Genomic DNA, 54,859 nt, shown 5'->3' on the forward strand with positions numbered 1-54,859 from the left:
GCCGCAGGAGTTTCGCGTCGGCCCCGCCGACCCCGCCACCGGCGCCATGAGCCGGGTCGAGGTCGCCGCCGATACGAATCTCTGGATCCGCTCCGGCATGAGCCAGGTCGCCAACCGGGACAGCTTCGACCCGTCGAGCCCGGCCTACCGGGCCCAGATGGCGGCCTATCAGCGCATGCGCAGCGGCCCGGAATTCATGGCCGAAGTGCAGCGCCTGCAGGGCGCCAGGATGCAGCAGACCGCGACCGCCCCGTCCGACACGGGCTCGGCCGCGAACTGAGCGTCGCGCCGCGGCCTCAGGCGGCGGCTGCGGCGGCTGCGCGCCGCTCGCTCATTCGCTTGGCCACACGCGGCAGGATCATCACTGCCAGCACGATGATCACCAGCACGATCGACATCGGGCGCTGGAAGAACACCGTCGCGCTGCCCTCGCCGATCGACATCGCGTTGCGCAGCTGCGCTTCGGCCAGCGGCCCGAGAATCATGCCGACGACCACCGGCGCGGTCGGGAAGTCGTAGCGCCGCATCACGACGCCGAGCACGCCGATGACATACAGCAGCACCAGGTCGAAGGCGCTCTGGCGCATGCCGTAGGCACCGACCGTGGCGAAGATCAGGATGCCCGCATAGAGCTGCGGCTTCGGGATCTTGAGCAGCTTGACCCACAGCCCGACCATCGGCAGGTTCAGCACCAGCAGCATCACGTTGCCGATGTAGAGCGAGGCGATCAGCGCCCAGACCAGCGCGGCCGAAGTCGTGAACAACTGCGGCCCCGGCTGGATGCCGTAGTTCTGGAAGGCGCCGAGCAGGATGGCGGTGGTGTTCGAGGTCGGGATGCCGAGCGTCAGCAGCGGAATCAGCGCCGCCGTCACGGTGGCGTTGTTGGCGGCCTCGGGGCCGGCCACGCCTTCGATCGCGCCGCTGGTGCCGAACTCGGCCTTGGCATCCGAATCCTTGGCCAGCTTCTTTTCGGTCGCGTAGCTCAGGAAGGTCGGGATCTCGGTGCCACCGGCCGGGATGCAGCCGAAGGGCGTGCCGATCGCGGTGCCGCGCAGCCAGGCCGGGATCGAGCGCTTCCAGTCGCGCGCCGTCATGTGGACGCGGCTCAGCTTGTTCTGCCCTTCGACCACCTTGCCCTCGTACAGCACGGCGTACAGCACCTCGGCGACCGCGAACAGGCCGACCGCGACCAGCACGATCTCGATGCCGTCGAGCAGTTCGGGAATGCCGCCGGTGTAGCGGCCCTGGCCCGAGATCTGGTCGAGCCCGATGCAGCCCGCCGCCAGGCCGATGAACAGCGCCGTCATGCCGCGCAGCGTGCTCTTGCCGAGCACCGCGCTCACGGTGGTGAAGGCCAGCAGCATCAGCAGGAAATACTCGGGCGGACCGAGCTTGACCGCGAAGTCGGCCACGAAGGGCGCGAACAGCGTGACGATCACGGTGGCGATGGTGCCGGCGACGAAGGAGCCGATCGCCGCCGTGGCGAGCGCCGCCCCGGCGCGCCCGCTCTTGGCCATCTTGTTGCCCTCCATCGCGGTCACCATGCTGGCCGTCTCGCCGGGGGTGTTGAGCAGGATCGAGGTGGTCGAGCCGCCGTACATCGCCCCGTAGTAGATCCCCGAGAAGAAGATCATCGAGGCCGTGACGTCGACCTTGCCGGTGATCGGCAGCAGCATCGCGACGGCGACCGCCGGGCCGATGCCGGGCAGCACGCCGACCGCCGTGCCCAGGGCGCAGCCGACCAGGCACCAGAGAAGGTTCGCGGGCGTGATCGCCAGCGCGAAACCGTGCATCAATGCGTTGAAGATTTCCATGTCAGGCCTCCCGCCGGGCCGCCCCAAGGGAGGCCTGCGCCCCCTCGGGGGGCAGCGAATACACGAAGTGATGAGCGTGGGGGTCGTTCATTTCAGATCCAGCCCGTGGCGGTCAGGCCCGGCAGGTTGATCGCCAGGAACTTGGTGAAGGTCCAGAACACCGGCGCCGCGATCAGCAGGCCGGTCACGAGGTCGATGATCCAGGTGCGCGGCGTGTTGACGCCGCCCTGCCCGCTGGCGCGGCGCAGGCCCTGCACCGCGAGCAGGTAGCACAGGGTGCAGCTCAGGATGAAGCCGATGCTGGTGATCAGCGCCGCGTTGAGCAGCAAGCCCGCCGAGACCCAGATGAAACCGGCCCAATAGGCCTTGGAGGCGCCCGAAGGCTCGTCCATTTCGCGGAAGCCGCCGGTGCGCGACTCCCAGAGGATCCAGCCGCCGCAGATGGTCAGCGCGATCGACACCAGCCAGGGCAGGAAGTTGGGCCCGACACCGCCATAGCCGGCCTCGGACGAAATGCCGATGGCACCGAAGGCGAGCGCCAGCCCGGTGACGAGAACCCCGGCGCCGACCAGTGTCTGCGGCCACAAGGCCGGGGGTGAATGGGGGAGTGAGTCGATGTTGGACATTCTTCTGGACCTCGCTGGGGGCGGAAAAAGGGCGCAGGCCGATCGACGGCCTGCGCCCGTTGCCGTGCCGATCAGGCGTTCAAACCATGCCCGACTTGACCATGGTCGCGCGCAGGCTCGCGAACTCGTCGTCGACGAACTTGGCGAAGGCCTCGCCGGACAGCACCGCCGGCGTCCAGTCGTTCTTCTTGAGCGCCTCGCCCCAGGTCGGCGTCTTGAGCGCCGCCAGCACCATGTCGGTCAGCGCCTTGCGCTGCTCGGGCGTGATGCCGGGCGCGCCGTAGACGCCGCGCCAGTTGCCGATCTCGACGTCGATTCCCTGCTCCTTGAGCGTCGGCACGTTGATGCCTTGCAGGCGCTGGGCGGAGGTGACCGCGATCGCGCGCATCTTGCCGGCGCTGATGTATTCGGCGAACTCGCTGTAGCCGCTGCCGCCGACCGTGACGTTGCCGCCCAGGATCGCCGCCGTGGCCTCGCCGCCGCCACGGAAGGCGACGTAGTTGATCTTCGAGGGATCGACGCCGACCTTCTGCGCGATCATGGCCGCGGCGATGTGCTCGGTGGAGCCGCGCGAGCCGCCGCCCCACTTGACGCTGCCCGGGTCCTTCTTGAGCTGCTCGACCACGTCCTTCATGGTCTTCAGGGGCGAGCTGGCGGGCAGCACGAAGACGTTGTATTCGCTCGTGATGCGGGCGATCGGCGTCGCCTGCGACAGGCTCACCGGCGGCTTGCCGGTGATGATGCCGCCCAGCATCACGGCGCCCATGATCATCATCGCGTTCGGATCGCCCTTGGAGCCGTTGACGAACTGGGCCAGGCCGAGCGCGCCGGCGGCGCCGCCCTTGTTGTCGAAGGTCACGGTGTCGGCCAGCTTGGCGTCGGTCAGGGCCTTGCCCAGCGCCCGCCCGGTGGTGTCCCAGCCGCCGCCCGGATTGGCCGGGATCATCATCTTGACATTGGGAGCGGCCCAGGCCGACAACGGCAGGGCACCGGTGGCGGCCAGGGCGGCCAGGGACTTCAGAAAGGTATCGCGACGCATGCAGGTCTCCTTGGATTTTGGCAAGCTGAGTAGAAGCTGACGCCGCTATGATGCGCCGCCCTGCTGTCAGTTGGCTGTCCTTCGGACTGGGGTAAACACCGAAAATCGCGCCATGAAGCTGCTGCTAGTCGAAGACGATCCGTCGATGCAAACCACCTTGCAGCGCACGCTCGGACGGCGCCAGATCGACGTCCGGATCTGCGGCGACGGCGCCCAGGCGCTGGCCCAGTGGCAGGCGCTCGAACCCGACGTGGTGGCGCTCGACCTCAGCCTGCCCGGGCTCGACGGCCTGCAGGTGCTGGCCCAGGCGCGCGCCGCCGGCCTGCGCACGCCGGTGCTGCTGCTCACCGCCCGCGGCACGGTCGGCGACCGCATCGTCGGCCTCAACGCCGGCGCCGACGACTACTTGCCCAAGCCCTTCGACCTCGACGAACTCGAGGCCCGCATCCGGGCGCTCAAGCGGCGCCACCAGGGCGCCGAGGCGACGGCGCGCCTGCCGGAAGTCGGGGGCCTGCGCTACGAACCCGACAGCGGCGCCATCTACCACCGCGCCGAGGTGCTCGAACTGACGCCGCGCGAACTGGCGCTGCTGAAGGCGCTGATGGCCAAGCCCGGCCACGCGGTCAGCAAGGAGCGCCTGTTCGAGCTGGTGTTTCCGGGCGAGGCCGACGTGCAGTACGAAGCCATCGAGGTCGTGGTCTACCGGCTGCGCAAGAAGCTCGCCGCCACCGGCGCGACGCTGATGACGCTGCGCGGCCTGGGCTACCTGCTGCGCGAAGACGCGTGATGCGGGCCACCTCGCTGCGCGCCCGGCTGCTCATGGGCATCCTGGGGCCGATCGCCGTGTTCATCGTGATCAACAGCGTGAGCCTGTACCGGCAGAGCCTGGCCGCCGCCACGACCGCCTACGACCGGACGCTGCTGGCCTCGGCCAAGACCATCGGCGAGCAACTCGACGTCGAGGGTTACGACGAGGCGGCCACCCTGCGCGCCATCGTCCCCTACTCCGCCCTCGAGGCCTTCGAGGCCGACAACCAGAGCCGGATGTACTACCGGGTGTCGGCGCTCGACGGCCAGCTGGTCTCGGGCTTCGAGGAACTGCCCTTCTGGCGCGGCAAGCTGCCGAACCGCCCGCCCTATGCCGCGCTGGTCGACTTCTACGACGCCGAGTTCCGCGCCATGCCGGTGCGCGTGGCCGTGCTGCTGCAGCCCATCGCCAGCGGCCGCGGACGCGCGATGGCCGTGGTGCAGGTGGCGGAGACGCTGGAGCTGCGCGAGACGCTGGCGCGCAAGCTGCTGGTCGACATGTTGTGGCGCCAGCTGGTGCTGATGGGGGTGATCGCCGCGGTCACGGTCGTCGTGGTGCAGCGCGCCACCCGCCCGGTTCGCGCGCTGGGCGAGGCGATCCAGGCCCGCGCCGCCGACGACCTGTCACCGATCGACGCCCCCGACGCGCCGCGCGAACTGCGCCCGCTGATCGACGCCACGACCCAGGTGATGGGCCGGCTGCAGCGCCTGCTCGACCACCAGAAACGCTTCGTGCGCGACAGCGCGCACCAGCTGCGCACGCCGCTCGCGGTGCTCAAGGCGCAGGTGCAGTCGGCCCGCCGCGGCGACGTCCCGCCCGACCAGGCGCTGGGCGAGATCAGCGAGACCGTCGAGCGCGCGACCGCCCTCGCCAACCAGATGCTGTCGCTGGCGAAGGTCGAGCAGCTGCGCCAGCAGCCCGAGTCGGTCATGCTGGACCTGGCCGACGCGGTGCGCGCGGTGGCGCTCGACCTGTCGCCGCTGGTCGCCGACAAGGCGCTCGACTTCGAGCTCTCGACGGATCCGGCGCCGGTGCCGGTGCGCGCCCATCTCTGGATGCTGCAGGAGCTCACGCGCAACCTGCTGCACAACGCCATCAAGCACAGCCCGCGCGCCGCGGCGCTGACGTTGCGGGTGCATGCCGAAGGCGAGCTGGCGCTGCTGCAGGTCAGCGACCAGGGCCGCGGCATCTCCGACGAGCTGCGCCAGCGGCTGTTCGCGCCGTTCGCGGCCGGCGACGTGGGCAGCGGCTCCGGCCTGGGGCTGGCGATCTGCCGCGAGATCGTGCTGGCCCTGGGCGGCAGCATCGCGCTGGACAACCGCGAGGCCGGCGGCCGCACCGTCGGGCTGGACGCCGTCGTGCGAATCCCGCTGGCGCGCGACAATCGCTGAACTCATGGACCGACTTCGAATCGACAAATGGCTCTGGGCGGCGCGCTTCTTCAAGACGCGCTCGCTGGCCGCCGACGAGATCGGCAAGAACCGCGTGCAGGTCAACGGCGATGTCGCCAAGGCCTCGCGCGAGGTCAAGGTGGGCGACACGGTCAGCTTGCGTCTCGGCAGCCTGTCGCGGGTGGTCTGGGTGCGTGGCATCAGCGGCCAGCGCGGCCCGGCCCCGGTCGCCCAGCAGCTCTACGAAGAAACGCCCGAGAGCCTGGCGGCCCAGGCGGCGGCACGCGAGCAGCGCCGGCTCGGCAGCGAACCTGCGCTGAGCATCGAGCAGGGCCGCCCCACCAAGCGCGACCGGCGTGACCTCGACGGCGCCCGGCGCGCCGACTGGGACAGCCGCTGGAGCGCCTCCATCGATCCCGACGACGAGACCTGAAAGACCCCGCCATGGCCAGTTTCAAGAAATTCCGTGTCGGTTCCAAGTTCAAGCTGTCCGGCGTCGATCCGGCCGCCACGCCGTTCTCTTCCGGCGGCGACGACGCCCAGCGCGAGCAGCTCGACGCACTGGCCATCGAGCTCGACCGGCTGCAGAACCTGCTGCACGCCGAAGGCCGGCGCAAGCTGCTGCTGGTGCTGCAGGGACTGGACACCAGCGGCAAGGACGGCACCATCCGCTGGGTGTTTTCGCGCACCTCGCCGCTGGGCGTCAAGGTGACGGCCTTCAAGGCGCCGACCGAGGAAGAGCGCGCGCGCGACTTCCTGTGGCGCTGCCATGCCGTGGTGCCGCGCACCGGCGAGATCACGGTCTGGAACCGCAGCCACTACGAAGACGTGCTGGTGCCGGTGGTCGAAGGCTGGATCGACAAGGGCCAGACCCGGCAGCGCTATGACCAGATCAACGACTTCGAGCGCCTCCTGACCCAGACCGGCACCGTCATCGTCAAGTGCATGCTCCACATCAGCAATCAGGAGCAGCGCGTGCGCCTGCAGGCGCGGGTCGACGATCCCGACAAACACTGGAAGTTCTCGTTCGACGACCTGGCGGTGCGCAAGAAGTGGGAGGCCTACCAGGCGGCCTACGAGAAGGCGCTGACCGCCACGTCGACCGACGACGCGCCGTGGTACGTCGTCCCGGCCGACAGCAAGCATCACCGCAACCTGATGATCGCCGGGCTGCTGGTGAAGACGCTCAAGGACATGAAGCTGCGCGTGCCGCCCGCCGATCCGGCCCTGAAGGGGCTGGTCGTCGAGTAGTCAGAACTTCGGCACGATGCCGTAGGCGATGATGGCCAGGAAGCCCACGATGCCGACCATCATCAGCGCCGGGCCCCACTTGCGCTCGCGCCAGGCAAAGCCGACGGTCATGATGGCGGCGAAGGTCACGGCGACGACGGATGCGAGTTCCAGGGTGAATTCAGGCATCGCGGAATGGTAGCGCGCGCCGCGCGCTGAATCAGGCGGCGGCCGTCACGAGCCGCTCCAGCCACTGTGCAGCGGCGGCATCGGCAGCCGCGACGGCTGCGGGCTCCGTATCGAAGAACAGGTGGGTCGCGAGATGCGAATCCATCTCGCCCGCCGCCGTCGGCTCGGTGACCACGAAGACGGCCTCGAATCGCCCGTCGTCGAGCGCCTTGCCGTAGCCCCTCAGGGCAAAAGGCCCTCTGTACTGAATCTGCATTCGCCTGTTCCAATGAAAAAGCCCCGGCGCTGGATCAGCGTCGGGGCTTTCAAAGATCATTGAAGATCAATATTGGCGGAACCGGAGGGATTCGAACCCTCGATGAGGCTCTACACCCCATACTCCCTTAGCAGGGGAGCACCTTCGGCCACTCGGTCACAGTTCCTGAGCCTTGGATTATGCCATCTTCAGGCCGTCGGTTGGTCCAGATCGAAGGCTTTATGCAACGCGCGGACCGCCAATTCCATGTATTTTTCGTCGATCACGACCGAGGTCTTGATCTCGCTGGTCGAGATCATCTGGATGTTGATGCCCTCTTCGCTCAGCACGCGGAACATCTTGGACGCGACGCCGACGTGGCTGCGCATGCCGATGCCGACGATGCTGACCTTGCAGATCTTGGTGTCGCCGACGATGTCGGCGGCGCCCAGGGTCGGCAGCACCTTGTCCTTGAGCAGGTCGACCGCGCGAGCGTAGTCGTTGCGGTGCACCGTGAAGCTGAAGTCGGTGCGGCCGTCCTTGCTCAGGTTCTGGATGATGACGTCGACTTCGATGTTGGCGTCGGCCACCGCGCCCAGGATGTGGTACGCGATGCCCGGCTTGTCGGGCACGCCGAGCACCGAGATCTTCGCCTCGTCGCGGTTGAAGGCAATGCCGGATACGACGGCTTTTTCCATGTTTTCGTCTTCCTCGAAAGTGATCAGGGTGCCGGACTTGGCTTCTTCCTCGATGTCGATGTCCCAGGGCGTGAAGCTCGACAGCACGCGCAGCGGCACCTTGTACTTGCCCGCGAACTCGACCGAGCGGATCTGCAGCACCTTGGAGCCCAGGCTCGCCATCTCGAGCATCTCCTCGAAGCTCACGGTCTTGAGCCGGCGGGCGTCGGGTTCGACCCGCGGATCGGTGGTGTAGACGCCGTCGACGTCGGTGAAGGTCAGGCACTCGTGGGCCTTCAGCGCCGCGGCGATCGCCACCGCCGAGGTGTCGCTGCCGCCGCGCCCGAGGGTCGTGATGTTGCCGCCTTCGTCGACGCCCTGGAAGCCGGTGATGACGACCACGCGGCCGGCATCGAGGTCGGCGCGCACGCGCTCGTCGTCGATGCTCTCGATGCGCGCCTTGGTGTAGGCGCTGTCGGTCTTCACCTGGACCTGCCAGCCGGCGTAGCTCACGGCCTCCAGGCCCTCGGCCTGCAGCGCGATCGCCAGCAGCGCCGACGAGGCCTGCTCGCCGGTGGAGGCGAGCATGTCGAGTTCGCGGTAGTGGCCGGCACCGGGGGTGGCGGGCGCCAGTTCCTTGGCGAGGCCGAGCAGGCGGTTGGTCTCGCCGCTCATGGCGCTCGGGACCACCACCATCTGGTGGCCGGCGCGTGCCCACTTGGCAACGCGCTTGGCGACATTCCGGATGCGCTCGGTCGAGCCCATCGACGTGCCGCCGTATTTATGAACGATCAATGCCATGGGTGAAAGTCAAAGAGAAGGATTCGGATGCCGCATCGCCGGCCATCGCTGGCTGACTGGCTGCGCTGGCCTCTGCAGGCACTCATGCGCCCGCCGGACCGGATTCAGCGCTTCAACGCTTCCGCGCCTGCGGAAGCTTCAACGCTTCCGCGCCCGGGCGGCGGACTGCGACAAGGGCGAAGCATTGTACCAATGCAGCAGAGCACCCTCCCGCTCGACCCGCCCGGAGGCGATCTTGAGGCGGATCTGGTGCCCGCGCGTGCTGCAGGCCGCGATCTGGTCCTGCAGCTGCTCCAGCTGCGCCTCGCTCGGCACCACGCCGTGGTCGCGCCGCAGCCAGTGGCGCAGCGCATTGGCCAGGCGTTCCCGCGGCAGCGCCCGCAGGACGGCCAGCGCCGGCGGCGCGCCGGCCTCCGCCAGGTCCAGGGCCGCCAGTTCGGCCAGCAGCGCCGAGCCCCGCGCCGCGTTGCGCGCCGAGCGGGCGAAGGTCTCGCGGAACTGCGGCAGCGCGGCCTCCAGGGCCGGAAGCACCAGCTGCCGGAGCCGGTTGCGGGTGTAGCGCAGGTCGGCGTTGGTGGGGTCGACGACATGGGCGACGCCGCCGGCGGCGAGCCAGGCGCGCAGCGCGTCGGCAGGCAGGTCGAGCAGCGGCCGGTGGAAGCTCACGCCGTGGCGCTCCATGCAGCGCGGCATGCCCGCCAGGCCGTCGAGGCCGGCGCCGCGGCCGAGCGCGATCAGCATCGTCTCGACCTGGTCGTCCGCATGCTGGGCCAGCGCCACGTGGCGCAATCCCCGGGCCAGCGCCAACGCCGCCAGCGTGGCGTAGCGTGCCCGGCGGGCCGCGTCCTCCGGGCTCTCGCCGGGTGCGTGGCGGGCGTCGACGCGGGCCGAATGGWGCGGAACGCCCAGCGTCGCGCAGGCAGTGGCGCAGTGCGCCTCGAAATCATCGGCCGCCTGCTGCAGGCCATGGTGCACGTGCAGGGCATGCACCTGCCCGGGCCAGCGGGCCGCGGCCGCGTGCAGCAGCGCGGTCGAATCGGCACCGCCGCTGTAGGCGATCGCCAGCGGCAACGGCGCCGCCGCCCAGGACGCGAGAGCTTGGGCGGCCGGATTTTCCATGGAAACCGAGCGGGCGGTGGAGCGCCGGGCCTGCCCGGTGCTCAGCGCCTCACTTGCTGCTGTCGGCCTTGGTATCGGCGAAGCGGCCGTAGCTCTGGAGCCGCTCGTAGCGGCGGTTGAGCAGGTCCTTGGTCGACAGGTCGCCGACCTGGCGGAAGGCATCGTTGAGCGCCCGCTTGAGGAAGGCGGCCATCTGGCGATGGTCGCGGTGCGCGCCGCCGACCGGCTCGTTGACGATCTTGTCGACCAGCCCGAGCGCCTTCAGCCGGTGCGCGGTGATGCCGAGCGCATCGGCCGCTTCCTGCGCCTTGTCGCTGGTCTTCCAGAGGATCGAGGCGCAGCCTTCGGGACTGATCACCGAATAGATCGAATACTGCAGCATCACCAGCTGGTCGCCGACCGAGATCGCCAGCGCGCCGCCGGAGCCGCCCTCGCCGATGATGGTGACGATGATCGGCACCTCGAGCTGCGCCATCTCGAAGATGTTGCGGCCGATGGCCTCGGACTGGCCGCGCTCCTCGGCGTCGATGCCCGGGTAGGCGCCCGGCGTGTCGACGAAGGTGAAGACCGGCAGCTTGAACTTCTCGGCCGTCTTCATGAGGCGCAGCGCCTTGCGATAGCCCTCGGGCTTGCTCATGCCGAAGTTGCGCGTCGTGCGCTCGCGGGTGTCGCGGCCCTTCTGGTGGCCCAGCACCATGCAGGGCGTGCCGTTGAAGCGCGCCAGGCCACCGACGATCGACAGGTCGTCCGAGAAATGCCGGTCGCCGTGCAGTTCGACGAAATCGGTGAAGATCTCGTTCACGTAGTCGAGCGTGTAGGGGCGTTCCGGATGGCGGGCGATCTTGGTGATCTGCCAGGGCGTCAGGTCGCTGTAGATGTCCTTGGTGAGCTGCAGGCTTTTCTTGCCCAGCTGATCGATTTCTTCCGAGATGTCGACCGCGGATTCGGTCTGGACATAACGCAGTTCTTCGATCTTGCTTTCGAGCTCGGCCACGGGCTGCTCGAAGTCGAGAAAGGTTCGTTTCGCCAACGTCTTCTCCTGTTTTTCAAATTGCGACCGGTAGCGGGTCGAGCGATCGCCAAATATACCAAGTCGCCACGCTGCAATACGGGGCCCAGGCCACGGCGACCTCGCGGGCATCGCTGCGGCTGACCGGATCGCCCGAAAAGTAATTCTGGCTGATGCCGCTGATGAGGCCGGGGTCGTCCAGCGGCAGCACGTTGGGCCGCATCAGGTGGAAGATCAGGAACATTTCGGCGGTCCAGCGTGAGATGCCGCGGATCGCGACCAGTTCCGCGATGATCATCTCGTCGGACATGTTTTCCCAGGCGTCGACGTGCACCGCGCCCGAGTCGAAATGGATCGCCAGGTCGACCAGGTATTCGACCTTGCGCGCCGACAGCCCGGCGCCGCGCATGTCGTCGACCTTGAGCTTCAGCACGCTGGCCGGCGAGAGCTTGCGCGGCAGTTCGACGAAGCGGCGCCAGACCGTCTGGGCCGCCGGCACCGAGATCTGCTGGCCGACGATGCTGCGGGCGAGCGTCGTGAAGGCATCGCCGCGCGACTCCAGGCGGACGTCGCCGAAACGCGGGATCAGCCGCTTCATGACGCGGTCCTTCTTGCCCAGGTGCTTGCAGGCTTCTTCCCAGTAATCGGGCGTGAAGACCTGGACGATCGGCTCCTTGGCGGCAGCCATGGTTCGGGCGGCGGCGCTCACTGCGCCGAGGTCCAGGTGGTGCCGCTCGCCGAGTCCTTGAGCACGATGCCCTGGGCCAGCAGTTCGTTGCGGATGCGGTCGGCCTCGGCGAAATCTTTCGCCGCCTTGGCTTGCGCGCGCTGCAGGATCAGGCCCTGGATGGTGGCGTCGTCGAGCGTGCTGCCGGCCTGCAGGAAGGCTTGCGGGTCGGCTTGCAGCAGGTTCAGGCAGCCGGCCAGCGCCTTCAGCAGGCCGGCGGATTCGGCGGACTGCGTGCGGTTGACCTCACCGGCGAGGTCGAACAGCACCGCCACGGCCTCGGGCGTGCCGAAGTCCTCGTCCAGGGCGGCCTTGAAGCGCGCCGCATGGGCCTGGGTCCAGTCGATGGCGACCGGCGCCGGCGGCACCAGCGCCAGCGCGTTGTAGAGCCGGCGCAGCGAATTGCGGGCGTCGTTGAGGTGCACGTCGCTGTAGTTGAGCGGGCTGCGGTAGTGGGCCCGGACGACGAAGAAACGGATGGTCTCGGCGTCGAACTTCTTCAGCACGTCGCGGATGAGGAAGAAGTTGCCCAGGCTCTTGGACATCTTCTCGTCGTCGATGTTGATGAAGCCGTTGTGCATCCAGGTGCGTGCCAGCGGCTTGCCGGTGGCGCCTTCGCTCTGGGCGATCTCGTTCTCGTGATGCGGGAACTGCAGGTCGGCGCCGCCGCCGTGGATGTCCAGCGTCTCGCCCAGCAGCTGGCAGGCCATGGCCGAGCACTCGATGTGCCAGCCGGGCCGGCCGGGGCCGAAGTCGCTCGCCCACTTGACCTCGTCGGGTTCGCTGGCCTTGGCGCTCTTCCAGAGCACCGGGTCGAGGGGATCGTCCTTGCCGTCGAGCACCGCGACGCGTTCGCCGGCATGGAGCTCGTCTAGGCTCTTGCCGCTCAGCTTGCCGTAGCCGGGAAACTTGCGCACCGCGTAGTTGACGTCGCCGTTGGGCGAGCGATAGGCCAGGCCCTTGTGCTCCAGCGTGGAGATCATCGACAGCATCTGCGGAATGAACTCCGTCGCCCGCGGCTCGTGTGTAGGCCGTTCGATGCCCAGCGCGTCGGCGTCCTCGTGCAGGGCGTCGATCATGCGGTCGGTCAGGGCCCGGATGCTCTCGCCGTTCTCGACCGCCCGGCGGATGATCTTGTCGTCGATGTCGGTGATGTTGCGCACGTAGTCCACGTCCAGCCCCGAAATCCGGAGCCAGCGCTGCACCACGTCGAAGGCGATCATCGAGCGCGCATGGCCCAGATGGCAGTAATCGTAGACCGTCATGCCGCAGACGTACATGCGCACCCTGCCGGGTTGCAGAGGCGTAAATTCCTCCAGTTCACGCGAGAGCGTGTTGTAGATGCGAAGACTCATGAGGCTCGGAAACGTCGATTCGCGCACGTGCAGGGAACGGGCGAACGATGGGGTTTTTCAGGGGTGACGGGGGTGTGGCGACGAGCGGTTGGAAAAGACCCCTCGGCTACAATCTTCCAAGTATAAACGGCCACCGCCGGATGTTTTCCGCGTGTTTACGAGGCCCATTCCCTCCAACTCTCGAGACACCATGCCGCACGCCGCTTTCGCCCCCTCCTCCCGTCTGCGCATCGTCCAGGCCGTCGCGGCGCTGCTGGTCGCCCTCACGGTCGGCATCGCCCACGCCGACGACTATTCCGACGTCAACACCCTGCTGCGCCAGGGCAAGGCGGACCAGGCGCTGGCCAAGGCCGACGCCTACATCGCGGGCAAGCCCCGCGACCCGCAGATGCGCTTCCTGCGCGGCGTGATCCTGACCGAGCAGGGCAAGCAGGCCGACGCGATCGTGGTCTTCACGGCGCTGACGCAGGACTTTCCCGAACTGCCCGAGCCCTACAACAACCTGGCCGCCCTCTATGCGGCCCAGAGCCAGTTCGACAAGGCGCGCGCCGCCCTCGAGATGGCGATCAAGCTCAACCCCGACTACGCGACAGCGCACGAAAACCTCGGCGACGTGTATGCGCGGCTGGCGGCCCAGTCCTATGGCCGGGCGCTCAAGCTGGAGGCCGGCAACACGACCGCGCCGCCCAAGCTGGCCCTGGTGCGCCAGATGTTCGGCGCGCCGGCGCCCGACACCCTGCCGCCGGCCACGCCGGCGGTGCGCAAGCCGGTGCGCAACTGAAGCCTTCTTCTTTCCTGAACGCGCCGCGGCGCACTCCTTCGAAAGCGATCCACCCGTGATTCTTCAAGCCTTTTCGCGCCGCCGGGCCCTGGCCCTGGCCGCCACGCTGGCCATCGCCACGACCGCCGTGTCCAGCTGGGCGCAGGGCGCCCCGCGCGTCAAGCTCGCCACCTCGGCCGGCGACATCGTGATCGAGCTGGCACCCGACAAGGCCCCCAAGACGGTCGACAACTTCCTGCAATACGTCAAGGACAAGCAATACGACGGCACGGTGTTCCACCGCGTCATCGACGGCTTCATGATCCAGGGCGGCGGCTTCACGCCCGACCTGAAGCAGAAGCCGACCCGCGCGCCGATCCCGCTCGAGGCCAGGAACGGCCTCAAGAACGACAAATACACGATCGCCATGGCGCGCACCTCCGATCCGAATTCGGCCACCGCGCAGTTCTTCATCAACGTGAAGGACAACACCATGCTCGACGCTCCCAACCCCGACGGCCACGGCTACGCGGTGTTCGGCAAGGTGGTCTCGGGCACCGAGGTGGTCGACAAGATCCGCGCCGCGCGCACCGGCAACAAGGGCGGCATGCAGGACGTGCCGCTCGAAACCATCACCATCCAGTCCGCCACCCTGGCGAAATAAGCAAAGGACCACAACCATGAGCAACCCCCAAGTCGAACTGCACATCAAGGACAAGGGCATCATCACGCTCGAACTCGACGAGGCCAAGGCGCCCAAGACCGTCGCCAACTTCCTCGAGTACGTGACCAAGGGCCACTACGACAACACCGTGTTCCACCGCGTCATTCCCGGCTTCATGGTGCAGGGCGGCGGCTTCGAGCCCGGCATGAGCCAGAAGCCGACCGGCGCCGAGATCCAGAACGAAGCCAACAACGGCCTCAAGAACGACAACTACACGGTCGCCATGGCGCGCACCAACGCGCCCCACTCGGCCACCGCGCAGTTCTTCATCAACGTCGCCGACAACGGCTTCCTGAACCACACCGCACCCTCGGCCCAGGGCTGGGGCTACGCGGTGTTCGGCAAGGTGGTCGGCGGCAAGGAAGTGGTCGACGGCATCAAGGCCGTCAAGACCGGCCGCAAGGGCTTCCACGACGACGTGCCGCTCGAAGACGTGGTGATCGAAAAGGCCGTCGTCAAGGCTTGAGCCTGACGAGCCGCCCATGGCATTTCCCGAGATCGTCGCGCCGCCCGCGTGGCGCACGGTCGACCTGATCTCCGACCTGCACCTGCAGCCGTCGGAGCCTGCCACCGTCGCAGCCTGGCAGGGCTACCTGGAGACGACGCCGGCCGACGCGATCTTCATCCTCGGCGACCTGTTCGAGGTCTGGGTCGGCGACGACGCCGCCGGCCTGCCCGGCTTCGAAGCCCAGTGCGCCGAGGTGCTGCGGGCCGCGTCCGCGCGCCGGCCGCTGTTCTTCATGCACGGCAACCGCGACTTCCTGGTCGGCGCCGAGTTTGCGGCGCGCTGCGGCATGACGCTGCTCGCCGACCCGACGGTGCTGGTGTTGCACGGCGAGCGCTGGCTGCTCAGCCATGGCGACGCCCTGTGCCTCGAAGACACCGACTACCTGCGTTTTCGGGCCCAGGTGCGCACGCCCGAGTGGCAGCAGGCGCTGCTGGCCCGTCCGCTCGAGGAGCGGCGCACGCTCGCGCGCTCGGTCCGGGCCCAGAGCGAGGACCGCAAGCGCAGTCCCGACATGGTCTGGGCCGATGTCGATGCCGACGCCGCACGCGACTGGCTGCGGCAGGCCGGCGCCGGGACGCTGGTGCACGGCCACACCCACCGGCCGGCGGCCCACGACCTCGGCGACGGCATGCGGCGCATCGTGCTGAGCGACTGGGACGCGGCGGCGCATCCGCCACGCGCCCAGTTGCTGTGCCTGTCGAGCGCGGGCGTCCAGCGGGTCGATCTGCGCTGATGTTCGGCTGGCTGCGCAAGCTGCGCCCGCCTCCCGGCCTGCCCGACGCCCTCTGGCAGGCCACGCTGGCGCGCTATCGCTTCCTGGGTGAACGCCCGGCGGCCGACCTCGAACGGCTGCGCGCGCTGGCGGCAGCGTTCCTGCGCGACAAGGAGTTCCATGGCGCGCACGGCTTCGTCATCACCGACGAGGTGGCGCTGGCGATCGCCGCCCAGGCGGTGCTGCCGGTGCTGCACCTGAAAGGCGGCCTGGCCTGGTACGACGATTTCGTCGGCATCGTCGTGCACCCGTCCGAAGTGGTGGCGCACCGCACGACCACCGACGCCAGCGGCGTGGTCCACCAGTACGACGAGATCGTGGCCGGCGAGGCCATGGACCGCGGGCCGGTGATGCTGAGCTGGCAGGACGTGCTCGCGAGCAGCGTCACGCGGGCCGAGGGCTACAACGTGGTGATCCACGAATTTGCCCACAAGATCGACATGCGCAGCGGAGAAGCCGACGGCTGCCCGCCGCTGCCGCCCGGTTTTCTTGGCACGCGCAGCGCGCGTGAAGCCCGCGCCGCCTGGTTCGCGACCCTGCAGCCGGCCTACGAGGCGCTGCGCGAGAAGGCGATCGTGGCCGAGCGCTTCGGCGGCGAGGCGCCCTGGCTCGATCCCTACGGCGCGCAGTCGCCAGCCGAGTTCTTCGCCGTCGCCTGCGAGGCGTATTTCGTCAACCGCTCGGCGCTGGAAGCCGAGTTTGCCGGATTGGTGGGGCTGTTCGACGCCTTCTTCAAGGCGCCGCCAAGCCGCTGAGCACGACCGCCCCTTTCGGGACGGCCGCCGCCCTTACCCCTTACTTGCGCAGCAGTGCCTTGAGTGCGTTCTGCAGCCGGCGCGCCGAAGCAGCGTCGTGGCTGGCAGCCAGCACCTTGCCGGCGTCCTGGCCCCAGGTCTGTTCCGGGGTCGGGTCGCCGCGCCGGGTCAACAGCTTGAGCTGAAGGGCCCGGCGGGCATCGAGCTGCTCGGCCGGCGTCGGCACTTCGGCCGCCATCTCGAGCCGCAGCAGCGCTTCGGCGGCGTCGGCGGCCTGGGCCGACGGCGCAGCGCCGATCGCCTGCGACCAGCTGCTGCGCACCGCCGGCGTCACCGCGCGGCCCAGCTCCTGGACGCTGGGCAACTGCGCGGCGTCGCGCTTCTCCCAGGCGCCGAGCACCTGCGTGAGCGCTTCGCCATGGGCCTGCGACGCCAGCTTGCGCAGTGCGAATTCGGCCCGCTCGAGCGCTTCGCGCTGGGCCCGGAAAGCCGCGTCGCCGAGGCGGGGACCGCGGTCTTCGAAGCGCGGCGGGCGATCACCGAAGCGGCCGCCGCCGGCGGATGCGCCACGCTCGCCCGGCCGTGCCGGGCGATCGCCGGTGCGGCCGCCCGGGCCGCCACGCGCATCGCGGCGATCGCCGAACTTGCCGCCGCGGCCGGCGGGCATGGCCTCGGCCTTCTTGTTGCCGGGACGGTCGTCGCCGCGCACGGCGATCACCGGCTTCGGTGCCGGCTTCGGGGGTGCCACGGGCGCCGGTGCGGCTTCGGCATCGGCACGCGCCGAAGGGTCGGCGCCATCGGCCGGCGCCACCAGGTCGGGCGCCGCGGGGGCGTCGGCCGGCGCGGCCGTCGGCAGCGCATCCGCATCCTCGGGCGCCGGCGCCTGGCCGGCGCTCTCGCCGAATTCGGCCGCCGCCTGCCCCGGGGCAACCACTTCGGTCGCCCCGACCGCGGGACCATCGCTCGGCGCGCTGGCCGGCGCTGCCGCGGGCGCGGGCGGCGGCGCCTCTCCGCGCAGGGCGGCCTCGAGCTGCGCCACCGCGGCGCGGATCTTCTGGGCATCGCCGGTGCTGTTGGCGGCCTCGAGCGCCTTGGAGGCATTCAGCACGTTGCGGTCGTGCTCGCTCATCGCGGCCGAAGCCTTCTCGCGCTCGGCCGTCTTGCGGTTGAAGGCTTCGTCGATCGGGGCCCGGAAGGCGTCCCAGAGTTTTTGTTCGTGGCGGCGCTCGAGCGGCACCGATTGCGCCTCATGCTGCCAGCGCTGCTGCAGCGCCTTGACCGCGTCGATGCGCAGCATCGGCGCCGCGCCGAGTTCGGCCGCCTCGGCAATCATCGCCTGGCGACGCTCGACGCTGGCCTTCTGGGCCGATTCGAATGGCGCACGGGCGGCACCGAAGGCCTCGTTCCACTGGGCCTGCAGCTCGGCGAACACCTTTTCGCCGACATGCCCGGCATCGCGCCAGCGATCGGCGAACTGGTGCAGGGCCCGGTTGTGCGCCTTCAGGTCGGACGCCTGGGCGTGCTCAGCGGCCCAGGCCTTGACTTCCTCGATCAGCGCGGTGCGCAGCGCCCGATGCTCGGCGGCGTCGGCACGGACCTTCTCGAGCCAGGCCTCGACCACCTTGTGGGCTTCGTTGCAGGCTTCGTCGAAACGCTTCCAGAGCGCATGGTTGGGCACGCCGCCCTGGTCGGCCTGCTTCCATTGGTCGCGCAGTGCGCGCAGGGTTTCCTGCATCTTGCGGCCGCCCAGCGCCTGGCCTTCGGGCCGCTTGAGCAGCCCTTCGGCCTTGGCGACCAGGTCTTCGCGCACCTTGTCGGCGCTCCAGCGCTGCCAGCCTTCGAGCTCGCCTGCGGCCACCAGCGCCGCATGGACGCGGGCCTCCAGCGGCGGCTCGACCAGCTTGCCGTGGTCCTTGAGCACCGCACGCAGCGCGGCGGCCGCCCCGGCGCTGGCCTTGCCGTGGCCCTCGGCGGTTTCCTGTTCGAGCTTGGCGAGCGCGGCCTGGACCGCATCCTGCGCGGCGGCGCGTTTCTCGGGGTCGACCTTGGGCGCGGGGGGCTTGGCTGGCGCCGGCGCGGCCTCGGGCGTGCCGCCACGGGCCACCCGCAGCTCGTCGGCCCAGACCGGCACCGGCGGCAACGGCGCCGCGGCGTCCGCGGCGGCGGCAACGGCCAGGGTCAGGGCGCCGTGGAAGGCGTCGGACACCACCAGCAGCTGCGCCTTGGAAGACTCGAGCTGAGGCGCGAATCGGGCATCGAGGCTGCTCCAGTTGGGGTCGGCCACGATTTCGGCTGCCTGCTGCTGCCAGTGCGCCACGTCAGCCCGCAGGGCCTCTTCGACGCCCTGGGCATCGCGCCAGCTCTTGGTCGAGAGCACCTCGAAGCGCTGCGCCAGCAGCACCGCCGCCTCGCGATGGACCTGGGCCCGGTGCTGCAGGTCCTCGATGCCCTTCACGCGCTCGGCCAGCCGGGCCTTGAAACCGGCCAGGGGCTCGCGCGACAGCGGCGCGCCGGCCTTGGCGGCGTCGCGTTGCCAGGCCAGCGCATCGGCGATGTTGAGCTTCGGCTGGGCCAGAAGGGCCTCGGCCTTGTGGGCCCATTCGACCGCGATCGCCTCCTGGCTCTTGGCGCGCTTGAGCTCGTCGAGCTTTTCGCGCAGCAGCCGGGCGGCGCCCTTGTCGCGCCCGCTCAGCTCCTTGAAGACGTCCTGCATCTGCTCGGGCGTCGGGTTGGCCGCGAGCCAATCCCGGATGCGCTGGGCGCGCTCGCCAGAGGTCGGCGCGGTGAAGGCACCCCCGGTCAAGGTGTCGAGGGACTGGAGGTCGTGAGGCTTGGAGGAAGTTGAAGTCACTGAGCGAATGTCGTTATCTTGAGGAAAAAGCGAGGCGCCGGCATTTGGCCGGCGCATGGCTCCATTTTCACCGACTTGCGGTGCTGCGGGTCAACGGGTCGCCAGTTTCAGTTCGGCGCCGGGTTTCCAGTCGGCTCCTTCGGCCTTGGTGCGGACCGCGCCGAGGAACAGCCGTTCGGTCGGCAGCTTCTGCTCGAGCAGGTAGTCCCGGGCCGCGGCGCCCCGCGCCACGGCCAGCTGCCGCATCGACTCCTCGTCGACCGGAATGCTGGCCAGCAGCAGGTCTTCCATGTCCTTGACCGGCAGGTCCTTGGCCAGGCCGACCACGTTGCGCGGCTTGGTGACCTCCGACCGCTTGTAGACGGCGGTCAGCAATTCCGGGTATTCGGCGTCGGTGACCGGTGCCACCTCGGCCGCGTCCTTGCCGGCGCGGATCGCGACTCGGCGCTTCTCGGCCTGCGTCATCTCGCGCAGCCGCTGGCGCTGGTAGGCGTCGCGCTCCTTATCGAGGCTGGCGGTGCCGACCACGGTCATCTGCAAGCCCGGCCGGTCGTTCAGCGCCTTGGCCACCTTGTCGAGGTTTTCCTTCGCCTCCTTGGACAGCTCGGCGCTGCCGGGCGCGAAAGCGATCGTGCTGGAGTCCCCGCCGCCGCCGCCGAAGCCGCCGGTCAGCAGCGCGAAGGGCGCGGTGACGGCCTTGGCGAGCAGGTTCACTATCGCCTTCAGGATCAGCGGGCCGACGCTGAACTGCGGGTCGTTGATCGATCCGCGCAGCGGCAGGTCGATGTCGATCACCCCGTTGCGGTCGGCCAGCAGCGCCACCGCCAGCCGCACCGGCAGGCTGGCTGGGGCCCCCTCGACCTGCTCGCCGAACTGCAGTTGGTTCAGCACCAGCTTGTTGCTCGCGGTCAACGTGCCGTCGGGGGCGATCTTGTAGTTGACATCCATGCTGAGCTTGCCGCGCTCGATGCCGTGGCCGGCAAAGCGGATCGTGTAGGGCGACAACGGCGGCAGGTCGAGCTCCTTCATCCGCGCCGTGATGTCGAGCTCGAGCGGCTTGACCAGCGGATTGAGCTTGCCGGTGATCTCCAGCGAGGCGGTCTGCTGTGCCTTGCCGCGCAGTTCGAGGTCGGCCAGCGCGGGCTTGTCGCCCTGGGGCTTCGACGAGAACGCGCTCAGCTTGCCGGTCAGCTCGGTCAGGTCGGCCGAGTAGTTGGGCTTGATGAACAGGTCGGAAAAGTCGATCTTGCCGTTGACCAGGCTCATGGGGCCGAAATTGATCACCGGCGCCATCGCGTTGTCGACCGGCGCCGGCGCGGCCGCCACCGGTGCCGCGGCCGGTGTGTCGGGGCCGCCGCCGACCACCAGCTCCTGCGGCGGCGCCTGCTGCGGCGCCGGCGCGCGGGGCCTTGCCGAGCGCGGCCGGGCAGTGGTCGTGGTGGTGCCGCCCAGGCTGCGCTTGCTTTCGACCTCGACCGCCGGAGCCTCGCCGGCCGCCGGCTCGCCGGGCTGCTTGACCAGGTACAGCAGGTTGAGCTTGCCGGTCGGGTCGATGATCACGCGGGCGTAGAAATCGGTCAGCGAGGTCTCCCGGACGTCGACCTTGAGCGGCGCGCCGGGCACCATCGCCACCTGCAGGCCACGCAGGCCCAGCGTCTTCCAGCTCAGCAGCTGCCGGTTGCTCGACAGGCCGGGCGCCTGCGTCAGCACGACGCTGTTGGCGCGAAATTCGTCGACCGCGGTGTCGCCGGCCAGGTTGACGCTCAGGCCCGCCGGCAGGGTCGCGACCTTGACCGTGCCGCGGTAGCTGGCGAAGGCGCGGCGGATGTCGATATTGAGTGCGTCCGCGTAGTAGGCCTTGAAGGCATGGGCCGGCAGCGAGCCCACCACCAGCCGGCCTTCGGCCGCGATCGGCTTCAGCACCAGATTGCCGTCGTACTCGAAGCGCCCCGCCTCGGCCCGCCCGGCAGCGATGCGGCCCGATAGCTTGAGCGGCGACACGGTGGCCGTGTTCGGCGCCAGCTTCTGCGCGTTCAGCGTGAAGGCGCTGATCTCGAAGGCCACCGGCGTGGCTCCGGCGTTGTCCTCGTAGCTCAGCGCGCCGTTGTCGATCGCCAGCTTGCCGATGGCGAGCGACCACGGCGTGGTGTTGGCGCCCGCCGGCGCGCCCTCGGCCGCCTTCGGATCCTTGGGCGCCGCCACCTTGGCGTCGGCCGTGCCGGCCTGGCTGCTGTCGGCGGGCGCCTTCAGCCAGCGCTCGAACATCCAGCGCTTCTCGTTGTCGCGCGCGACCCGCAGCTTCGGATTCGAGGCGGTGAAGGAAGCCACGGTCAGGGTGTGCTTCGTCATGTCGGCCTCGGCGTCGACCAGTTCGAAGCGGCCGACGCTGACCAGCGCCGTCTTTTCCTGCGTCAGGGCCAGCCCGTCGGCGACCACGCTGCGGGCCTTGAACTTCAGCTCAGGCTGCGTCCACTCGACATCGACCTTGCCGCTCAGCTTGCCGTCGAGCGAGGGTTCGAGGCTCTGCGCCAGATACGGCGCGGCCAGCGACAGCGGCAGCGCGTCGATCTCGGTGGCGACCCGGGCCCGTTTGTCGGTCGCCTCGCCGCTGAACTTGATGGGCGCGCCGCCCACTGAAGTCGAGCCGCTGAAGGTGGCCGGCTTCTCCATCGGCCAGGTCACGGCCTGGACCTCGAGCGCCAGTTGCTTGACGTCGATCGCCGCTGCGGGCCGGGTGGTCTGGTCGCGCCAGCCGATCTGGCCGTCGCTCAGGGCCACCTTGTCGACCTGGATCCGCCAGGGCTGCGGCTCGGCCGGCGGGGCCGCGCCGTCGGCGGCCGGCGCCGGCGCGGCCGCCGGCTTGTCGGCCGCGCCGGTGCTCGGGTCGGTCGCCAGCAGATTGAGGCGCCCCGCGGCATCGCGGGCCACGACCAGATCGGGCCCGGCCAGCGCCACTTCGCTCAGATGAATCACGCGCTCCAGGGGACGGACGTCGGCCAGCGCGACCTTGAGCGCATCGAAGGCGAGCAGGTCGTGCCCCTTCGCGTCCACCACCTTGATGCCGTTGGCCGCGATGCTCCCGGTGATCTTGAGCCCGGCCGTCGCCGCCTGCTCGAAATCGATCTTCAGGTCGGCATCCAGCTTGCCGGCCTTCAGCGCCGCCGGCAGCCCGCCCGGGATGTAGCCCAGGTAGGGCACCAGGTCGAGCCCCTGGAAGTTGATGCGGGCGTCGGTCTTGCGGTTGGCGGCGAACGGCGTCGACTCGGCCGCCGAATCGAACTTGCTGCCGTTGAGGACGAAGGCCAGCTTCGGCTCGGTCTTGATCTCGCGCTTGGAGGCCAGGTTGCTCAGAAAGGGCACGCTGAGTGCGAATTCGCGCAGCTCGTGGCGGCGCTTGACGGTTTCGTCGCTGAAGTCGACGGCGCCGTCGGTGATGGCAATGTTGTAGACGGCGAACCGCGGCGGGTCCTTCTTGGGCGCATCGGGGGGCTCCGGCGCGGGAGTCAGCCGGGCCAGGATGTCGTCGATGTCGTAGCGGCCATCGGCGAGGTGCGTGAGCTGGATCGCAGGCGCCTCGATCCGGACCGCGTCGATCACCGGTGCGAGGCGCAGGATGGACTGCAGCTCGGCGTCGACATAGATGCGCTTGACGGCGACCTGCGGCTGGCTGCCGTCGGCAGTGGCGATGCGCAGGTCGTTCACCGCGAGCTCGAGCGTCCAGGGCTTGAACTCGATCTTGCCCACCGTGACCTGGCGGCCCAGCTTGTCGCTGGCGATCTTCTGCACCTGGCCCTTGACGATCGGCGGTACCGCCAGCCATGCGATCACCCAGACCGCCAGCAGGATCAGCAGCGTCCAGAGCCCGCGCCGCACCCATTTGTTCTGTTTCAGCAAAGCAGCATTCATCGATGGGGAGTGTGCCCCAAACCCATGGCGGCCCCAAAGTGAGAAAGCCCGGCGGCTCGACGCGAAGTCAGGCCTCCGGGCTCGATGGCGGGCGAAACGCCCATGCCATCTTTTCGCTCGACCGGAAGTTCAATCGTTCCGGTCATGCTGGCAGCAAGGGATTGCCACCGTTGGGCCTCAGCCGCTGGACCGTCGGATTTTGCTCGTCGGGCCACTGGACCTTGGTAGACGCCTGATAGCTCAGGCAATTAGAGCCTATGCGCTATGCGGATGGATTGCAAATCGCGTTTTCAATGGATCTCGTGCAGCCGATTCGTGCACTATTTCATACATTTCTTTACATCGAAATTAGAATATCAGACCTATCTTATATTCTTGACCAGATATTTAGCGGTCCCTAGAATGCCAATCTTTCCCGAGCCCCCGAGTGGCCGGACTCTCCCAAATCCGCTGCCGGCATCTGCCGGCTTGATCAGGCGGCCGCGCTCTCTCCCTATTTTTCGCGCGGTCCTGATTCGTACCAATCCAAGCGCCGCTTCCTTTCTGCTCCGCCCCCGTGGCGCTGCGAACGGGTGCCGCACAGAAAGGAAGAGCGATGAAACAGGCGTTAGATGCCACAGCCCGCGGGCTACGGACCTTCGTGTCCGACGTGGTCGACGGCTTCTTCGAGATCACCCACAACAGCTTCGCCCTGCTCGGGCTGGCGACCGTGTTCGCCGTTCTGGCGCTGGCCGCCCGCCCGGACCTGCGGCAGACCGGCGAAGAGCAGCTGATGGGCTGGCTGCAATCGCGCAAGCCCGTGCCCRAGGCCGTCGAGGTCAGCGACCTGGAGCCCACCGCGATCGAGCGGACCACCGCCGCCAGCCCTCACGAACTGCCCAAGCAGCAGGCCGCGGTGGCCTACTGGCTCAGCAAGAAGTACCGGGTGGCGGCCGAGCCATTGAGCGTGCTGGTCGCCGAGGCTTTCGACCTCGGCAAGAAAACCAAGCTCGACCCGACCCTGATCCTGGCGATCATGGCGGTCGAGTCCAGCTTCAATCCCTTCGCCCAGAGCCAGGTCGGCGCCCAGGGCCTGATGCAGGTCATGACCCGGGTCCACGGCGAGAAGTACGAAAGCGCCGGCGGAACCCTGACCGCCTTCGACCCGGTGACCAACATGCGCGTCGGCGTCAAGGTGCTGCAGGAATGCATCGCCCGCGCCGGCTCCCTCGAGGGCGGCCTGCGCTACTACGTCGGCGCCGCCAATCTGACCGAGGACGGCGGCTATGCCGGCAAGGTGCTGGCCGAGCACGAGCGGCTGCGCCAGGTGGTCGCCGGCCGCGCGCCGCCCACGACGACGCCGGCGCCGCGCGCCAATCCGGTCCAGGTCGTGGCGCCGCCGGCAGCGGCCAAGCCGGCCCAGCCTGATCCGCAGCAAGTCGCCCTGCTCGGCGATTCCTAGCCCTTCGGGCCGCGCCGGCGCCCGCCGTCGGCTACACTCGGCCGGCACGCGACTGGCGATAGGCGCAACCCTTTTCAGGTGCATTGCGCTGACGTGGACTACCACTGGGAAGCGTGCCGCCCGCGGTTCGTTTGCGGGTGATCAGCCGTTCGCCTGGGCAGCCCTTGTTTGGTTGAAGAACAAGGACCATCGTCTTGAAGGACTGCCATGTACCACCGCAATATCCTGGTCGAACAGACCGATCCTGAAATCTGGGCTGCCATCCAGGCCGAGAACGCCCGCCAGGAGCACCACATCGAGCTGATCGCGAGCGAAAACTACGCCTCGCCGGCCGTCATGGCCGCCCAGGGCTCGCAGCTCACCAACAAGTACGCCGAGGGCTATCCGGGCAAGCGCTATTACGGCGGCTGCGAGCACGTCGACGTGGCCGAGCAGCTGGCCATCGACCGCATCAAGCAGATCTTCGGCGCCGACGCCGCCAACGTGCAGCCGCATTGCGGCGCCTCGGCCAACGAGGCCGTGATGCTGGCCTTCCTGAAGCCCGGCGACACCATCATGGGCATGAGCCTGGCCGAAGGCGGCCACCTGACCCACGGCATGCCCCTCAACATGAGCGGCAAGTGGTTCAATGTCGTGAGCTACGGCCTGAACGCCGACGAAGCCATCGACTACGACGCCATGGAACGCAAGGCGCACGAGCACCTGCCCAAGCTGATCATCGCCGGCGCCTCGGCCTATTCGCTGCGGATCGACTTCGAGCGCTTCGCCAAGGTCGCCAAGGATGTCGGCGCCATCTTCATGGTCGACATCGCCCACTACGCCGGCCTGGTGGCAGCAGGCGTGTACCCGAACCCGGTGCCGCACGCGGACGTCGTCACCTCGACCACCCACAAGAGCCTGCGCGGCCCGCGCGGCGGCATCATCCTGATGAAGTCGCAGCACGAGAAGGCGATCAACAGCGCCATCTTCCCCGGCCTGCAGGGGGGCCCGCTGATGCACGTGATCGCGGCCAAGGCGGTGGCCTTCAAGGAAGCGCTGTCGCCCGAGTTCAAGGCCTACCAGCAGCAAGTCGTGACCAATGCACGGATCGTCGCCGAGACGCTGACCGAGCGCGGCCTGCGCATCGTCAGCGGCCGTACCGAAAGCCACGTGATGCTGGTCGACCTGCGCGCCAAGGGCATCACCGGCAAGGAAGCCGAAGCCGTGCTGGGCGCGGCCCACATGACGATCAACAAGAACGCGATCCCGAACGACCCCGAAAAGCCGATGGTCACCAGCGGCGTGCGCATCGGCACGCCGGCGATGACCACCCGCGGCTTCAAGGACGAGGAAGCGCGCGCCACCGCCAACCTGATCGCCGACGTGCTCGAGAACCCGCGCGACGCAGCGAACATCGATGCGGTGCGGGCCAAGGTGCACGCGCTCACCAGCCGCTTCCCGGTCTACAAATAACCGGCACGACAGCGCATGAAGTGCCCCTTCTGCGGTCATCTGGAGACCCAGGTCATGGAGACCCGGGTCTCGGAAGACGGCGACTTCGTGCGCCGCCGGCGCCAGTGCGGAGGCTGCGACAAGCGCTTCACCACCTACGAGCGGCCGGACGTCAACTTTCCGGTGGTGGTCAAGAAGGACGGCAGCCGGGCCGACTTCGACACCGCCAAGGTGCGGGCCTCGATGATGCTGGCGCTGCGCAAGCGGCCGGTCGGCATCGAACAGATCGACATCGCGCTGCTGCGCATCGAACAAGAGCTGCTGTCCAGCGGCTTGCGGGAGATCGAATCGACCAAGGTCGGCGAACTGGTCATGCGCGAGCTCAAGCGGCTCGACAAGGTGGCCTACGTGCGCTTCGCCTCGGTCTACCGCAGCTTCGAGGACGTGGACGAGTTCAGGCAGTTGCTCAGGGACATCTGAGTTCGCGGCGGGTCAGCTTGCCGGCAACTTCCTCCTGAATCGTCACGGCGGCGCAGCCAGCGACCGCTTGCGCGTGGGAGCGGCCCGGCAGGCGCCTCGACGCCACGGACGGTGCTTTGGCTTCTAGCATCCGGGCCGTCATGCCCACCTCCGCCCCGCTGTCCCGTTTCGCGCCGATGTCCGGCTTCACGCTGGTCGAAGTGCTGGCGGTGCTCGCGATCGTCGCGATCCTGGTCGGGCTCGCAATGCCGGCCTTCGGCCGCACCCTCGAACGCTACCGCCTGCGGGCTGCCGAGGAAGGCCTGCGCGCCGCCCTCTACACGGCGCGCTCGGAGGCCATCCGGCGCGGCGGCGGTGTCACGCTGCGGCGGGCTTCAGGCGGCGGCTGCACACCGGCGAGCGAGCAGGACTGGAGCTGCGGCTGGACGCTGTTCGCCGACACCGACGGCAACGGGCGACACGACCCCGGCGAGGCCTTGATCCAGGCCTGGCCGGCGCCCCGCGGCGTCGAGGCGACGGTCAGCGTGGCCGCCCCTTCGACCTACCTGAACCTCAACCGCTCGGGCCGCTTTCACAACCTGGGCGCCTTTCGCTTCACGCTGAGGCCCGAGCGCAGCAGCGACGACAAGGCCGCGCGCGTCATGTGCATGTCTTCCGCCGGCCGGCTGCAGACCCTTCACGGTACCGACAGATGCTGAACCGCGCCGGCCGCCCGCACCTGCAGCAGGGCATCACACTGCTCGAATCGCTGGTCTCGCTGACCCTGCTGGCCTTAGTCGCCTTCGGCCTGCTCGGCGTGCAGCTTCGCGCCCTGGCCGATGCCCGAACCACCGCTCATCGCGCCCAGGCGATCCGCCTGATCGAGGACCTGGGCGAGCGCATCCGCGCCCACCCCGTCGGAATGAGCCCCTTGCCCGCCGAGGCCACCCAGTGGGAACTGCCGGCGCCGTCGCCAGCCTGCCGCGACACCGCATGCGACGCCGCCACGCTCGCGCGCCGAGACATCCTCAGCTGGAAACAGGCCATTGCGGCCACCCTGCCCCAGGGCCGCGGCATGGCGTTCGAGACGACCGCCGATCCGCCGCCCATGCAGGCGCGGACGCTGGGCGTGATGGTCGCCTGGCGCGCCAGCGCGCATGCGGGGTCCGAAGCGGCGCTCGACGCCCCGTTCGAGGTCGGTCCCCTTGTGGCGGGCGTGCGCTGCCCCGCCGGGCTTCTTTGTCATCTGGCCCATGTCACTCCCTGATCCCCATGCAGGCCCGCGCCGCCGGCAATGCGGCTTGAGCCTGGTCGAACTACTGGCCGGCATGGCGGTCGGCCTGCTCGTGATCGCCACGGCGTTCTCCACGCTGCTGCTGACGCGCAGCGCGGCCGCCAGCATCGGCGACCTGAGCCAGCTGCAGCAGCAGGGCTCGCATGCGCTGCAGGTCATCGGCCAGCATTTGCGCCAGGCGAGCACGCTGGAGCCCTGGCGCGACGAAGCCACTGGGCTTCACACCTTCGGAGCCGAGCCCGCGGGGCCTGACGAAGCCGCGCCTTCCGTCGCCGGCACCGAAGGCGCGGGTGGCCGGCCCGACAGCGTATCGATCGGCTACGCGCGAGGCCGCTGGCCCGCGGGCAGCGGCTCGCCAAGGAACTGGGCCCAATACGACTGCAACGGGACCAATGTCGACAACCAGGAACAGGAGCAGGTCCGCGCCGCCTTTTCGCTCGACGCCAAGGGACAATTGATGTGCCGCGGCATGAAGACCTCGCAGCCCGTGATCGGCAACGTCGCCGATTTCCAGGTCGACTACCGGGTCGACAGCGGCGCCGGCATCCGGCACATGGACGCCAGCGCCGTCCAGGCTGCGAATCTGTGGCCCTCCGTGACGGCGATCGAGATCTGCCTCGACTTGGCGGGCGACGAGCAGGGCCCGGAGGCCACCGGGTCCTACCGCGGCTGCGCCGGCGACGACAGACCGCACAGCGGCCGAACGCACCTGGTCTTTCGCAACCTCTTCCACCTGCGGACCCGGTAGGGCCGACGCATGATCGCCACGCCCATCGCACGATCGCAAGCCGGCTTCTCGCTGCCAGTCGTGATGGTCACGGCCCTGCTGGCCACGCTGCTGGTGCTCACGGCCTCGCGCACGGCGCTGCTGGACGAGGCGGCGACCGGCAACGGGAGCGACTACCAGCGCGCGCTCGAGGGGGCGCAGGCGCTCCTTCGCGAGGCCGAATCCGAGATCCAGCGCGAGGATTCGAGCTTGCCCGCGGCGGCTTCGAAGGACCGGCACGCCTACCCTCGAAGCCGTGCCGAACTGATCGCCCTGCAGGCCCGGCTCGGCACGTCCACCCGTTCGTGCGCCGCAGGCCTTTGCATCCCCGACCGGATTCCGCCGCGCTTCTGGGGCGATCGGGCGGCGCTCGAGGCCATGAAGAAGGTCGCGGTTTCACGGACTCAGGGCTGGTACTGGGTCGAACTGCTGCACTACGACACCTCGGCGGCGACGGCGGGCGGCGAGGCCGAGCGGCTGGCCCCCGATGCAGACCAGCCGTACATCTACCGGGTCACTGCGGTGGGCAGGGGACGCAAGCCAGCGACGCAAGCCGTGATCCAGAGCACGCTGGTGCGCAAGAAGACGAGGTCCTGAGCCATGAGACGGGTACTTGTGAAGCGGGCCTCGGCCCTCGCCACGGCCATCGGGGCCGCCGCCGCGACCGCAGAGGTACTCGACGCGCCACCGGGCTCGCCGCCAACGCAGCGGACCACGGCGCACCTGAGCTCGCTGGCCGCCAGTGCGCGCTCGGACCGCCATGCGGCTGCGCTGTTCGCGGCCGGCTACGACACCGCCGGCTGGACCGGATCGGTCACCGGCTACGCGCTCCGGCACGGCAGACCCACACCGGATGCGCGCGGACTGTGGGGCGATCTGCCCGCGACCGTCGCCACCGAAGCCGAGCCCGCCCGCCCCGCGCGGCCCCGCTCGACCGCCTCCGTCATGGACGCCCACGGCGACGACTGGCCGGCGGCCCGCGTCGTGCTTTCGGCCCGCAGCACCGGCAGCGGCGTGCCGGCCGTCGGCATTCCCTGGGAATGGGCTTCGCTGTCCCCGGCGCAGCAGTCGGCGCTCATGGACCCAGAAGATGGCGCATCGGACCGTGCCGCTGCGGAGGCGAACGCCAAGGACCGACTGGCCTACCTGCGCGGCGACCGCGCCAAGGAGCAAGGCGGCAATCCGGGCGGGCCGCTGCGGCGCCGCACCTCCCGCCATGGCGAGATCGTGAATTCCAGGCTCTGGCACCAGCCGGCGCCGGCCGCGGCGTACTCGGCCGAAGACCACGCCGGCTTCCGCCGCGCCCTCGCCGCGCGCCCGCCGATGCTCTACGTGGGCGCCGGCGACGGCATGCTGCACGGCTTCGACGCCAGCACCGGCGAGGAAAGAATCGCCTACGTCCCCGAAGGCCTGCACGCCCGGCTGGCCCGACTCACCCGTCCGGACTGGCGGCCGGCGCCTTTGGTCGACGGCTCGCCCCTGGTCGGCGACCTGTACCTGGGCGCGCCGGGCACACGCGATCCCGGCGGCTGGCGAAGCTACCTCGCCGCCTTCCTCGGCGCCGGCGGCAGGGGCTACTTCGTGCTCGACGTCACCGACCCGGCCGCGTTCGATCGAGCCAGCGCCGAACGCGCGGTGGTGCTGGATCGCAGCGCGCCCGCGAGCCTGGACGACGACATCGGCGAGATCATGGGCGAGCCAGCGACCGAAGCCGGCGATCCTTCGATCAGCCGCCAGATCACCCCGATGAACGACGGCCGCTGGGCGCTGGTGATCGGCAATGGCGAGCGCAGCGCCAGCGGCACCGCGGTGCTGCTGGTCCAGTACCTCGACCGCAAGCGCGAACTGCTCGGCATCACTGCCGCCCCCGGCCCCGGCAACGGGCTCGGCGTGCCGCGGCTGATCGATCTCGATGGCAACGGCACGGCCGATGTCGCCTACGCGGGCGACCTRCTCGGCAACCTGTGGAAGTTCGACCTCCGCGCGGCAAGCGCAGGAAGCTGGAAGACCGCCTTCGACGGCGCTCCGCTGTTCGTGGCGCGCGACGCGTCCGCGGCAGCCATCCGCCAGCCGATCACCGCAGCGCCGGTCTGGAAGGCCCATCCGCAGGGCGGTCTGATCGTGGCCTTCGGCACCGGCCGTCGAAACGCGCCCGCCGACGGGCCGGGCCTCCAGGGGCAGACGATCTACGGGGTCCACGACGACACGCCGATCCTGCGCCACGGCACGGCCGGCCAGGCCGGCGAGCCGACACCGCGCTTCGGCGCCGGCCGGGGGCCCGTCGCCAACGGTCGCACGGGCCTGGTCGCCCAGAGCGTGCAGCTGGACGGCGCCCACGGCGCCGGCACCGTGTCATCGCAGCCGGTGCCGTACGCCGGCAGCGAAGCGCGGCGTGGCTGGTTCCTCGACCTGCCGCTGCCGGGCGAGCGCGTGCTGCAGAACCCGGGCTGGTTCGAGGGCGACCTGATCGATGTCTGGAGCCAGCTGCCTGCGCCCGGCAGCCGCCTCGACCTGCCGCCAACGCCCGCCAGACGCTTTCGCACCACGCTCGACATCCTCAACGGCTCGGCGCCCCGGTCGACGCTCTACGCCCACCTGCCGGCCGCCATCGGCGGCCAGCCTTCGCGGCTGGAAGCCGGCCTCGGCATCGGGATCCGGGGCGACCGGCTCGAGAAATCGATCTCCGCGCCCGGCCAGCCGGTGGCGCCGCCGATGCAGCGCCTGGGGAGCATCCTGCTTCGCCCGGGTTGGCGGCAACTGCAATGACGCGCCGCTGCCAGCCCGGCTTCACGCTGATCGAATTGCTGGTGGTGGTGGCGCTGGTCGCCATCCTGACGGCGCTGGCACTGCCCAGCTACCAGGCCCATGTGCAGCGCGCTCTGCGCGCGGAGGCCCGCGCCGGGCTGCTGCAGGCGGCACACTGGCTCGAGCGCGCCGCGACCGCCACCGGCCACTACCCAGGCGACCCCGCGGAGTTTCCCGAAGGCCTGCGGGCCGTCCCTTCGGGCAACTACCGGATCGTCTTCGAGCCCGCCGACGCCCAGGGCAGCGGCTACACTTTGACCGCACTTCCCCTGGGCACCCAAGCCGGCGACCGGTGCGGCGGCTACACACTCGACCATGCCGGTGTGCGCGGGCTCGCCGCCGTCGGCGCTGCGGACGAACTCCAGGCGGAATGCTGGAACCGCTGAAAACACCTCTCCTTCGCATGACCCCGACGCCTGCCCCGAGCTCGCCATTGACCGCCGACGAAGCGATGCGGCTGGCCCTGTCGCTGGCCCGTGCGGCCAGCACCACGGCGCCTCCGAATCCGGCGGTCGGCTGCGTCATCGTCGCGCCCGACGGCCGGACGATCGGCAGCGGACACACCCAGCGCACCGGCGGCCCGCACGCCGAAGTGATGGCCCTGCGCGATGCCGCGGCGCGCGGCGCCTCGACGGCCGGCGCGACCGCGTTCGTCACACTCGAACCCTGCGCCCACCACGGGCGCACCGGCCCCTGCTGCGATGCGCTGGCGCAGGCCGGCATCGGCAAGGTCGTCGCCTCGCTCGCCGACCCGAATCCGCTGGTCGCTGGCCAGGGCTTCGAGCGCCTGCGCGCTGCCGGCGTCGAGGTCGAAGTCGGGCCGCTGGCGATGGAGGCGCGCGAACTCAACCTCGGCTTCTTCAGCCGGATGGTCCGCCAGAGCCCCTGGGTCCGGCTCAAGGCCGCGGCCTCGATCGACGGCAAGACCGCGCTCGAGAACGGCACCAGCCAGTGGATCACGGGCGAGCGGGCCCGCGCCGACGGCCACGCCTGGCGCGCCCGCGCCGGCGCCATCCTGACCGGCGTCGGCACCGTGATCGAGGACGACCCGCGACTCGACGTCCGGCTGGTCGAGACCGTGCGCCAGCCGCCGCTGGTGATCGTCGACAGCCGCCTGCAGACCCCGCCCGACGCCCGGCTGTTCGAAGTCGAGCGCCCGGTCTGGATCTACGCCGCCGCGCGCGACGAGGCCAAGGCCCTGGCGCTCGAAGCCCGCGGCGCCACCATCGGTTGCCTGGCCAATGCGGACGGCAAGGTCGACCTGGCCGCCCTGCTCGCCGACCTGGCCCGGCGCGAAGTCAACGAACTGCATGTCGAGGCCGGCCACAAGCTCAACGGTTCGCTGATGCGCGAAGGCCTGGTCGACGAGATCCTGCTGTACCTGGCGCCGAAGTTCATCGGCGACGGCCTGGGCATCGCCAGCCGGCCCCATGCGGGCGGCCCGCTGACGGCGCTGGGCGAGGCCCTGGCGCTCGAATTCCGGTCGTTCGAGGCGATCGGGCCCGACCTGCGGATCGTCGCCCGCGTCGCCGGCCGGGACAAGTTTTAGGCTGCGGGCCGGGCAGCCCCCGCATCTCTGCGAAAATGCGGCGATGTTCACCGGAATCATCACCGGCGTGGGGCGCATCGCCGCCGTCCACGACCTCGGCAGTTCTTCCTCCCACGGCAAGCGTCTCAGCATTGCGGTGCCCGACGGCTATCTGGACGACGTGGGGCTCGGCGACAGCATCGCGCTCAACGGCGCCTGCATGACCGTCACAACCCTCGACCCGGCGCAAAAGCTGTTCACCATCGACATCTCGGCCGAATCGCTGGCCAAGACCGCAGGCCTGTCGGAAGCGCAGACACGGGTCAACCTCGAGAAGGCGCTGCGTGCCAGCGACCGGCTGGGCGGCCACATCGTTTCCGGCCATGTCGACGGCATCGGCACGGTGCGCCGTTTCGAACCCGTCGGCGAAAGCTGGGAGCTGCGCGTGCTGGCGCCGCCGGCGCTGGCCCGCTTCCTGGCCTACAAGGGCTCGATCACGATCAACGGCGTCAGCCTCACCGTCAACAGCGTGAACGACGTCACCGACGGCAGCGAGGTCAGCATCAACCTGATCCCGCACACGGTCGAGAACACCGCGCTCGGCGGCCTCACGGCAGGCAGCCAGGTCAACCTCGAGATCGACACCGTCGCCCGCTACGTGGAGCGCATGCTCCAGGCCGGCGCCATCCAACCACCCACCCAAGACAAGCTCCCATGAATGCATCCGTCACGCCGATCGGCGCCCCGCGCAGCGGCCGTGCGCCCGCACCGATCTCCCCGGTCGAAGACATCGTGGCCGAGCTGCGCGCCGGCCGCATGGTGATCCTGGTCGACGAGGAAGACCGCGAGAACGAAGGCGACATCGTGCTGGCCGCCGACCACGTCACGCCCGAGGCGATCAATTTCATGGCCCGTCATGCGCGCGGCCTGATCTGCCTCACTCTCTCGCGCGAAATGTGCGAGCGGCTGCAGCTGCCGCCGATGGTGGCGCGCAACGGCGCCAAGCACTCGACAGCGTTCACGGTCTCGATCGAGGCCGCCGAGGGCGTCACCACCGGCATCTCGGCCGCCGACCGTTCGCGCACCGTTCAGGCCGCGGTGGCGCCCAACGCCGTTGCCGCCGACCTGGTCCAGCCCGGCCACATCTTCCCGCTACAGGCGGTCGACGGCGGCGTGCTGATGCGCGCCGGCCATACCGAAGCCGGCTGCGACCTGGCGGCCATGGCCGGCTGCTCGCCGGCCTCGGTGATCTGCGAGGTGATGAACGAAGACGGCACGATGGCGCGCCTGCCCGACCTGCAGCTGTTCGCGGCCGAACACGACATCAAGATCGGCACCATCGCCGCCCTGATCGAGCACCGCAGCCGCACCGAGACCCTGGTCGAGAAGGTCGGCTGCCGCGAGATCCAGACCGCCTGGGGCCCGTTCACCGCCCACGCCTTCAAGGACAAGCCCAGCAACGGCGTGCACCTGGCGCTGGTGCGCGGCAAGTGGGATGCCGGCGACACGGTCGACGTGCGCGTGCACGAGCCGCTGTCGGTGCTCGATGCGCTCGAACTCAACCGCGCACTGCATTCCTGGAGCCTCGACGCCAGCCTGGCGCATCTCGCGGCCCAGGGCAAGGGCGTGGCGGTGCTGCTGAACTGCGGCGAGACCGGCGCCGAGCTGCTGTCGCAGTTCGACGGCACGGCGCGGCCGGCGCAGGCGCCCGAGCGCGGCCGCATGGACCTGCGCAGCTACGGCATCGGCGCCCAGATCCTGCGCGAGTGCGGCGTCCACAAGATGAACCTGCTCGGCACGCCGCGCCGCATGCCCAGCATGGCGGCCGGCTACGGCCTCGAGATCGCCGGCTACATCTCGAAAGAAAACCTCTGATGCAACACGCGAACAAGGGCGCCGACGTCGCGCTCGACGGCAAGGGCCTCCGCATCGGGATCGTGCAGGCGCGATTCAACGAAGACATCACAGACGCATTGGCCAAGGCTTGCCGCGATGAACTCGCGGCGCTCGGCGTCGCCGACGACGACATCGAGCACGTGAGCGTGCCTGGCGCGCTCGAAGTCCCGGTGGCGCTGCAGGCGCTGGCCGAGCGCGAGCGCTACGACGCCCTGGTGGCGCTGGGCTGCATCATTCGCGGCGAGACCTACCACTTCGAACTGGTGGCCAACGAGTCCGGCGCCAGCGTGAGCCGGCTGTCGCTCGACTACCGCATCCCGATCGCCAACGCGATCCTGACCACCGAGAACCTCGAACAAGCCGTGGCGCGACAGACCGACAAGGGCCGCGACGCCGCGCGCGTGGCGGTCGAGATGGCGCAGCTGCTCGCCACCCTTTCATGACCGAAGACACCAAATCATCCAGCGGCAAGCCGCGCCAGACCCGCACCGGGCTCACCAGCACCGGGGCGCGCAAGGCCGCCGCCAAGTCGAACCGCAGCCGGGCCCGCGAGTTCGCCTTGCAGGCCCTCTACCAGCACCTCGTGGGGCGCAACGACGCCGCCTCGATCGACCAGTTCACACGTGACCTGGCCGGCTTCCACAAGGCCGACGCGGCGCACTACGACGCGCTGCTGCATGGATCGATCGAAAACGCCGACGAGCTCGACGCCCTGATCGTGCCCTTGCTCGACCGCAAGCTGGAGGAGATCTCGCCGATCGAGCATGGCGTGATGTGGATCGGCGTCTACGAGTTCCAGCATTGCCTCGACGTACCCTGGCGCGTGGTGCTCAACGAGTGCATCGAGCTGGCCAAGGAATTCGGCGGCACCGACGGCCACAAGTACGTCAACGCGGTGCTCAATGGCCTGGCACCGAAGCTGCGCCCGGACGAGGTCGAGGCCGACCGGTTGAGCGGCAAGGCCAAGCCATGAGGATTTCGCAGCGGGCCGAACGGATCGAGCCGTTCTACGTCATGGAGGTCGCGAAGGCGGCCTCCAAGCTGGCGCGGGAAGTCGCCCACACCGACCGGCCAATGATCTTCCTGAACATCGGCGAGCCCGACTTCACGGCGCCGCCGCTGGTGCAGGAAGCCGCCTCTCGCGCCGTGCGTGCCGGCGCCACGCAGTACACCCAGGCCACCGGCCTCGAGCACCTGCGCGAACGCATCAGCGGCTGGTACGCCGAGCGCTTCAAGGTCGACGTGCCGGCCCGCCGCATCGTCATCACGGCCGGTGCCTCGGCCGCGCTGCAGCTGGCTTGCCTGGCACTCATCGAGGCCGGCGACGAGATGCTGCTGCCCGACCCCAGCTATCCCTGCAACCGCCACTTCGTGACCGCGGCCGACGGCCGCGCCGTGCTGGTGCCGACCACCGCGGCCGAGCGCTTCCAGCTCAGCGCCGCCAAGGTCGAGGCGGCCTGGACCGAGCGCACCCGCGGCGTGCTGCTGGCCTCGCCGTCGAACCCGACCGGCACCTCGATCGCGCCCGGCGAACTGCGCCGCATCCACGAGGTCGTGAGCGCGCGCGGCGGGATCACGCTGATCGACGAGATCTATCTCGGCCTGTCCTACGACGACCAGTTCGGCCAGACCGCGCTGGCGATCGACGACCAGGTCATCAGCATCAACAGCTTCAGCAAGTACTTCAACATGACCGGCTGGCGGCTCGGCTGGCTGGTGGTGCCCGATGCCCTGGTGCCGGCGGTCGAACGCCTGGCGCAAAACCTGTTCATCTGCGCCAGCACGGTGTCGCAATACGCGGCGCTGGCCTGCTTCGAGGCCGACAGCATCGCCGAGTACGAGCGCCGCCGGGCCGAGTTCAAGGCCCGTCGTGACTGGTTCATCCCGCAGCTGAATGCGCTGGGGCTCAAAGTGCCGGTGATGCCCGACGGCGCCTTCTACGCCTGGGCCGACTGCTCCTCGCTGGCCGAGAAGCTCGGCATTGACGGCAGCTGGGATTTCGCCTTCGAGGCGATGAAGCAAGCCCACGTCGCGGTCACGCCCGGACGCGACTTCGGCAGTGCCGAGACCGGACGCTTCATCCGCTTCTCGACCGCCAGCTCGATGGCGCACCTCGAGGAGTCGGTGGCCCGCCTGCGCGCCTGGGCCGGCGCCGCCGTTGCCGCCTGACCGAATGAGCTTTGCGCTGCCCATTCGCGTCTACTGGGAGGACACCGATGCCGGCGGCATCGTGTTCTATGCCAACTACCTGAAGTTCATGGAGCGCGCCCGCACCGAGTGGCTGCGCTCCATGGGCATCGCCCAGCGCCAGTTGCGCGAGGACACGGGCGGCATCTTCGTGGTCAGCGAAACCCAGCTGAAGTACCACCGCCCGGCCCGGCTCGACGATGAACTGCTGGTTACAGCCGAGCTGCGCCAGATCGGCTCGGCGTCCCTGATAATCGCCCAGCGCGTGCTATCAAATTCAGAGCAAAGCGCAGCATCGGGTCCGGCCCTGCTGTGCGAAGGCACGATCCGCATCGGCTGGGTCGATGCGGCCAGCCTGCGACCCGCACGCATCCCGCGCCAAGTTTCGGGAACCCTCGAGCGCTTCGCCGGCTCCATGTCTCAACCTCTCAAGCCATGAATCAACAAGACCTGTCGATACTCTCCCTCCTGCTCCACGCCAGCCTGCCGGTGCAGCTCGTGGTGCTGCTGCTGATCGTGGTGTCCGTCGCCAGCTGGGCGGCGATCTTCCGCAAGTACTTCGCGCTCAAGCGCACCCGCTCGCTCAACGAAGACTTCGAGCGCGACTTCTGGTCCGGCACCAGCCTCAACGAGCTGTTCTCGTCGGCGGCCCAGAACGCCAAGTTCGCCGGCCCGATGGAGCGCATCTTCGCCTCCGGCATGCGCGAATATCAAAAGCTGCGCGAACGCCACGTGTCCGACACCGGCACCCTGCTCGACGGCTCGCGCCGCGCCATGCGGGCCAGCTACCAGCGCGAACTCGACGCGGTCGAGCAGAACCTGTCCTTCCTGGCCACGGTCGGTTCGGTCTCGCCCTATGTCGGCCTGTTCGGTACGGTCTGGGGGATCATGCATGCCTTCACCGGCCTGGCCGCGCTGGCCCAGGTGACACTTTCCACCGTTGCGCCCGGCATCGCCGAGGCGCTGGTCGCCACCGCGATCGGCCTGTTCGCCGCGATTCCCGCCGTGGTCGCCTACAACCGCTTCGCCCGCGAGATCGACAAGATCGCGATCGCGCTCGAGACCTTCATCGAAGAGTTCTCGAACATCCTGCAGCGCAACCTCACGGCCCACGTGAATCCGGCGTCGGTGACCCCGGCCGGCCGCTGAACGGAGCCCGCACCATGCCCGCCATGTCCTCCCGCGGCCGCGGCCGCCGCACGATCAACGAGATCAACATGGTCCCGTTCATCGACGTGATGCTGGTGCTGCTGATCATCTTCATGGTCACGGCGCCGCTGATCACGCCGAGCGTGATCAACCTGCCGAGCGTCGACAAGGCCAACAAGCAGCCCGACCGCCCGATCGAGATCGTGATCAAGAGCGACGACGAGGTGCAGATCAAGAAGGACCCGTCGACCGGCAGCGGCGGCAGCTCGATCCCGATGACGCAGATCGGCGCGGCCGCCAAGCAGGCCCAAGGCGGCGATGCCGAGCGGCCGGTGGTGATCAGCGCCGACAAGACCGTCAAGTACGAGACCGTCGTGAAGGCCATGAACCAGCTCAAGCGCAGCGGCATCGAGCGGGTCGGGCTGTCGGTCCAAACCACGGGCGCCAGGTAAGTGTCGCTCGCCGCCGACCGCCCCGAATTCGCGCCGCCGCCGCAGCGCGGCACGCCGCGCGCGGTGGCGCTGGCCCTGGTCGCCCATGCGCTGCTGATCGCCGCCCTGACCTGGGGCGTGAACTGGCGCCGCGAGGCCGAGAACGACGCCGTCGAGGCCGAACTGTGGTCGACGACGGTGCAGCAGGCCGCGCCGCGCGCCGTGGCACCGGTGCCGGTGCCGCCGGCCCCGACGCCGACCCCGGCCCCACCGCCGCCCCCGCCTCCGCCGCCACCGCCCCAGGCGGTTCGACCGCCCGAGCCGACGCCCGCGCCGAAGGCGCCCGACATCGCCCTCGAACGCGAGAAGAAGCAGAAGGAACTGAAGGAGCAGAAGGAGCGCGAACTCGAGCAGCAGGCCCAGCAGCAGAAGAAGCTCGAGGCCCAGAAGAAGGCGGCGCAGGAAAAGCGCGAGGCCGAGGCACGCGAGCGCGCCGAGGACGAGGCCGAGCGCAAGAAGGAAGAGCAGAAGAAGCTCGCCGAGCAGAAGCGCAAGGAGGCCGAGGCCGCCAAGCAGGCCGAAGCCGCGAAGAAAAAGGAAGCCGAGGCCAAGCAGACTGCGCAGGCGGCCGCCGATCGGGCGGCCACGCTCAAGCGGATGCAGGCGATGGCCGGTTCGGGTGGAGAAGGCGCTGCCGCGAAGTCGTCGGGCCCGTCGGGCAGCTACGGCGGCAAGGTCGCCGCCGCGGTGCGGCCGAACGTCGTGTTCCCCGACGCCGATCTGGTGAGCGGTAATCCGGGCGCCGAGTTCGACGTCCGGCTGGCACCCGACGGCACCATCGTCGGCACACCGCAGCTGGTCAAGACCAGCGGCCTGCCGAACTGGGACGACGCCGCCCTGCGCGCCTTGCAGAAAACCGAGAAGCTGCCGCGCGACATCGACGGCACCGTGCCCGCGCGGTTGATCGTGACGCTGCGGCCGAAGCGCTGAGCCAGCCCGAGTTTTATGCCTTATGCCCTGCGCTCAACCTGCGTTGAGCAGCAGGAACAGCGCACGGTCGAGGCTGAACATGCGCAGGTCTACTCGTAGACCACCGCCGCCTTGCCCGCATCGGCCTGCGCCGTCCAGCTGGCCAACGCCGCATCGGTGGGGAAGAACTTGGCCCGCTCGCCCAGCTGCAGTTCGACCTGCGCGCCGCCGCGCGCCATCGACAGGCGCACACCCAGCCCCTGCCGCAGCTCGCCGTGTTCGCTCTGCTCGGTGCGGGGCGGGAAGTCCTTGACCAGCCGCGCGATGTCGGGCGCCTTGCCGTTCACCGCCACGCGCAGGAACTTGCCGAAGCGGCAGCGCGCCGTGGCCAGGTCCCAGACCTGCTGGACCTGGAAGCGGGCCTCGAAACCGCCGCGGCCGGGCTGCAGGCGACCGCTGACGATCACCAGCTCGTCGTCCTTGAGCACGTTGCGGTTGGCATTGAAGAGCGCTTCGTCGGCGGTGCCGTCGATCGCGCCCGACTTGTCGTCGAGCTTGAAGATCGCGAGCCGGCCGCGCTGGCCGTTGATGACCCGGAAGTCGCTCACGATGCCGGCGATCACCTGGGGCTCACGGCTGTCGAGAAGCTCGTCGATCTCGCGCTTGCAGAAGCGCCGCACCTCGTGCTCGACCTCGTCGAACAGGTGGCCCGACAGGTAGAAGCCAACGGCCGTCTTCTCGTAGGTGAGCCGCTCCTTGACGCCCCAGGGCGTGGCGTCGACCAGGCCGGGCTCCTGGGCCGCCGAGCCGTGCTCGCAGTCGCCGAAGATGTCGGCCTGCGCCACGTTGGCCTGGGTCGCGTTGGCGAATTCGAAGGCGCGATCGACCGAGGCGATCAGCGAGGCCCGGTTCTGCTGGATCGCGTCGAAGGCGCCGGCCTTGATCAGGGCCTCGACGGTGCGCTTGTTGATGCGCTGGCGGTCGACGCGCACGCAGAAGTCGAACAGGCTCGTGAACGCGCCGCCCTCCTCGCGCGCCTTCACGATGGCCTCGACCGCGAGCTGGCCCGTGCCCTTGACCGCGCCCAGTCCGTAGCGGATCACGCGGTCGGTCACCGGCTCGAAGCGGTAGTTGCCGCGGTTCACGTCCGGCGGCTCGAAGCTGATGCCGAAGTTCTTCTGGGCGTCCTCGAACAGCACCTTGAGCTTGTCGGTGTCGTCCATTTCCACCGTCATGTTGGCGCAGAAGAACTCGGCCGTGTAGTGGACCTTGAGCCAGCCCGTGTGGTACGCCAGCAGCGAGTAGGCGGCCGCGTGCGACTTGTTGAAGCCGTAGCCCGCGAACTTCTCCATCAGGTCGAAGATCTCGTCGGCCTTCTTCTGGTCGATGTCGTTCTTGGCCGCGCCCTTGCGGAAGATCTCGCGGTGCTCGGCCATTTCCTCGGCCTTCTTCTTGCCCATCGCGCGGCGCAAGAGGTCGGCGCCGCCGAGCGAGTAGCCGCCCAGGATCTGCGCCGTCTGCATCACCTGCTCTTGATAGACCATGATCCCGTAGGTCTCGGACAGCATCTCGGCCACCAGCGGGTGCGGATACTCGACCGGCTCGCGCCCGTGCTTGCGCGCCACGAAGCTGGGGATCAGGTCCATCGGGCCCGGACGGTAGAGCGCGTTCAGCGCGATCAGGTCCTCGAGCCGGGTCGGCCGCGCGTCCTTCAGCATGCCCTGCATGCCGCGCGATTCGAACTGGAACACGGCCTCGGTCTTGCCCTCGGAAAAGAGCTTGTAGGTGGGCACGTCGTTGAGCGGGATGTTCTCGAAGGCGAAGTTCTCCTGGCCCTTGTGGCGCGCGACGATGAAGTCCTTGGCGATCTCCAGGATGGTCAGCGTGGCCAGGCCCAGGAAGTCGAACTTGACCAGGCCCACGGCCTCGACGTCGTCCTTGTCGTACTGGCTCACGGCCGAATCGCTGCCCGGCTGCTGGTAGAGCGGGCAGAAGTCGGTGAGCTTGCCCGGCGCGATCAGCACGCCGCCCGCGTGCATGCCGATGTTGCGGGTCATGCCTTCGAGCTTCTGCGCCAGCTCGACCAGCATGCGGACTTCTTCTTCCTTCTCGATGCGGGCGGCGAGCTGCGGCTCGGCAGCGATCGCGTACTTTTCCCGGTCGGCTTCCGACAGGTCCGCGGGCGGGTACTGGATCGTGACCGGCTTGCCGGGCTTGTTCGGGATCAGCTTGCTGACGCCGTCGCAGAACATGTAGCTCATGTCGAGCACCCGGCCGACGTCGCGGATCGCGGCCCGCGCGGCCATGGTGCCGAAGGTGGCGATCTGGCTCACCGCGTCGCGCCCGTACTTGTCCTTGACGTAGTCGATCACGCGGTCGCGGTTGCCCTGGCAGAAGTCGATGTCGAAGTCGGGCATCGAGACCCGCTCCGGGTTCAGGAAGCGTTCGAACAGCAGCTTGTATTCGAGCGGGTCGAGGTCGGTGATCTTGAGCGCGTAGGCCACCAGCGAGCCGGCGCCCGAGCCCCGGCCCGGACCGACCGGGCAGCCGTTCTTCTTGGCCCAGTTGATGAAGTCGCCGACGATCAGGAAGTAGCCCGGAAAGCCCATCTTCAGGATCGTGTTGATCTCGAACTCGAGCCGCTCGACGTAGCGCGGCCGCTCGGCATCGCGCTTGGCGGCGTCGGGGTACAGGTGCGCCAGGCGCTCTTCGAGCCCTTCGAACGAGGCGACGCGGAAGTACTCCTCGATCGGCATGCCATTGGGCGTCGGGAAGTTCGGCAGCTGCGGCTTGCCGAGAACCAGCGTGAGGTTGCAGCGCTTGGCGATCTCGACCGTGTTGGCCAACGCGCTCGGCACGTCGGCGAACAGCGCCGCCATCTCGGCCGAGGACTTGAAATACTGCTCGCGCGTGAACTTGCGCACCCGGCGCGGGTTGCCGAGGATCTCGCCCTCGGAGATGCAGACCCGTGCCTCGTGCGCCTCGTAGTCGTCGGCGGTGGCGAACTGCACGGGATGGGTCGCGACCACCGGCAGCCTGAGGCGCGCGGCGAGCTTGACGGCGGCGACCACGTGCGGCTCGTCGTCGGGCCGGCCGGCCCGCTGCAGTTCGATGTAGAAGCGGTGCGGGAACAGGCCGGCGAGCTGCAGTGCGATCTCGGCGGCGCGCTCTTCGTGGCCCTGCAGCAGCGCCGCGCCGAGCGGTCCGGCCTGCGCGCCCGACAGCGCGATCAGCCCGCCCTGCAGTTCCTCGAGCCAGGCCACCTTGCAGGCCGCCTGGGCCTGGCCGCGGCCCACGTTCTGGGTCCAGGCGCGCGCCAGCAGCTCGGACAGGTGCAGGTAGCCTTCCTTGTTTTGCACCAGAAGGACGATGCGGGTCAGCGCGCCCGGCTCGGCGCCCAGGCCTTCGACATGGATTTCGGCGCCCAGCACCGGCTTGACGCCCTTGCCGCGCGCCTCCTTGTAGAACTTGACGGCGCCGAACAGGTTGTTGAGGTCGGTGATCGCCAGCGAAGGCTGGCCGTCGGCGGCCGCGGCCTTGACGACTTCATCGATGCGGTTGGTGCCGTCGACGACGGAAAACTCGGTGTGCAGGCGCAGGTGAACGAACATCCGGCCATTGTAGAAAACGCCGCCTCCACGATGTGATGCGGGCATCCCTACAATCGCGCCCCGTGCAAGAAATACTGAACATCGCCGCTTACAAATTCGTCGGCATCGCCGACAGCGCCGATCTGCGCGAGCACTTGCGTGCCCGCACCCATGCGCTGGCGCTCAAGGGCACCATCCTGCTGGCGCCTGAAGGCATCAACCTGTTCCTCGCCGGGGAAAAAGAGAAGGTCCACACCTTCCTCGCGGAACTGCGCGCCGATCCTCGTTTTGCCGACCTCGAGGCCAAGGAGAGCTGGTCGCAGGCGCAGCCGTTCCGGCGCATGCTGGTCAAGCTGAAGCGCGAGATCATCCGGATGGACCATCCGGCGATCCAGCCGGCCGCAGGCCGGGCGCCGGGCGTCGACGCCCCGACACTCAAGCGCTGGCTCGACCAGGGGCACGACGACGCCGGCAAGCCGGTCGCGCTGCTCGACACCCGCAATGCCTTCGAGGTCGACCACGGCACCTTCGACGGCGCGATCGACTGGCGGATCGGCAAATTCACCGAATTCCCGAAGGCGCTGAGCCAGCACGCCGGCGACCTGGCCGGCAAGACCGTGGTCAGCTTCTGCACCGGGGGCATCCGCTGCGAGAAGGCCGCGATCCTGATGCGCGAGGCCGGCCTGGCCGATGTGCTGCAGCTCGAAGGCGGCATCCTCAAGTATTTCGAACAGGTCGGCGGTGCGCACTACCACGGCGAGTGCTTCGTGTTCGACGGCCGCGAATCGCTGGCGCCGGACCTGAGCGCGCGTTCGAACCGCGCCAGCGCCCGGGCCTCGGAAGACCCGGACCTGGCGCTCAAAAAGAACTGAGGCTCAGACCGGCGTCGTGCCGGAATCCGCCGCCTGCTGCACCTGGAACGGATGCCCCGGCAGCGGGATGAATTCGGTTTCGCCGGGCACCTGGCCCATGCGCTGGGCGGCCCAGTCGGCGCCGGCCTCGAGAATGCGCTCGCGCCGGCTCGAGACGAAGTTCCAGGTGATGAAGCGCGGCCCGTCGAGCGGCTCGCCGCCGATCACCACCAGCCGCACCGCGCCCTGCGCGGCAAGCACGCCGCCCTGGCCTTCGGCCAGCATCGCCATCTGGTGCTGCGCCACCGGCTCGCCGTCGAGCGTGATGTCGCCATCGACCGGATAGACCGCGAGCTCGCGCGCCAGCGCCGGCAGTTCGAATCGCCCGCCGGCCGGCAATGCCACGTCGAGGTAGACGGTCTGCGACAGCGTCGCCACCGGCGAACGAACGCCGAACGCTTCGCCGACCAGCACCCGCACCGGCACACCCTGCACCTCCAGCGCCGGAATGTCCGCCGCCGCCGTGTGGACGAAGCTCGGCTCGACTTCTTCGTGGGCCTGGGGCAAGGCGACCCACAGCTGCAGGCCATGGTTGACGTACGTGGCATCGCGCAGCGTGTCGGGCTTGCGCTCGGAGTGCACGATGCCGCGCCCGGCGGTCATCCAGTTGATCGCGCCGGGGCGGATCTCCTGCACGCTGCCGAGGCTGTCGCGGTGCATCATCGCGCCCTCGAAGAGATAGGTGACGGTCGCCAGGCCGATGTGCGGATGCGGGCGCACGTCGTGCTCGGAGCCGGGCGTCTCGGTGGCCGGCCCGAAATGGTCGAAGAAGACGAACGGGCCGACCGAGCGCTGCTTCGCCGCCGGCAGCAATCGCCGCACCTTGAAGCCGCCGCCGAGGTCCTTGTCGTGGGGTTGAAGCAGAAGCGGTGCGGTCATCGGGGTTCTCCGTGGGGCGGTTGCGGGATCAGGCCCGCGATCTTGCCACCTCGGCGACCCGCTCGCCAAACGCGCGCGCGGTGTCGAAATCGCCGCGGGCCATTTCGGCCGGGCTCGCGTCTGTGGGTGATGTCGTCAGCAGGCCGTTGTAGCCGCCGACGTAGTTGAGCGAGTCGCGCGTCGCCGCCTTGTCGTTGCTCGGCATGATCCCGAGGCTGACCCACAGCCCGCTGTGCTGCATCGCCAGGTGCCAGAGATAGGTCAGCGTGGCGTCCTTGTCGCCGTTCATGGCGGCGCTGTTGCTGAAGCCGGCGAAGAGCTTGTTCTTCCAGCCCTGCACGTACCAGACCTTCGAGGAGGCGTCGGCGAACTTCTTGAACTGCCAGCTCGGCCCGCCCATGTAGGTGGGCGCGCCCATGATGATCGCATCGGCCGCCGCCAGCAGCTCCCAGCCGTGGGCCGGGAGATTGCCGTCGGCGTCGATCGCCAGCAGGTGGGCCTCGGCGCCGTCGGCCACCGCCTGCGCGATGCGCTGCGTATGGCCATAGCCCGAATGAAAAACCACGACGATGTCCGCCATCGAATACTTCCTGGAAGAAAACAATCGCGCATCGTACGCAATAGCCCGGCCGGCGCGGCCGGGCTGGGGCGAGGACTACTTCCGGTCGATCGAGAACCGACCGGCGCCGAGGGCGGCGATCGCGAGCAGACCACCGGCGATGGCGATGTTCTTGAAGAACATCAGCTGGTTCACGTACGCCTTGTCGGCGGGCATGGCCCAGTAGTTGTGGAAGAACACCGCCGTCGCGACCGTGAACACGGCCAGCACGATCGACACGATGCGCGTCTTGTAGCCGACCAGCAGCAGCAGGCCGAGACCGAGTTCCACGGCGATCGCGATGACAGCGCCGAGCTGCGGCATCGGCAGGCCGACGGCGCCGATGTAGCCGACGACGCCGGCGAAGCCGCCGATCTTGCCGAAGCCGGCCGGCACGAAGAGCAAGGCGATCAGCACGCGGCCGAGCAGCGCGAGCGCGTCTTGCGAGGCGCCGGCGCTGGGCGCGGCGGCGTAGGGGGCGGTGGTGGTGGACATGGGATGGACTCCTCTAGGTTGAAAAAAAGTTGGATCTCAGGCTGCGAGATCGAATACGAGCACTTCGGCATCCTTGGCGGCACCGAGCGTCAGCCGGCTTTCGCCTTCGATCAGCGCAGCGTCACCGGTAGCGAGCTTCGTGCCATTCGCTTCGAGTTCGCCGCGCACCAGGTGCACGTAGCTCTTGCGCTTCGGGTCCAGCGCCAGGCTGGCTTGTTCGTCGCCGTCGAGCAGGCCCGCGAACAGGCGGGCGTCGGCATGCAGCAGCACCGAGCCGTCGGCACCGTCGGGCGACGCGACCAGGCGCAGCCTGCCGCGCTTCTGTTCGGCTGGGAAGGTCTTCTGCTCGTAGCCCGGCGCGATGCCGCGCACGTTCGGCTCGATCCAGATCTGCAGGAAGTGCGTGGTCTCGTCGGCCTTGTGGTTGAACTCGCTGTGCATCACGCCGCGGCCCGCGCTCATGCGCTGGACGTCGCCGGGCGGGATCGACTCCACGTTGCCCATGCTGTCCTTGTGCGCCAGCTCGCCGGAAAGGACATAGCTGATGATCTCCATGTCCTTGTGGCCATGGGTCCCGAAGCCGGCGCCGGCGGCGACCCGGTCCTCGTTGATCACGCGCAGATTGCCGAAGCCCATGTGGGCCGGATCGTAGTAGCCTGCGAAAGAGAAGCTGTGAAAGGAGCGCAGCCAGCCGTGATCGGCATAACCGCGTTCCTGGGATTTGCGAACCTGCAACATCGTCGAACTCCTGCCCTCTCATGGAGGGCCTTCCGAAATGCCGCGCCCTGTGCGCAGCGGATGCCTCAACTTTAGGGTCCGGGGCAGGCCCCGAAAGCGCTCGGCTTTGATGGCATCATTCAATTTTTTTGAATGATCGAGCCCGATGCCTACTGCCCGTGACGTGCTGACGCCCGATGCCCTGGCCATGCTGCAGACCGTGGCCAGCACCGGCAGCTTCGCCGCTGCCGCCCGCTCGCTGAACCTGGTGCCGAGCGCCCTGAGCTACCGGGTGCGGCTGATCGAGGACGCGCTCGACGTCCTGCTGTTCGACCGCAGCGGACGCCAGGCGCGAGTGACGGAGGCCGGCGTCGAGCTGCTGCGCGAATCGTCCCGCCTGCTGGGCGAGATCGATTCGGTCGCCAACCGGGTCAAGCGCATCGCCACCGGCTGGGAACCGATGCTGACGATCGCGGTCGACAGCGTGATCGCGCGCGACCCGCTGCTCGACCTGGTCAGCGCCTTCTACGCCCTGGAGCCGCCGACGCGGCTCAAGCTGCGCGACGAAACCCTGCTCGGCACGATCGAGGCCCTGACCAGCGGCGAGGCAGATCTGGCGGTCGGCGCGGTGCTCGATGCCGCCAGCCTGGCCTTCACCGCCACCGGGATCCGCAGCCGGCCGCTGGGCCAGTTGCTCTTCGTCTATGCGGTGGCGCCGCACCATCCGCTGGCCCGGCTCCCGGAACCGCTCAGCGACGACGTCCTGCGCCAGCATCGCGCGGTGGCCGCGGCCGATTCGTCGCGCTCGGGGCCGAGCATGACGGTCAACCTGGTCGGCGGCCAGGACGTGCTCACGGTGCCGACCATGCAGGCCAAGCTGGCGGCCCAGCTGCACGGGCTGGGCGGCGGCTTCCTGCCGGAGCCGATGGCGCGCCCGTACATCGAGGCCGGCCACCTGGTCGAACGCAAGACCGAGCGGGTGCTGCCGATCGCGACCATGCACTGCGCCTGGCGGGTGCGCAGCGCCGGCAGCCCGGGCCGCGCGATGCAGTGGTGGCTGGAGCGCTTCGACAACGAAGGCACGCGCCGCGCCTTGCTCGAACGCCACCGTGGGCGCTAGCCAACCCGGTTAGAGTCACATGGCAACAACCGAGAGACTGCCATGACACTGCGCCCCGACGCCGACCGCCACCGATCCCCCGCCTCCCGCCACTACGCCGTCATCGGCGCCGGCATCGCCGGCGTGGCCTGTGCCCGAACGCTGCTGCAGGCCGGCCACCGCGTGACGGTGTTCGAACGCGAAGCCGCCGCCGGCGGCCGCATGGCCAGCGAGTCCACCCCCTTCGGCCGCTTCGACAGCGGCGCCCAGTACTTCACGGTGCGCGATCCGCGCTTCGCACGGGTGCTGGAAACCACCCCCCAGATCTGCAAGCCCTGGAGCGCCAACCTGGTGCGCGTGCTCGACGCCCACGGCCGGGTCGCCGAGGCCGCCCTGCCGGCGCGCGAACCGCATTTCGTCGCCCAGCCCGGCATGGATGCGCTGGTCGCGCATTGGGCCCAGCCCCTCGGCGACGCGCTGCTGACCGGTACCCACGTGACGCAGATCGAGCGCGACGCCCTCGACGGCCGGCGCTGGCAGCTGCGCACGGCCGGTGCCGACGACTCGCAGCATGTCTATTCCGGGTTCGACGCGGTGCTGCTGGCGGTCCCGCCGGCGCGCGCCCGCGCGCTGCTGGGCGACGGCGGACTGTCCGCCGACCTCAGCCGCCGGATCGAGCCGGTTCGCATCGCGCCCTGCTGGACGCTGATGATCGCCTTTCCACAGGCCAACCAGCCGACGCTGTCGCACCTGGGGCCGCAATGGAATGCCGCCCGCAGCACCCACCATCGCGTGGCCTGGCTGGCGCGCGAATCTTCCAAGCCCGGGCGCGATCCGATCGAGCGCTGGACCCTGCAGGCCAGCGCCGCCTGGTCGCAGGAGCACCTGCGCGACGACGCCGCGCGGGTCGAGGCCAAACTGCTGCGCGCCTTCGCCGAGATCACCGGCATCCGCGCCGAGCCTTCGCACGCGCAGGCCCGCTGCTGGCCCGAGGCACAGACCCAGGTGCCGGTGGGCAAGCCGCACCTGTGGGACGCCAAGGCCCGCATCGGCATCGCCGGCGACTGGTGCACCGGCCATCGGGTCGAGGACGCCTTCCTCTCCGGCCTGACGCTGGCGCTCAAGCTGGCCTGATCCGCTCGCCGGACCGATGCGCCGGATCGGCCGTTTCGCGCCTTCGCCAACCGGGCCGCTGCATGCCGGCTCGCTGGTCGCGGCGCTGGCCAGCTGGCTCGACGTCCGGGCCCGCGGCCCGCAGGCACGCTGGCTGGTGCGCATCGAGGATGCCGACACAGAACGCTGCCTGCCCGGCATGGACCAGCGCATCCTCGCGCAGCTGGCCGCCTGCGGGCTGCTCCCGGACGAAGCGCCCGAGTGGCAGACCCGCCGCACGGGCCTCTACCAGGACGCGCTCGATCGCCTCGTGGCCGCGCAATGGGCCTACCCCTGCGGCTGTTCACGCAAGGACATCGAGCAGGCACTGGCCGCCCGCGGCATCGCGCATGCACGCCATGGCGAACGGGTCTACCCCGGGACCTGCCGCGACGGCCTGCACGGCAAGCCGCCACGGGCCTGGCGCTTCGCGACCTCGAAGTTCGAAGCCGCTCGAGGCGCCGGCCTGCTGCAATGGAACGACCGCCGTCTCGGCGCCCGGCAACAGGCGGTCGGCCGGGAGGTCGGCGACTTCGTTCTCAAGCGCGCCGACGGGCCGTGGGCCTACCAGCTCGCGGTGGTGGTCGACGACGCCGACCAGGGCGTGACCGACGTGGTGCGCGGTGAAGACCTGGCGGACAACACGGCACGCCAGATCCTGCTGCAGCAGGCCCTCGGACTGCCGACGCCGAGCTACCTCCATACGCCGCTGGTGCTCGCCGCCGACGGCAACAAGCTGTCCAAGCAGAACGGCGCCCAGGCGCTCGCCACGGCGACGCCGGCAGAGGCGCTGGCGGCACTGCAGAGCGCAGCACAGGTGCTCGGGCTGCGGCCGGCGGCCGCCGCCGCGCCGGCCGAAGCGCTCGCCTCATGGGTAGTCGAATGGCGCGGTCTCTACAATCCGCCGCCGTGACTCCCAGTTCCCCCACCGACCTCCCCTCCGACCCGCCGGCCGACGCGCCCGCGGGCGACAAACCCACCGGCGAGGCGCATCCGCTGCACCGCCGGCTGAAGAGCTTCGTCAAGCGCGGCGGCCGCACCACCGAAGGCCAGGCCCGGGCCTACGAGCAGTTCGGGCCGCGCTTCCTGCTTCCCTACCGTGCCGAAGCGCTGGACTTCGCGGCCGCTTTCGGCCGCCAGGCCCCGACCGTGCTCGAAATCGGCTTCGGCATGGGCGAGGCGACGGCGCACATCGCGGCCCTGATGCCCGAGAAGAACTTCCTTTGCTGCGAGGTGCATGAACCCGGTGTCGGCGCGCTGCTCAAGCGCATCGGCGAACAGCAGCTGCAAAACATTCGCATCTGCGCCCACGACGCGGTCGACGTGCTCGACCACATGCTGCCGCCGGCGTCGCTGGCGGGCGTGCACGTGTTCTTTCCGGACCCCTGGCACAAGACCCGGCACAACAAGCGCCGGTTGATCCAGCCGCCCTTCGTGCGCAAGCTGGCCGATCGGCTGGCGCCCGGCGGCTACCTGCACTGCGCCACGGACTGGCAGCCCTACGCCGAGCAGATGCTCGAGGTGCTGTCGGGCGAGCCGCTGCTGCGCAATACCGCCGACGGCTATGCGCCGAAGCCGGACTACCGGCCGCTGACCAAGTTCGAGAACCGGGGCCTCAAGCTGGGCCACGGCGTCTGGGACGTCGTGTTCGAGCGCCGCTGAACGGCGCTCGGCCTTCAGTGCGCGAGGCTGGGCAGCTGGCCGGCCGGCGTGGGCTCCACGCCCTGCGCCTGCAGCAGGTTCTTCTGCGCCGCCATGATGAGCGCGGCACGATAGGCCGAGCGGCTTGCGATCTTGGTGTGCGTGATGAGCGCCTGCCACTCGCGCTCGAGTTCCGGGTCGGGGCGGTCGCTGCGGCGGTTCAGCAGCGCCTGGCTGACATCGACCAGGGCAGCGGCCGAGCTGAGGCAGATGTTGGCCGCGGTCTGGGCCGCACTGGCGCGGAAGCGCTGCTCGTCGGTCTGCGAGGCGGCGCGCAGCGCTTCCAGCGGCAGGTTGGCGGTCGGCCCCAGGTAGAGGGTGCCCTGGAGTTCGCTGTCGGCGTGGGCCAGCACTTTCTCGATGGCCAGCAGCGCGCTTTCCAGCAGTGCGATTTCAGTTGACGTTTGCTTCATTTCATCCATCCGGAGCCATTCCGGCACAGCCAGGATGTTGCCAGCGGACACCCCTTGGCCCCTGTGCAAAAAGCCACAACTCAAATACAAAAGTTAACAAATTTGGAAACGACGTTGGCGCCGCCAGCCGCCTGTCGGGTTTCCATGGCCACCTCACGTGACTTAATGCCTTCGTTGGAGGCACCAAAGTTGCTACATTTTTTAATAAATGTAGTGAAAGGCTTCCAATGATGCTGAATCGCAGGATCTGGCTGGCGAACTCCGGCGCCGCGCTGCTGCTGGGCGCGGGCCTCGGCGGCCTGGCCGGCCCCAGCCACGCCCAGACTGCGCCGCGCCCTGCTGCTGTAGCAGCGCGCACCGTCGTCCTCGGCCAATCGGTGCCCCTGACCGGCGCAGCCAGCGAGATCGGACTGGCCTTCGCAGCCGGCGCTCGGCTCTACGCGACCGAGTTCAACGAGAGCAGCGCCGCCAGCGGAATCCAGCTGAAGCTGGTGCAGCTGGACGACGGCTACGACGCGACCCGCGCCGCGGCCAACGCGCGCACGCTGCTCGATACGCACAAGGCCGACATGCTGTTCGGCTTCGTCGGCACCGCCAGCAGCGACGCCGGCGCGGCGGTCGCGGCGAAGCAGGGCAGCATCCTGTTCGCGCCTTTCGCGGCGGCCGACAACCTGCGCGCCGCCGCGCATCCCAACGTGTTCCACGTCCGGCCCAGCATGGCGGACGAGGCCTTCAAGATCGTGCGCCAGTGCGAAACGGTCGGCCAGACCCGCATCGCGCTGATCGGCGACGACGACGCGATGGGCCGCGCCGGCCTGGCCGCCGTGCAGCAGGCGATGACCGATCTCAAGCTGGCGCCGCTGGTGGCGAGCGCCCTGGTGCCGGGCAGCAGCGACAAGCTCGAATCGGCACTGGCTGCAGTCCAGAAGCAGTCGCCGCAGGCCATCGTGCTGGTGTCGCTCTCGAGCACCACGGCCGACGTCATCCGCCGGCTCCGAAAGACCGGCTACGCCGGCAGCTTCACGGCGTTCTCGATCGTCGGCATCGATCCGCTCTATGCGGAACTCGGCAAGGACATCGGCGGCATCGTGATTTCGCAGGTCGTGCCGTCGCCGCGCCCCTCGGCGATCCCGATCGTCAAGGAATACCTGGCGGCGATCGAGAACTCGGACCAGGCGCCTTCGTACGAGGGCCTCGAGGGTTTCATTGCCACCAAGGCCGCGGCCGAGGCGGTGCGCCGCGCCGGCAAGGCCTACACGCCCGCCACCTTGCAGCGCGCGATGGCCGGCATGACGGACTACGACGTCGGCGGCTTCCGCATCAACCTGCGCCCGGGCCTGCGCGATCCGGGGCGCAGCATCGACCTGATCAGCATCACCAAGGAAGGCCGGATCCTGCGCTGAGCGGGTGGCCTGCCCGTTGTTCAGCCCCGGCGCTCTCCTCGATCGAAGCGGCGCCGGCGCCCGCACCCGCCCCCGAGCCTGTTCCCGCGCCCAAGACCTGAAAGGACACCGACTGCACCCAGAGCGCCTCCACGCTGCCGGCCTGCACCACCGACTTCTCGGACAACCAGGCTTCGGTCGCGATCGCCGACGACCACGGCCTGAAGGTCATCGAGATGCAGACCACCGCCCACGCGCTGGCCAGCGTGCCCAGCAAGAACAACGCGGTCACCGGCAACAAGTCCGTCTACGGCATCAACCTGCTGCATGGGGTCAAGCTGTCCGAATTTCCGGGCATCCGCTTCGCGATGAAGCTCAATACCGGCGACACGACCTTGCTCCAGGACGTCTACGTGACCTACACGGTGAGCCTGCAGTGTGATGGCAACGACTGGCTGAACCTGGTCACGACGGCCACCGACATGGGGCCTTCGACCACCGACGCCGATGGCTACACCAGCTACGGCGCCGCGCCGGCCGAGGTGAAGTGGGCCCGGTCCGGCAGCAAGCCCTTCCCAACCACCGGCCTGCCCGTGCTGCTGAACGCCGCGATCAATTCCACCGGCGGACCGCTGAGCCTCGATGCCCTGATCGCCGCCTATCCGAAGGCCTGCATCTACAACTTCCCCAACTCGACCGCCGGCGGCATCACGCCGACTCCCGCGGTGGACTTCAACCTGGGCGACTCTCGAACCATCACCGACAAGAAGGCCTGGATCCGGCGGATCGCGTTCGGCGACAAGACGGTGTTCTGAAGCGTTGGGGCGCGTCCCCCTAGCCCGTGTTGCCCATCCGCTGCAGCGCCGCGGGCGACAGCAGCTCGATGCGGCCATAGCCCAGCCCGATCGCACCTTCCCTCGCCAGCGCGTTGAGTTCCTTCGACAGGGTCTGGCGCGTCACGCCCAGCATCATCGCCAGCGCTTCCTGCGGCAGCGCCACCGAAACCCTCGGCTCGGGCGACTGGGTCGCATCGCCGCGGGCCAGCGCCAGCAGGCGGCGGGCCACCCGGGCACGCAGCCCGCGCAGCGTGGCGTCTTCCATCAGGCCGTACAGCCCCCGCACGCGGGCCGCGAGCAGGGCTGCGATCGCCCGCCCGAAGGGGGCGCCCTGCATCTGCTGCGCGAAGGCCTGGTGCGGCACCACCAGCAGGTCGAGCGCGCTGAGCGCCGTGGCATCGTGGGTGCGCGGCGAGCCGTCGATCAGGCTGATCTCTCCGAACCAGTTGCCGGGCTCGAGCACCGCCAGGATGGCTTCGCGGCCATCGTGGCGCAGGGTCGAGATCTTGATCATGCCGGCCGCCAGGCCGTAGAAGCCGCCGCCGGCCGCATGCACCGGATCGCCCTGGCGGAACACCATCGCGCCCCGGCGCAGGTGGATCAGTTCGGCCGCCGCCAGCAGGCCTTCACGCTGCGCGCGAGGCATCGAGGCGAACCAGGGGTTGGCCTCCATCGAGGCACGGTGGGCGGCCGACAGCGGGCGCCCGGGAGGCTGCGGCATGGAATTCGGATCGGGTCCGGGGGTTTACCAGAGCGCTCCATTGTCAAATTCTTGACAGTTGAACGTCAAGTGCGGGTCTACAGTGGGCCGCGAACCCCACGGAGACACACGATGAATGCAAGAGCGAATTTCGTCCGCATGCAAGACAGCACGCAGCAGGACTGGCAACTGATCGGCGGCGAATTCATGCAGTTCGCGCAGGGCCTGCCCGCGCGCGTGATCAAGCACCTGCAGATCCTCGAAGGCGACTACGGCGGTTTCCCGATCGACCGCTACAGCCATTCGCTGCAGACGGCGACCCGCGCGCTTCGCGACGGCCGCGACGAGGAGTACGTGGTCTGCGCCCTGCTGCACGACATCGGCGACACGCTCGGCACCATGAACCACCCCGACATCGCGGCGGCGATCCTGAAGCCCTTCGTGAGCGAGGAGAACCACTGGATGGTGGCGCACCACGGCATCTTCCAGGGCCACTACTTCTTCCATCACATCGGACTCGACCGCGACCTGCGCGAGAACTTCCGCAGCCATCCCTGCTTCGACCGCACGGCCGAGTTCTGCGAGCTCTACGACAACCCGGCCTTCGACCCGATGGCCGAGACCTTGCCGATCAGCGAGTTCGAGCCCATGCTTCGGCGCCTGATGGCCCAGCCGAAGCAGAGCATCTACAAGGCCGCGCAGCAACCCGCCGCCGCTGCCGCCTGACCCTTTTC

The 54,859-nt window shown here is 69.2% G+C and carries 56 protein-coding genes, 1 tRNA gene and 1 riboswitch (1 of these 58 running past the window's edge); of the genes, 37 read left to right on the forward strand and 20 right to left on the reverse strand.

The window, feature by feature from the left end; all coding sequences use genetic code 11:
* On the forward strand, positions 1-280 hold the 3' portion of the coding sequence (locus AC1DF3_RS11145; RefSeq protein WP_478139662.1) for a hypothetical protein. It extends 176 nt beyond the left edge of the window; 280 of the gene's 456 nt are visible here — the last part of the coding sequence; its start codon lies beyond the left edge, outside the window; the stop codon is at positions 278-280.
* Between the two features lie 16 nt (positions 281-296).
* Here the strand turns inward: AC1DF3_RS11145 and AC1DF3_RS11150 are convergent, their stop codons facing one another.
* From AC1DF3_RS11150 to AC1DF3_RS11160, 3 genes are all read right to left on the reverse strand, one after another.
* Entirely contained in the window at positions 297-1,814 is a 1,518-nt protein-coding gene (locus tag AC1DF3_RS11150; protein ID WP_286531592.1) for a tripartite tricarboxylate transporter permease, read from the reverse strand.
* Positions 1,815-1,906: 92 nt separating this feature from the next.
* The gene (locus tag AC1DF3_RS11155) at positions 1,907-2,440 is read right to left on the reverse strand and encodes a tripartite tricarboxylate transporter TctB family protein (RefSeq protein WP_286531591.1); all 534 of its coding nucleotides are present in this window, start codon (positions 2,438-2,440) and stop codon (positions 1,907-1,909) included.
* Positions 2,441-2,519: 79 nt separating this feature from the next.
* Positions 2,520-3,479 carry a Bug family tripartite tricarboxylate transporter substrate binding protein gene (locus AC1DF3_RS11160; protein ID WP_478139663.1) on the reverse strand — a complete coding sequence of 320 codons (960 nt, stop codon included), beginning with the start codon at positions 3,477-3,479 and terminating at the stop codon, positions 2,520-2,522.
* Positions 3,480-3,591: 112 nt separating this feature from the next.
* Between AC1DF3_RS11160 and AC1DF3_RS11165 the strand changes: the two genes are divergently transcribed.
* The 4 genes from AC1DF3_RS11165 to AC1DF3_RS11180 are packed head-to-tail and all read left to right on the forward strand — an operon-like array spanning position 3,592 to position 6,929.
* Positions 3,592-4,266 carry a response regulator transcription factor gene (locus tag AC1DF3_RS11165; RefSeq protein ID WP_286531589.1) on the forward strand — a complete coding sequence of 225 codons (675 nt, stop codon included), beginning with the start codon at positions 3,592-3,594 and terminating at the stop codon, positions 4,264-4,266.
* Positions 4,263-5,678, forward strand: coding sequence for a sensor histidine kinase (locus AC1DF3_RS11170; protein WP_478139664.1), 1,416 nt, complete (start codon positions 4,263-4,265; stop codon positions 5,676-5,678). Before AC1DF3_RS11165 ends, AC1DF3_RS11170 begins: the two co-directional genes overlap by 4 nt.
* Before the next feature lie 4 nt (positions 5,679-5,682).
* On the forward strand, positions 5,683-6,111 hold the full coding sequence (locus AC1DF3_RS11175; RefSeq protein WP_286522528.1) for an RNA-binding S4 domain-containing protein: 429 nt from the start codon (positions 5,683-5,685) through the stop codon (positions 6,109-6,111).
* 11 nt (positions 6,112-6,122) lie between these two features.
* Positions 6,123-6,929: a PPK2 family polyphosphate kinase gene (locus tag AC1DF3_RS11180; RefSeq protein WP_286531587.1), complete on the forward strand. Its 807-nt coding sequence runs from the start codon at positions 6,123-6,125 to the stop codon at positions 6,927-6,929.
* Here the strand turns inward: AC1DF3_RS11180 and AC1DF3_RS11185 are convergent, their stop codons facing one another.
* From AC1DF3_RS11185 to cysS, 8 genes are all read right to left on the reverse strand, one after another.
* The gene (locus tag AC1DF3_RS11185; RefSeq protein WP_301810792.1) at positions 6,930-7,097 is read right to left on the reverse strand and encodes a hypothetical protein; all 168 of its coding nucleotides are present in this window, start codon (positions 7,095-7,097) and stop codon (positions 6,930-6,932) included.
* Between the two features lie 31 nt (positions 7,098-7,128).
* Complete coding sequence (locus tag AC1DF3_RS11190; RefSeq protein WP_286531585.1) at positions 7,129-7,353, reverse strand: hypothetical protein; 225 nt, start codon at positions 7,351-7,353, stop codon at positions 7,129-7,131.
* A 73-nt stretch (positions 7,354-7,426) separates the two neighbouring features.
* Positions 7,427-7,519 (reverse strand) — tRNA-Ser (locus AC1DF3_RS11195).
* Between the two features lie 22 nt (positions 7,520-7,541).
* Positions 7,542-8,810, reverse strand: a complete 1,269-nt coding sequence (locus AC1DF3_RS11200) for an aspartate kinase (RefSeq protein ID WP_286531584.1) — start codon at positions 8,808-8,810, stop codon at positions 7,542-7,544.
* A gap of 138 nt (positions 8,811-8,948) precedes the next feature.
* A complete protein-coding gene (gene tilS / locus AC1DF3_RS11205) occupies positions 8,949-9,929 on the reverse strand; it encodes a tRNA lysidine(34) synthetase TilS (protein ID WP_478139665.1) in 981 nt (326 codons plus the stop codon).
* A 49-nt stretch (positions 9,930-9,978) separates the two neighbouring features.
* Complete coding sequence (locus AC1DF3_RS11210) at positions 9,979-10,959, reverse strand: acetyl-CoA carboxylase carboxyltransferase subunit alpha (RefSeq protein ID WP_286531582.1); 981 nt, start codon at positions 10,957-10,959, stop codon at positions 9,979-9,981.
* Between the two features lie 16 nt (positions 10,960-10,975).
* Positions 10,976-11,626 carry a DNA-3-methyladenine glycosylase family protein gene (locus AC1DF3_RS11215; protein ID WP_478139666.1) on the reverse strand — a complete coding sequence of 217 codons (651 nt, stop codon included), beginning with the start codon at positions 11,624-11,626 and terminating at the stop codon, positions 10,976-10,978.
* 17 nt (positions 11,627-11,643) lie between these two features.
* Positions 11,644-13,020: a cysteine--tRNA ligase gene (cysS, locus tag AC1DF3_RS11220; RefSeq protein WP_478139667.1), complete on the reverse strand. Its 1,377-nt coding sequence runs from the start codon at positions 13,018-13,020 to the stop codon at positions 11,644-11,646.
* A gap of 190 nt (positions 13,021-13,210) precedes the next feature.
* Here cysS and AC1DF3_RS11225 point away from each other — a divergent pair, with 190 nt between their 5' ends.
* Genes AC1DF3_RS11225 through AC1DF3_RS11245 form a run of 5 tightly spaced genes read left to right on the forward strand, consistent with a single transcriptional unit; the run spans position 13,211 to position 16,539 of the window.
* The gene (locus AC1DF3_RS11225; RefSeq protein ID WP_286522539.1) at positions 13,211-13,801 is read left to right on the forward strand and encodes a tetratricopeptide repeat protein; all 591 of its coding nucleotides are present in this window, start codon (positions 13,211-13,213) and stop codon (positions 13,799-13,801) included.
* Between the two features lie 58 nt (positions 13,802-13,859).
* Positions 13,860-14,444 (forward strand): peptidylprolyl isomerase, encoded by a 585-nt coding sequence (locus AC1DF3_RS11230; RefSeq protein ID WP_478139687.1) that lies wholly within the window; start codon positions 13,860-13,862, stop codon positions 14,442-14,444.
* A gap of 16 nt (positions 14,445-14,460) precedes the next feature.
* A complete protein-coding gene (locus tag AC1DF3_RS11235; RefSeq protein WP_286367485.1) occupies positions 14,461-14,970 on the forward strand; it encodes a peptidylprolyl isomerase in 510 nt (169 codons plus the stop codon).
* A gap of 16 nt (positions 14,971-14,986) precedes the next feature.
* The gene (locus tag AC1DF3_RS11240; RefSeq protein WP_478139668.1) at positions 14,987-15,745 is read left to right on the forward strand and encodes a UDP-2,3-diacylglucosamine diphosphatase; all 759 of its coding nucleotides are present in this window, start codon (positions 14,987-14,989) and stop codon (positions 15,743-15,745) included.
* Positions 15,745-16,539, forward strand: a complete 795-nt coding sequence (locus AC1DF3_RS11245) for a M90 family metallopeptidase (protein WP_478139669.1) — start codon at positions 15,745-15,747, stop codon at positions 16,537-16,539. The genes AC1DF3_RS11240 and AC1DF3_RS11245 overlap by 1 nt, the downstream gene beginning before the upstream one ends.
* A 40-nt stretch (positions 16,540-16,579) precedes the next feature.
* On the opposite strand, the gene AC1DF3_RS11250 is transcribed toward AC1DF3_RS11245, so the two are convergent.
* Together AC1DF3_RS11250 and AC1DF3_RS11255 are read right to left on the reverse strand one after the other, a co-directional pair.
* Positions 16,580-19,390, reverse strand: a complete 2,811-nt coding sequence (locus AC1DF3_RS11250; RefSeq protein WP_478139670.1) for a DUF349 domain-containing protein — start codon at positions 19,388-19,390, stop codon at positions 16,580-16,582.
* 90 nt (positions 19,391-19,480) lie between these two features.
* Entirely contained in the window at positions 19,481-23,296 is a 3,816-nt protein-coding gene (locus tag AC1DF3_RS11255) for a DUF748 domain-containing protein (RefSeq protein ID WP_286531576.1), read from the reverse strand.
* A gap of 595 nt (positions 23,297-23,891) precedes the next feature.
* Between AC1DF3_RS11255 and AC1DF3_RS11260 the strand changes: the two genes are divergently transcribed.
* The 19 genes from AC1DF3_RS11260 (at position 23,892) to tolA (ending at position 39,673) form a co-directional block, all read left to right on the forward strand.
* Positions 23,892-24,737: a transglycosylase SLT domain-containing protein gene (locus AC1DF3_RS11260; RefSeq protein WP_478139671.1), complete on the forward strand. Its 846-nt coding sequence runs from the start codon at positions 23,892-23,894 to the stop codon at positions 24,735-24,737.
* 38 nt (positions 24,738-24,775) lie between these two features.
* Positions 24,776-24,903, forward strand: a riboswitch (ZMP/ZTP riboswitch).
* A gap of 41 nt (positions 24,904-24,944) precedes the next feature.
* Positions 24,945-26,189, forward strand: a complete 1,245-nt coding sequence (gene glyA / locus AC1DF3_RS11265; protein ID WP_286531574.1) for a serine hydroxymethyltransferase — start codon at positions 24,945-24,947, stop codon at positions 26,187-26,189.
* 15 nt (positions 26,190-26,204) lie between these two features.
* Complete coding sequence (nrdR, locus tag AC1DF3_RS11270; protein ID WP_286531573.1) at positions 26,205-26,648, forward strand: transcriptional regulator NrdR; 444 nt, start codon at positions 26,205-26,207, stop codon at positions 26,646-26,648.
* A 140-nt stretch (positions 26,649-26,788) separates the two neighbouring features.
* The gene (locus AC1DF3_RS11275) at positions 26,789-27,346 is read left to right on the forward strand and encodes a GspH/FimT family pseudopilin (protein ID WP_286531572.1); all 558 of its coding nucleotides are present in this window, start codon (positions 26,789-26,791) and stop codon (positions 27,344-27,346) included.
* Positions 27,340-27,894: a type IV pilus modification PilV family protein gene (locus AC1DF3_RS11280; protein WP_286531571.1), complete on the forward strand. Its 555-nt coding sequence runs from the start codon at positions 27,340-27,342 to the stop codon at positions 27,892-27,894. Before AC1DF3_RS11275 ends, AC1DF3_RS11280 begins: the two co-directional genes overlap by 7 nt.
* Positions 27,881-28,669, forward strand: a complete 789-nt coding sequence (locus AC1DF3_RS11285; protein WP_286531570.1) for a prepilin-type N-terminal cleavage/methylation domain-containing protein — start codon at positions 27,881-27,883, stop codon at positions 28,667-28,669. Before AC1DF3_RS11280 ends, AC1DF3_RS11285 begins: the two co-directional genes overlap by 14 nt.
* 9 nt (positions 28,670-28,678) lie before the next feature.
* On the forward strand, positions 28,679-29,284 hold the full coding sequence (locus AC1DF3_RS11290) for a pilus assembly PilX family protein (RefSeq protein WP_478139672.1): 606 nt from the start codon (positions 28,679-28,681) through the stop codon (positions 29,282-29,284).
* A 3-nt stretch (positions 29,285-29,287) separates the two neighbouring features.
* A complete protein-coding gene (locus AC1DF3_RS11295; protein WP_478139673.1) occupies positions 29,288-31,453 on the forward strand; it encodes a pilus assembly protein in 2,166 nt (721 codons plus the stop codon).
* Positions 31,450-31,878, forward strand: a complete 429-nt coding sequence (locus AC1DF3_RS11300; RefSeq protein ID WP_286531567.1) for a type IV pilin protein — start codon at positions 31,450-31,452, stop codon at positions 31,876-31,878. Before AC1DF3_RS11295 ends, AC1DF3_RS11300 begins: the two co-directional genes overlap by 4 nt.
* A gap of 17 nt (positions 31,879-31,895) precedes the next feature.
* Positions 31,896-33,041, forward strand: a complete 1,146-nt coding sequence (ribD, locus tag AC1DF3_RS11305; RefSeq protein ID WP_478139674.1) for a bifunctional diaminohydroxyphosphoribosylaminopyrimidine deaminase/5-amino-6-(5-phosphoribosylamino)uracil reductase RibD — start codon at positions 31,896-31,898, stop codon at positions 33,039-33,041.
* 43 nt (positions 33,042-33,084) lie between these two features.
* Complete coding sequence (locus AC1DF3_RS11310; protein ID WP_286531566.1) at positions 33,085-33,738, forward strand: riboflavin synthase; 654 nt, start codon at positions 33,085-33,087, stop codon at positions 33,736-33,738.
* Positions 33,735-34,895 (forward strand): bifunctional 3,4-dihydroxy-2-butanone-4-phosphate synthase/GTP cyclohydrolase II, encoded by a 1,161-nt coding sequence (ribBA, locus tag AC1DF3_RS11315; RefSeq protein ID WP_478139675.1) that lies wholly within the window; start codon positions 33,735-33,737, stop codon positions 34,893-34,895. The genes AC1DF3_RS11310 and ribBA overlap by 4 nt, the downstream gene beginning before the upstream one ends.
* Complete coding sequence (gene ribH, locus AC1DF3_RS11320) at positions 34,895-35,359, forward strand: 6,7-dimethyl-8-ribityllumazine synthase (protein ID WP_478139676.1); 465 nt, start codon at positions 34,895-34,897, stop codon at positions 35,357-35,359. Before ribBA ends, ribH begins: the two co-directional genes overlap by 1 nt.
* Positions 35,356-35,889, forward strand: coding sequence for a transcription antitermination factor NusB (gene nusB / locus AC1DF3_RS11325; RefSeq protein WP_286531564.1), 534 nt, complete (start codon positions 35,356-35,358; stop codon positions 35,887-35,889). Before ribH ends, nusB begins: the two co-directional genes overlap by 4 nt.
* Positions 35,886-37,085 carry a pyridoxal phosphate-dependent aminotransferase gene (locus AC1DF3_RS11330; RefSeq protein ID WP_478139677.1) on the forward strand — a complete coding sequence of 400 codons (1,200 nt, stop codon included), beginning with the start codon at positions 35,886-35,888 and terminating at the stop codon, positions 37,083-37,085. Before nusB ends, AC1DF3_RS11330 begins: the two co-directional genes overlap by 4 nt.
* 4 nt (positions 37,086-37,089) lie before the next feature.
* Positions 37,090-37,542 (forward strand): tol-pal system-associated acyl-CoA thioesterase, encoded by a 453-nt coding sequence (ybgC, locus tag AC1DF3_RS11335; protein WP_286531562.1) that lies wholly within the window; start codon positions 37,090-37,092, stop codon positions 37,540-37,542.
* Positions 37,539-38,252 carry a protein TolQ gene (gene tolQ, locus AC1DF3_RS11340; protein ID WP_286522575.1) on the forward strand — a complete coding sequence of 238 codons (714 nt, stop codon included), beginning with the start codon at positions 37,539-37,541 and terminating at the stop codon, positions 38,250-38,252. The genes ybgC and tolQ overlap by 4 nt, the downstream gene beginning before the upstream one ends.
* Before the next feature lie 14 nt (positions 38,253-38,266).
* Positions 38,267-38,704: an ExbD/TolR family protein gene (locus AC1DF3_RS11345; protein ID WP_286522577.1), complete on the forward strand. Its 438-nt coding sequence runs from the start codon at positions 38,267-38,269 to the stop codon at positions 38,702-38,704.
* Positions 38,705-39,673 (forward strand): cell envelope integrity protein TolA, encoded by a 969-nt coding sequence (gene tolA / locus AC1DF3_RS11350; RefSeq protein ID WP_286531561.1) that lies wholly within the window; start codon positions 38,705-38,707, stop codon positions 39,671-39,673. It begins immediately after the preceding gene.
* 89 nt (positions 39,674-39,762) lie between these two features.
* Here tolA and dnaE read toward each other — a convergent pair whose 3' ends face one another.
* Positions 39,763-43,263, reverse strand: a complete 3,501-nt coding sequence (dnaE, locus tag AC1DF3_RS11355; RefSeq protein WP_286531560.1) for a DNA polymerase III subunit alpha — start codon at positions 43,261-43,263, stop codon at positions 39,763-39,765.
* Between the two features lie 62 nt (positions 43,264-43,325).
* Between dnaE and AC1DF3_RS11360 the strand changes: the two genes are divergently transcribed.
* A complete protein-coding gene (locus AC1DF3_RS11360) occupies positions 43,326-44,114 on the forward strand; it encodes a sulfurtransferase (RefSeq protein ID WP_286531559.1) in 789 nt (262 codons plus the stop codon).
* A 3-nt stretch (positions 44,115-44,117) separates the two neighbouring features.
* On the opposite strand, the gene AC1DF3_RS11365 is transcribed toward AC1DF3_RS11360, so the two are convergent.
* From AC1DF3_RS11365 to AC1DF3_RS11380, 4 genes are all read right to left on the reverse strand, one after another.
* Positions 44,118-45,032 (reverse strand): pirin family protein, encoded by a 915-nt coding sequence (locus tag AC1DF3_RS11365; RefSeq protein WP_286531558.1) that lies wholly within the window; start codon positions 45,030-45,032, stop codon positions 44,118-44,120.
* A gap of 28 nt (positions 45,033-45,060) precedes the next feature.
* Positions 45,061-45,612, reverse strand: a complete 552-nt coding sequence (locus AC1DF3_RS11370) for a flavodoxin family protein (protein ID WP_286531557.1) — start codon at positions 45,610-45,612, stop codon at positions 45,061-45,063.
* A gap of 75 nt (positions 45,613-45,687) precedes the next feature.
* Positions 45,688-46,125 carry a DoxX family protein gene (locus tag AC1DF3_RS11375; protein WP_286531556.1) on the reverse strand — a complete coding sequence of 146 codons (438 nt, stop codon included), beginning with the start codon at positions 46,123-46,125 and terminating at the stop codon, positions 45,688-45,690.
* A 36-nt stretch (positions 46,126-46,161) separates the two neighbouring features.
* Positions 46,162-46,863: a pirin family protein gene (locus AC1DF3_RS11380; protein WP_286531555.1), complete on the reverse strand. Its 702-nt coding sequence runs from the start codon at positions 46,861-46,863 to the stop codon at positions 46,162-46,164.
* A 145-nt stretch (positions 46,864-47,008) separates the two neighbouring features.
* On the opposite strand from AC1DF3_RS11380, the gene AC1DF3_RS11385 reads away from it, so the two are divergent.
* Genes AC1DF3_RS11385 through trmB form a run of 4 tightly spaced genes read left to right on the forward strand, consistent with a single transcriptional unit; the run spans position 47,009 to position 50,755 of the window.
* A complete protein-coding gene (locus tag AC1DF3_RS11385; RefSeq protein ID WP_286531554.1) occupies positions 47,009-47,962 on the forward strand; it encodes a LysR family transcriptional regulator in 954 nt (317 codons plus the stop codon).
* 42 nt (positions 47,963-48,004) lie between these two features.
* On the forward strand, positions 48,005-49,075 hold the full coding sequence (locus tag AC1DF3_RS11390; protein WP_286531553.1) for an NAD(P)/FAD-dependent oxidoreductase: 1,071 nt from the start codon (positions 48,005-48,007) through the stop codon (positions 49,073-49,075).
* A gap of 16 nt (positions 49,076-49,091) precedes the next feature.
* Positions 49,092-50,006, forward strand: a complete 915-nt coding sequence (gene gluQRS / locus AC1DF3_RS11395) for a tRNA glutamyl-Q(34) synthetase GluQRS (protein WP_286531552.1) — start codon at positions 49,092-49,094, stop codon at positions 50,004-50,006.
* A complete protein-coding gene (gene trmB, locus AC1DF3_RS11400) occupies positions 49,964-50,755 on the forward strand; it encodes a tRNA (guanosine(46)-N7)-methyltransferase TrmB (protein ID WP_286531551.1) in 792 nt (263 codons plus the stop codon). The genes gluQRS and trmB overlap by 43 nt, the downstream gene beginning before the upstream one ends.
* Positions 50,756-50,769: 14 nt before the next feature.
* Here trmB and AC1DF3_RS11405 read toward each other — a convergent pair whose 3' ends face one another.
* On the reverse strand, positions 50,770-51,207 hold the full coding sequence (locus AC1DF3_RS11405) for a hypothetical protein (protein ID WP_286531550.1): 438 nt from the start codon (positions 51,205-51,207) through the stop codon (positions 50,770-50,772).
* A 227-nt stretch (positions 51,208-51,434) separates the two neighbouring features.
* Between AC1DF3_RS11405 and AC1DF3_RS11410 the strand changes: the two genes are divergently transcribed.
* On the forward strand, positions 51,435-52,610 hold the full coding sequence (locus AC1DF3_RS11410; RefSeq protein ID WP_478139678.1) for an ABC transporter substrate-binding protein: 1,176 nt from the start codon (positions 51,435-51,437) through the stop codon (positions 52,608-52,610).
* Positions 52,611-52,825: 215 nt separating this feature from the next.
* On the forward strand, positions 52,826-53,404 hold the full coding sequence (locus AC1DF3_RS11415; RefSeq protein ID WP_478139679.1) for a hypothetical protein: 579 nt from the start codon (positions 52,826-52,828) through the stop codon (positions 53,402-53,404).
* Between the two features lie 19 nt (positions 53,405-53,423).
* Here the strand turns inward: AC1DF3_RS11415 and AC1DF3_RS11420 are convergent, their stop codons facing one another.
* A complete protein-coding gene (locus AC1DF3_RS11420) occupies positions 53,424-54,146 on the reverse strand; it encodes a Crp/Fnr family transcriptional regulator (protein ID WP_286531546.1) in 723 nt (240 codons plus the stop codon).
* Between the two features lie 111 nt (positions 54,147-54,257).
* Between AC1DF3_RS11420 and AC1DF3_RS11425 the strand changes: the two genes are divergently transcribed.
* Positions 54,258-54,851 (forward strand): HD domain-containing protein, encoded by a 594-nt coding sequence (locus tag AC1DF3_RS11425; RefSeq protein WP_301810721.1) that lies wholly within the window; start codon positions 54,258-54,260, stop codon positions 54,849-54,851.
* The last annotated feature ends 8 nt before the right edge of the window (positions 54,852-54,859 follow it).

Source organism: Variovorax sp. 10N432 (assembly GCF_056394465.1).

What these genes read in the sequence shown, in the direction of transcription:
- AC1DF3_RS11275 (WP_286531572.1), top strand. Translation starts at nt 26,789, where the DNA reads ATGCCCACCTCCGCCCCGCTGTCCCGTTTCGCGCCGATGTCCGGCTTC.
- AC1DF3_RS11245 (WP_478139669.1), top strand. Translation starts at nt 15,745, where the DNA reads ATGTTCGGCTGGCTGCGCAAGCTGCGCCCGCCTCCCGGCCTGCCCGAC.
- glyA (WP_286531574.1), top strand. Translation starts at nt 24,945, where the DNA reads ATGTACCACCGCAATATCCTGGTCGAACAGACCGATCCTGAAATCTGG.
- AC1DF3_RS11415 (WP_478139679.1), top strand. Translation starts at nt 52,826, where the DNA reads ATGCAGACCACCGCCCACGCGCTGGCCAGCGTGCCCAGCAAGAACAAC.
- nrdR (WP_286531573.1), top strand. Translation starts at nt 26,205, where the DNA reads ATGAAGTGCCCCTTCTGCGGTCATCTGGAGACCCAGGTCATGGAGACC.
- nusB (WP_286531564.1), top strand. Translation starts at nt 35,356, where the DNA reads ATGACCGAAGACACCAAATCATCCAGCGGCAAGCCGCGCCAGACCCGC.
- AC1DF3_RS11380 (WP_286531555.1), bottom strand. Translation starts at nt 46,863, where the DNA reads ATGTTGCAGGTTCGCAAATCCCAGGAACGCGGTTATGCCGATCACGGC.
- AC1DF3_RS11300 (WP_286531567.1), top strand. Translation starts at nt 31,450, where the DNA reads ATGACGCGCCGCTGCCAGCCCGGCTTCACGCTGATCGAATTGCTGGTG.
- AC1DF3_RS11290 (WP_478139672.1), top strand. Translation starts at nt 28,679, where the DNA reads ATGATCGCCACGCCCATCGCACGATCGCAAGCCGGCTTCTCGCTGCCA.
- AC1DF3_RS11225 (WP_286522539.1), top strand. Translation starts at nt 13,211, where the DNA reads ATGCCGCACGCCGCTTTCGCCCCCTCCTCCCGTCTGCGCATCGTCCAG.
- AC1DF3_RS11410 (WP_478139678.1), top strand. Translation starts at nt 51,435, where the DNA reads ATGATGCTGAATCGCAGGATCTGGCTGGCGAACTCCGGCGCCGCGCTG.
- AC1DF3_RS11370 (WP_286531557.1), bottom strand. Translation starts at nt 45,612, where the DNA reads ATGGCGGACATCGTCGTGGTTTTTCATTCGGGCTATGGCCATACGCAG.
- dnaE (WP_286531560.1), bottom strand. Translation starts at nt 43,263, where the DNA reads ATGTTCGTTCACCTGCGCCTGCACACCGAGTTTTCCGTCGTCGACGGC.
- AC1DF3_RS11165 (WP_286531589.1), top strand. Translation starts at nt 3,592, where the DNA reads ATGAAGCTGCTGCTAGTCGAAGACGATCCGTCGATGCAAACCACCTTG.
- gluQRS (WP_286531552.1), top strand. Translation starts at nt 49,092, where the DNA reads ATGCGCCGGATCGGCCGTTTCGCGCCTTCGCCAACCGGGCCGCTGCAT.
- AC1DF3_RS11175 (WP_286522528.1), top strand. Translation starts at nt 5,683, where the DNA reads ATGGACCGACTTCGAATCGACAAATGGCTCTGGGCGGCGCGCTTCTTC.
- AC1DF3_RS11155 (WP_286531591.1), bottom strand. Translation starts at nt 2,440, where the DNA reads ATGTCCAACATCGACTCACTCCCCCATTCACCCCCGGCCTTGTGGCCG.
- AC1DF3_RS11180 (WP_286531587.1), top strand. Translation starts at nt 6,123, where the DNA reads ATGGCCAGTTTCAAGAAATTCCGTGTCGGTTCCAAGTTCAAGCTGTCC.
- AC1DF3_RS11310 (WP_286531566.1), top strand. Translation starts at nt 33,085, where the DNA reads ATGTTCACCGGAATCATCACCGGCGTGGGGCGCATCGCCGCCGTCCAC.
- AC1DF3_RS11375 (WP_286531556.1), bottom strand. Translation starts at nt 46,125, where the DNA reads ATGTCCACCACCACCGCCCCCTACGCCGCCGCGCCCAGCGCCGGCGCC.
- ribBA (WP_478139675.1), top strand. Translation starts at nt 33,735, where the DNA reads ATGAATGCATCCGTCACGCCGATCGGCGCCCCGCGCAGCGGCCGTGCG.
- AC1DF3_RS11240 (WP_478139668.1), top strand. Translation starts at nt 14,987, where the DNA reads ATGGCATTTCCCGAGATCGTCGCGCCGCCCGCGTGGCGCACGGTCGAC.
- AC1DF3_RS11390 (WP_286531553.1), top strand. Translation starts at nt 48,005, where the DNA reads ATGACACTGCGCCCCGACGCCGACCGCCACCGATCCCCCGCCTCCCGC.
- ribH (WP_478139676.1), top strand. Translation starts at nt 34,895, where the DNA reads ATGCAACACGCGAACAAGGGCGCCGACGTCGCGCTCGACGGCAAGGGC.
- AC1DF3_RS11150 (WP_286531592.1), bottom strand. Translation starts at nt 1,814, where the DNA reads ATGGAAATCTTCAACGCATTGATGCACGGTTTCGCGCTGGCGATCACG.
- AC1DF3_RS11420 (WP_286531546.1), bottom strand. Translation starts at nt 54,146, where the DNA reads ATGCCGCAGCCTCCCGGGCGCCCGCTGTCGGCCGCCCACCGTGCCTCG.
- tolQ (WP_286522575.1), top strand. Translation starts at nt 37,539, where the DNA reads ATGAATCAACAAGACCTGTCGATACTCTCCCTCCTGCTCCACGCCAGC.
- AC1DF3_RS11425 (WP_301810721.1), top strand. Translation starts at nt 54,258, where the DNA reads ATGAATGCAAGAGCGAATTTCGTCCGCATGCAAGACAGCACGCAGCAG.
- AC1DF3_RS11255 (WP_286531576.1), bottom strand. Translation starts at nt 23,296, where the DNA reads ATGAATGCTGCTTTGCTGAAACAGAACAAATGGGTGCGGCGCGGGCTC.
- AC1DF3_RS11330 (WP_478139677.1), top strand. Translation starts at nt 35,886, where the DNA reads ATGAGGATTTCGCAGCGGGCCGAACGGATCGAGCCGTTCTACGTCATG.
- AC1DF3_RS11215 (WP_478139666.1), bottom strand. Translation starts at nt 11,626, where the DNA reads ATGGCTGCCGCCAAGGAGCCGATCGTCCAGGTCTTCACGCCCGATTAC.
- cysS (WP_478139667.1), bottom strand. Translation starts at nt 13,020, where the DNA reads ATGAGTCTTCGCATCTACAACACGCTCTCGCGTGAACTGGAGGAATTT.
- ybgC (WP_286531562.1), top strand. Translation starts at nt 37,090, where the DNA reads ATGAGCTTTGCGCTGCCCATTCGCGTCTACTGGGAGGACACCGATGCC.
- AC1DF3_RS11285 (WP_286531570.1), top strand. Translation starts at nt 27,881, where the DNA reads ATGTCACTCCCTGATCCCCATGCAGGCCCGCGCCGCCGGCAATGCGGC.
- ribD (WP_478139674.1), top strand. Translation starts at nt 31,896, where the DNA reads ATGACCCCGACGCCTGCCCCGAGCTCGCCATTGACCGCCGACGAAGCG.
- trmB (WP_286531551.1), top strand. Translation starts at nt 49,964, where the DNA reads ATGGGTAGTCGAATGGCGCGGTCTCTACAATCCGCCGCCGTGACTCCC.
- AC1DF3_RS11235 (WP_286367485.1), top strand. Translation starts at nt 14,461, where the DNA reads ATGAGCAACCCCCAAGTCGAACTGCACATCAAGGACAAGGGCATCATC.
- AC1DF3_RS11405 (WP_286531550.1), bottom strand. Translation starts at nt 51,207, where the DNA reads ATGAAGCAAACGTCAACTGAAATCGCACTGCTGGAAAGCGCGCTGCTG.
- AC1DF3_RS11345 (WP_286522577.1), top strand. Translation starts at nt 38,267, where the DNA reads ATGCCCGCCATGTCCTCCCGCGGCCGCGGCCGCCGCACGATCAACGAG.
- AC1DF3_RS11185 (WP_301810792.1), bottom strand. Translation starts at nt 7,097, where the DNA reads ATGCCTGAATTCACCCTGGAACTCGCATCCGTCGTCGCCGTGACCTTC.
- AC1DF3_RS11385 (WP_286531554.1), top strand. Translation starts at nt 47,009, where the DNA reads ATGCCTACTGCCCGTGACGTGCTGACGCCCGATGCCCTGGCCATGCTG.
- AC1DF3_RS11200 (WP_286531584.1), bottom strand. Translation starts at nt 8,810, where the DNA reads ATGGCATTGATCGTTCATAAATACGGCGGCACGTCGATGGGCTCGACC.
- AC1DF3_RS11190 (WP_286531585.1), bottom strand. Translation starts at nt 7,353, where the DNA reads ATGCAGATTCAGTACAGAGGGCCTTTTGCCCTGAGGGGCTACGGCAAG.
- AC1DF3_RS11280 (WP_286531571.1), top strand. Translation starts at nt 27,340, where the DNA reads ATGCTGAACCGCGCCGGCCGCCCGCACCTGCAGCAGGGCATCACACTG.
- AC1DF3_RS11160 (WP_478139663.1), bottom strand. Translation starts at nt 3,479, where the DNA reads ATGCGTCGCGATACCTTTCTGAAGTCCCTGGCCGCCCTGGCCGCCACC.
- AC1DF3_RS11365 (WP_286531558.1), bottom strand. Translation starts at nt 45,032, where the DNA reads ATGACCGCACCGCTTCTGCTTCAACCCCACGACAAGGACCTCGGCGGC.